The sequence below is a fragment of the Gardnerella sp. c10Ua_31 genome, assembly GCF_055700915.1.
Genome location: NZ_JANUYG010000004.1, coordinates 57,672 through 114,692 on the forward strand (window position 1 = coordinate 57,672; position 57,021 = coordinate 114,692).

The 57,021-nt window shown below is 45.0% G+C and carries 39 protein-coding genes and 1 other RNA gene (1 of these 40 cut by a window edge); 33 read left to right on the forward strand and 7 right to left on the reverse strand.

The annotated features are described in order from the left end of the window. The 6 genes from NYP55_RS06455 to NYP55_RS06480 form a co-directional block, all read left to right on the forward strand. A protein-coding gene (locus tag NYP55_RS06455; RefSeq protein WP_472781751.1) for a peptidase crosses the window boundary here: on the forward strand, positions 1 to 589 show its 3' end. 6,638 nt of this gene lie to the left of the window's left edge; only the last 589 of its 7,227 coding nucleotides appear in the window; its start codon lies off the left edge, out of view; it ends in the stop codon at positions 587 to 589. A 1,270-nt stretch (positions 590 to 1,859) separates the two neighbouring features. Then, the gene (gene dnaK, locus NYP55_RS06460; protein WP_415680570.1) at positions 1,860 to 3,758 is read left to right on the forward strand and encodes a molecular chaperone DnaK; all 1,899 of its coding nucleotides are present in this window, start codon (positions 1,860 to 1,862) and stop codon (positions 3,756 to 3,758) included. Then, on the forward strand, positions 3,758 to 4,597 hold the full coding sequence (gene grpE, locus NYP55_RS06465) for a nucleotide exchange factor GrpE (protein ID WP_472781752.1): 840 nt from the start codon (positions 3,758 to 3,760) through the stop codon (positions 4,595 to 4,597). Before dnaK ends, grpE begins: the two co-directional genes overlap by 1 nt. A gap of 221 nt (positions 4,598 to 4,818) precedes the next feature. After that, complete coding sequence (locus tag NYP55_RS06470; RefSeq protein ID WP_101889822.1) at positions 4,819 to 5,856, forward strand: DnaJ C-terminal domain-containing protein; 1,038 nt, start codon at positions 4,819 to 4,821, stop codon at positions 5,854 to 5,856. Positions 5,857 to 5,946: 90 nt separating this feature from the next. Next, the gene (locus NYP55_RS06475) at positions 5,947 to 6,555 is read left to right on the forward strand and encodes a heat shock protein transcriptional repressor HspR (RefSeq protein ID WP_101889821.1); all 609 of its coding nucleotides are present in this window, start codon (positions 5,947 to 5,949) and stop codon (positions 6,553 to 6,555) included. 125 nt (positions 6,556 to 6,680) lie between these two features. Then, positions 6,681 to 7,394 (forward strand): HAD family hydrolase, encoded by a 714-nt coding sequence (locus tag NYP55_RS06480; RefSeq protein WP_415697345.1) that lies wholly within the window; start codon positions 6,681 to 6,683, stop codon positions 7,392 to 7,394. Positions 7,395 to 7,517: 123 nt separating this feature from the next. On the opposite strand, the gene NYP55_RS06485 is transcribed toward NYP55_RS06480, so the two are convergent. Next, the gene (locus NYP55_RS06485) at positions 7,518 to 9,911 is read right to left on the reverse strand and encodes a transglycosylase domain-containing protein (protein WP_472781753.1); all 2,394 of its coding nucleotides are present in this window, start codon (positions 9,909 to 9,911) and stop codon (positions 7,518 to 7,520) included. A gap of 189 nt (positions 9,912 to 10,100) precedes the next feature. On the opposite strand from NYP55_RS06485, the gene NYP55_RS06490 reads away from it, so the two are divergent. Both NYP55_RS06490 and ffs read left to right on the forward strand, forming a co-directional pair. Further along, the gene (locus NYP55_RS06490) at positions 10,101 to 11,243 is read left to right on the forward strand and encodes an inositol-3-phosphate synthase (protein WP_115757697.1); all 1,143 of its coding nucleotides are present in this window, start codon (positions 10,101 to 10,103) and stop codon (positions 11,241 to 11,243) included. Between the two features lie 190 nt (positions 11,244 to 11,433). Beyond that, positions 11,434 to 11,530, forward strand: an RNA gene (gene ffs, locus NYP55_RS06495) — signal recognition particle sRNA small type. 326 nt (positions 11,531 to 11,856) lie between these two features. Here ffs and NYP55_RS06500 read toward each other — a convergent pair. Next, positions 11,857 to 12,903 carry an ORF6N domain-containing protein gene (locus NYP55_RS06500; protein ID WP_472781754.1) on the reverse strand — a complete coding sequence of 349 codons (1,047 nt, stop codon included), beginning with the start codon at positions 12,901 to 12,903 and terminating at the stop codon, positions 11,857 to 11,859. An 810-nt stretch (positions 12,904 to 13,713) separates the two neighbouring features. On the opposite strand from NYP55_RS06500, the gene NYP55_RS06505 reads away from it, so the two are divergent. The 10 genes from NYP55_RS06505 to NYP55_RS06550 all read left to right on the forward strand — a co-directional run bounded on the left by NYP55_RS06505 (position 13,714) and on the right by NYP55_RS06550 (position 29,924). After that, on the forward strand, positions 13,714 to 14,886 hold the full coding sequence (locus tag NYP55_RS06505) for a hypothetical protein (RefSeq protein WP_253254069.1): 1,173 nt from the start codon (positions 13,714 to 13,716) through the stop codon (positions 14,884 to 14,886). A 459-nt stretch (positions 14,887 to 15,345) separates the two neighbouring features. Beyond that, entirely contained in the window at positions 15,346 to 16,788 is a 1,443-nt protein-coding gene (locus NYP55_RS06510) for a CAP domain-containing protein (RefSeq protein ID WP_472781755.1), read from the forward strand. 340 nt (positions 16,789 to 17,128) lie between these two features. Beyond that, positions 17,129 to 18,985 (forward strand): cellulosome anchor protein, encoded by a 1,857-nt coding sequence (locus NYP55_RS06515; protein ID WP_346284479.1) that lies wholly within the window; start codon positions 17,129 to 17,131, stop codon positions 18,983 to 18,985. A 211-nt stretch (positions 18,986 to 19,196) separates the two neighbouring features. After that, entirely contained in the window at positions 19,197 to 20,306 is a 1,110-nt protein-coding gene (locus tag NYP55_RS06520; RefSeq protein WP_115757722.1) for a phosphatase PAP2 family protein, read from the forward strand. A 213-nt stretch (positions 20,307 to 20,519) separates the two neighbouring features. Then, positions 20,520 to 23,399, forward strand: a complete 2,880-nt coding sequence (gene topA, locus NYP55_RS06525) for a type I DNA topoisomerase (protein WP_472781756.1) — start codon at positions 20,520 to 20,522, stop codon at positions 23,397 to 23,399. A gap of 21 nt (positions 23,400 to 23,420) precedes the next feature. After that, positions 23,421 to 24,137: a dTMP kinase gene (gene tmk / locus NYP55_RS06530; RefSeq protein ID WP_472781757.1), complete on the forward strand. Its 717-nt coding sequence runs from the start codon at positions 23,421 to 23,423 to the stop codon at positions 24,135 to 24,137. Positions 24,138 to 24,155: 18 nt separating this feature from the next. Then, positions 24,156 to 25,343 (forward strand): DNA polymerase III subunit delta', encoded by a 1,188-nt coding sequence (locus NYP55_RS06535; RefSeq protein WP_472781758.1) that lies wholly within the window; start codon positions 24,156 to 24,158, stop codon positions 25,341 to 25,343. Between the two features lie 514 nt (positions 25,344 to 25,857). Beyond that, positions 25,858 to 26,409 (forward strand): YbhB/YbcL family Raf kinase inhibitor-like protein, encoded by a 552-nt coding sequence (locus NYP55_RS06540; protein ID WP_415697354.1) that lies wholly within the window; start codon positions 25,858 to 25,860, stop codon positions 26,407 to 26,409. A gap of 202 nt (positions 26,410 to 26,611) precedes the next feature. Then, positions 26,612 to 28,219 carry a C69 family dipeptidase gene (locus NYP55_RS06545; RefSeq protein WP_115757705.1) on the forward strand — a complete coding sequence of 536 codons (1,608 nt, stop codon included), beginning with the start codon at positions 26,612 to 26,614 and terminating at the stop codon, positions 28,217 to 28,219. A gap of 187 nt (positions 28,220 to 28,406) precedes the next feature. After that, positions 28,407 to 29,924: a formate--tetrahydrofolate ligase gene (locus NYP55_RS06550; RefSeq protein WP_472781759.1), complete on the forward strand. Its 1,518-nt coding sequence runs from the start codon at positions 28,407 to 28,409 to the stop codon at positions 29,922 to 29,924. 173 nt (positions 29,925 to 30,097) lie between these two features. Here NYP55_RS06550 and NYP55_RS06555 read toward each other — a convergent pair whose 3' ends face one another. Continuing rightward, the gene (locus tag NYP55_RS06555; RefSeq protein ID WP_472781760.1) at positions 30,098 to 30,940 is read right to left on the reverse strand and encodes an alpha/beta hydrolase; all 843 of its coding nucleotides are present in this window, start codon (positions 30,938 to 30,940) and stop codon (positions 30,098 to 30,100) included. A gap of 185 nt (positions 30,941 to 31,125) precedes the next feature. Here NYP55_RS06555 and rsmI point away from each other — a divergent pair, with 185 nt between their 5' ends. After that, positions 31,126 to 32,031, forward strand: coding sequence for a 16S rRNA (cytidine(1402)-2'-O)-methyltransferase (gene rsmI, locus NYP55_RS06560; RefSeq protein WP_472781761.1), 906 nt, complete (start codon positions 31,126 to 31,128; stop codon positions 32,029 to 32,031). 87 nt (positions 32,032 to 32,118) lie between these two features. Here the strand turns inward: rsmI and NYP55_RS06565 are convergent, their stop codons facing one another. Together NYP55_RS06565 and NYP55_RS06570 are read right to left on the reverse strand one after the other, a co-directional pair. Continuing rightward, the gene (locus NYP55_RS06565) at positions 32,119 to 32,397 is read right to left on the reverse strand and encodes a variant leucine-rich repeat-containing protein (protein ID WP_020757442.1); all 279 of its coding nucleotides are present in this window, start codon (positions 32,395 to 32,397) and stop codon (positions 32,119 to 32,121) included. Next, on the reverse strand, positions 32,387 to 33,139 hold the full coding sequence (locus tag NYP55_RS06570; protein WP_472781762.1) for a hypothetical protein: 753 nt from the start codon (positions 33,137 to 33,139) through the stop codon (positions 32,387 to 32,389). The genes NYP55_RS06565 and NYP55_RS06570 overlap by 11 nt, the downstream gene beginning before the upstream one ends. A 388-nt stretch (positions 33,140 to 33,527) precedes the next feature. Here NYP55_RS06570 and metG point away from each other — a divergent pair, with 388 nt between their 5' ends. Together metG and NYP55_RS06580 are read left to right on the forward strand one after the other, a co-directional pair. After that, positions 33,528 to 35,393: a methionine--tRNA ligase gene (gene metG / locus NYP55_RS06575; RefSeq protein ID WP_472781763.1), complete on the forward strand. Its 1,866-nt coding sequence runs from the start codon at positions 33,528 to 33,530 to the stop codon at positions 35,391 to 35,393. Positions 35,394 to 36,188: 795 nt separating this feature from the next. Beyond that, positions 36,189 to 36,377 (forward strand): hypothetical protein, encoded by a 189-nt coding sequence (locus tag NYP55_RS06580; RefSeq protein ID WP_248901521.1) that lies wholly within the window; start codon positions 36,189 to 36,191, stop codon positions 36,375 to 36,377. A 7-nt stretch (positions 36,378 to 36,384) separates the two neighbouring features. On the opposite strand, the gene NYP55_RS06585 is transcribed toward NYP55_RS06580, so the two are convergent. Beyond that, positions 36,385 to 37,827: a C1 family peptidase gene (locus tag NYP55_RS06585; protein ID WP_020759234.1), complete on the reverse strand. Its 1,443-nt coding sequence runs from the start codon at positions 37,825 to 37,827 to the stop codon at positions 36,385 to 36,387. Positions 37,828 to 38,298: 471 nt separating this feature from the next. Here NYP55_RS06585 and NYP55_RS06590 point away from each other — a divergent pair, with 471 nt between their 5' ends. The 9 genes from NYP55_RS06590 (at position 38,299) to NYP55_RS06630 (ending at position 52,852) form a co-directional block, all read left to right on the forward strand. Continuing rightward, positions 38,299 to 39,282 carry an ABC transporter permease gene (locus NYP55_RS06590; RefSeq protein WP_032815600.1) on the forward strand — a complete coding sequence of 328 codons (984 nt, stop codon included), beginning with the start codon at positions 38,299 to 38,301 and terminating at the stop codon, positions 39,280 to 39,282. 26 nt (positions 39,283 to 39,308) lie between these two features. Further along, positions 39,309 to 40,256 carry an ABC transporter permease gene (locus tag NYP55_RS06595; protein ID WP_004132192.1) on the forward strand — a complete coding sequence of 316 codons (948 nt, stop codon included), beginning with the start codon at positions 39,309 to 39,311 and terminating at the stop codon, positions 40,254 to 40,256. Positions 40,257 to 40,276: 20 nt separating this feature from the next. Further along, entirely contained in the window at positions 40,277 to 42,172 is a 1,896-nt protein-coding gene (locus NYP55_RS06600) for an ABC transporter ATP-binding protein (protein WP_016795340.1), read from the forward strand. 324 nt (positions 42,173 to 42,496) lie between these two features. After that, positions 42,497 to 44,245, forward strand: a complete 1,749-nt coding sequence (locus NYP55_RS06605) for an ABC transporter family substrate-binding protein (RefSeq protein ID WP_248901522.1) — start codon at positions 42,497 to 42,499, stop codon at positions 44,243 to 44,245. 255 nt (positions 44,246 to 44,500) lie between these two features. After that, positions 44,501 to 46,327 (forward strand): ABC transporter ATP-binding protein, encoded by a 1,827-nt coding sequence (locus NYP55_RS06610; RefSeq protein ID WP_101889801.1) that lies wholly within the window; start codon positions 44,501 to 44,503, stop codon positions 46,325 to 46,327. A 1-nt stretch (position 46,328) separates the two neighbouring features. Beyond that, positions 46,329 to 48,125, forward strand: coding sequence for an ABC transporter ATP-binding protein (locus tag NYP55_RS06615; RefSeq protein ID WP_472781764.1), 1,797 nt, complete (start codon positions 46,329 to 46,331; stop codon positions 48,123 to 48,125). 53 nt (positions 48,126 to 48,178) lie between these two features. Beyond that, a complete protein-coding gene (locus NYP55_RS06620) occupies positions 48,179 to 49,159 on the forward strand; it encodes a TatD family hydrolase (protein ID WP_464411329.1) in 981 nt (326 codons plus the stop codon). A gap of 197 nt (positions 49,160 to 49,356) precedes the next feature. After that, a complete protein-coding gene (locus NYP55_RS06625; RefSeq protein ID WP_472781765.1) occupies positions 49,357 to 51,870 on the forward strand; it encodes a KUP/HAK/KT family potassium transporter in 2,514 nt (837 codons plus the stop codon). 139 nt (positions 51,871 to 52,009) lie between these two features. Continuing rightward, positions 52,010 to 52,852, forward strand: coding sequence for an HD domain-containing protein (locus NYP55_RS06630; RefSeq protein WP_004132205.1), 843 nt, complete (start codon positions 52,010 to 52,012; stop codon positions 52,850 to 52,852). 43 nt (positions 52,853 to 52,895) lie between these two features. Here NYP55_RS06630 and NYP55_RS06635 read toward each other — a convergent pair whose 3' ends face one another. Next, the gene (locus NYP55_RS06635) at positions 52,896 to 53,636 is read right to left on the reverse strand and encodes a FadR/GntR family transcriptional regulator (protein ID WP_004132206.1); all 741 of its coding nucleotides are present in this window, start codon (positions 53,634 to 53,636) and stop codon (positions 52,896 to 52,898) included. A 161-nt stretch (positions 53,637 to 53,797) separates the two neighbouring features. On the opposite strand from NYP55_RS06635, the gene NYP55_RS06640 reads away from it, so the two are divergent. The 3 genes from NYP55_RS06640 to gnd all read left to right on the forward strand — a co-directional run bounded on the left by NYP55_RS06640 (position 53,798) and on the right by gnd (position 56,820). Then, on the forward strand, positions 53,798 to 54,325 hold the full coding sequence (locus NYP55_RS06640; RefSeq protein ID WP_004132207.1) for a gluconokinase: 528 nt from the start codon (positions 53,798 to 53,800) through the stop codon (positions 54,323 to 54,325). A 181-nt stretch (positions 54,326 to 54,506) separates the two neighbouring features. Next, positions 54,507 to 55,847: a GntP family permease gene (locus tag NYP55_RS06645; protein WP_004132249.1), complete on the forward strand. Its 1,341-nt coding sequence runs from the start codon at positions 54,507 to 54,509 to the stop codon at positions 55,845 to 55,847. Positions 55,848 to 55,944: 97 nt separating this feature from the next. Then, the gene (gene gnd, locus NYP55_RS06650; protein ID WP_004132247.1) at positions 55,945 to 56,820 is read left to right on the forward strand and encodes a phosphogluconate dehydrogenase (NAD(+)-dependent, decarboxylating); all 876 of its coding nucleotides are present in this window, start codon (positions 55,945 to 55,947) and stop codon (positions 56,818 to 56,820) included. The last annotated feature ends 201 nt before the right edge of the window (positions 56,821 to 57,021 follow it).

The following is a 57,021-nucleotide window of genomic DNA, read 5'->3' on the forward strand; positions in this document are numbered from 1 at the left end:
CAACAAGGCGCTGAACGATGCGAATGCTGTGCTTAATAATCCAAACGCTACGCAGGCCCAGGTTGACGAAGCGCTTAGAAAGTTACAACGCATAAAGCAGAAGATGATCGACTTATACAACTCGCTTGGTTCGGGTAGTGATGACGATTCCGACGGCGGCAGCACAGGCGCAAACAACGCGAATGCGAATGCGGTTGATAAGTCTATGTTGCATGCCGAAGTGAATGGCGCGCTTGCGGACGTTGCCAATGGAGCGGGCGCTGCTGGCGCGGCGAATGGCGCTAAGGGTTCTAAGGGCGCACTTGTAGACGCAAGCGTGATTAAGGAGTTTAATGATGCTCTAGAAAACGCTCGCCGCGTGCTCGCTGACCCGAATGCTACACAGGAGCAGGTTGAAGCTGCGACTATGCGACTTCGTGCGGCTCGTGCTGCGCTTAATGCAGCAAAGGCAAACAAGGGCAGCAACTTGCGCGGAAACATGGGAGTGCAAACTGGCGTTGATTCCGCAACGTTAAGCGCGTTCGCTGCTGTGTTTGTTGGGCTGGCAGGACTTGGAGTGTCTGCTAAGCGCCGTAAGCACGCTAGGTAGTTGGCTGTGATGCGCGCTTGCGCTGATGTCTGTTAGTAGCTAATAACCGATATAGCACAAAATGGCTTGCGCTCCGACCTGCCTTTTCGCTTAAAGCGTAGCGCGAAAAGGCAATTCGGAGCGCTGAGCTTGCTCAAGGTTGAAAGCACTGTGTGCTTTCAACGCAAGCGAAGACGTGAGCGCGCTGTAACGCGCGAGAGACAGGACCTGCCTTTTCGCTTAGACCGCGCTCGCGTCTTTACTTGGTATTGCGCGAGGTTTGAGTATTTCTCTCCTCGCAGGCGCGCCAACCTGCCTGAGCGCTAAAGAGCGTAGCGCGCGAAGGCAATTTGGCGCGCTGAGCCGCTTAGCGTAGAAGCACAGTGTGCTTCTACGGCGGCGAAGACGTGAGCGCGGCTAATCCGCGCGAGCGAAACACCTTTACGGATAGCTTATGAACGTTAATATTCTAAGGCTTCAGGTTGGCGCTATTTATTGCTCGTAGAGAAATACATCAAACCTTCTGAATGCCTAGAACTTTTGCGTATCTTTCATCACCGAGATTCTCGATTTTTCTTGCTCTCTCGGCGAGTCACCATCTAGCGACGCTGAGGCTCGCCTCGCTAGCGGCGAAAAATCTCGAATCTCTACCCAATTTGGCCTAATCCATGCAACCTATGTAGTGCGATTGTACCTGATTTACGGCGTGTCGTCATACAAACGCACTACATAAACACGCAAAACTGTAGTGTGATTGTACTGAATTTTGGTGTTTTTTGATACAAACGCACTACAAGAAAAATCGAGAATCTCAGGCGATTAGACTATACGCAATTGTTCAGACTCGTAAGAGGGCTGGGTGATTCTTGGTCGAACAGTATAAGAGCGGCAGCCGATACCAAATAATCCAATTACTCACGCCTATAAACAAACTTCAACCAAAAACAAAAAATCAAAGCCAAATCGGAACAACCGCAACAACAAACAACACGTAAGAGGCGGAGCGTTGTGAGACAAGAATTAGCCAGCCCTCCTACACACCCAATAGGTATCGCGCAATACCAAGCAAGGAATCGCGCAAATCTAAATATGAAGGCGCGCTTGAAGCACAAACTTGAGCGAGGGAGTGTTAAGTTTTTGCGAAACGCGCACAAAAATGCTTGACTTTAATAACTTGAGTGTGTTAGACTCAAGTTTTGTAAAAAGAAAAAGCGGCTAGTCGCAAGGCTGGCTGCCAAGAATTTGAGTACATAGATTAAAAGGTACATAGATAAGATAGCTAGGAGATATTATGGGACGCGCAGTAGGTATTGATTTAGGAACAACGAACTCCTGCATTGCAACGCTTGAAGGCGGCAGCCCAACAGTTATTGTTAACGCAGAAGGTGCGCGTACAACACCGTCCGTGGTGGCTTTCAGCAAGTCGGGAGAAATCTTGGTTGGCGAAGTCGCTAAGCGTCAGGCTGTAACAAACGTTGACCGCACGATTAGCTCCGTAAAGCGCCACATGGGCACGGATTGGTCCGTTGAGATTGATGGCAAGAAGTGGACTCCGCAAGAGATTTCTGCTCAGGTTTTGATGAAGTTGAAGCGCGATGCAGAAGCTTACCTTGGCGAGCCTGTAACCGATGCCGTTATTACATGCCCAGCATACTTCAACGATGCTCAGCGTCAGGCAACTAAGGATGCAGGTAAGATTGCAGGCTTGAACGTGCTGCGTATTATTAACGAACCAACTGCTGCTGCATTGGCTTATGGCCTCGAAAAAGGCAAGGAAGACGAGCGCATTTTGGTGTTCGACTTGGGTGGCGGTACTTTCGATGTGTCGCTTCTTGAGATTGGTAAGGATGACGACGGCTTCTCCACAATCCAGGTACAGGCCACTAATGGAGATAACCACTTGGGTGGCGATGACTGGGATCAGAAGATTATTGACTGGCTTGTTGGCGAAGTTAAGAACAAGTACGGCGTTGATTTGAGCAAGGATAAGATTGCTTTGCAGCGCTTGAAGGAAGCTGCTGAGCAGGCAAAGAAGGAGCTTAGCTCTTCTACTTCCACATCAATTTCTATGCAGTACTTGGCAATGACTCCAGACGGCACTCCAGTGCATTTGGATGAGACTTTGACTCGCGCTCACTTTGAGGAGATGACTTCCGACTTGCTCGGTCGCTGCCGTACGCCATTTAACAACGTGCTTTCCGACGCTGGCATCTCCGTAAGCCAGATTGATCACGTGGTGCTTGTTGGTGGTTCTACTCGTATGCCAGCCGTCAAGGAACTTGTAAAGGAGCTTACGGGTGGTAAGGAAGCGAACCAGTCCGTGAATCCAGATGAGGTTGTGGCTGTTGGTGCAGCTGTGCAGTCGGGCGTTATTAAGGGAGACCGTAAAGACGTTCTGCTTATTGATGTAACTCCACTTTCTTTGGGCATTGAAACCAAGGGCGGAATTATGACAAAGCTTATTGAGCGTAACACCGCAATCCCAACTAAGCGATCCGAAGTGTTCTCTACTGCAGAAGACAATCAGCCATCCGTTTTGATTCAGGTTTATCAGGGCGAACGTGAGTTTGCGCGCGATAACAAGCCTCTTGGCACTTTTGAGTTGACGGGTATTGCTCCAGCTCCTCGTGGCGTTCCACAAATCGAAGTGACTTTCGACATTGATGCTAACGGCATTGTGCACGTTTCTGCTAAAGATAAGGGCACAGGCAAGGAACAGTCCATGACGATTACGGGCGGTTCTGGTTTGCCAAAGGACGAGATTGACCGCATGGTTAAGGAAGCGGAAGCTCACGAAGCAGAAGATAAGAAGCGCAAGGAAGAAGCGGATACTCGCAACCAGGCAGAATCCTTTGCTTACCAGACTGAAAAGCTTGTGAACGACAATAAGGATAAGCTCTCCGACGAAATCTCTAAGGAAGTTACCGACAAGGTGAATGCTTTGAAGGAAGCTTTGAAGGGTGATGACCTTGAGAAGATTAAGAGCGCGCAAAGCGAGCTTATGACGTCTGCGCAAAAGATTGGTCAGCAGCTTTACGCTCAGCAGGGTGCGGCTGGCGCTGCAGGTGCTGCGGGAGCTCAGGCTGGTGCTGGTGCTGCATCTGATGCAAATGCAGGTGCCTCTAAGGATGACGACGTGGTTGACGCCGAAGTGGTGGACGACGACAAGGACGATAAGGATAATAAGTAATGTCCGAGTTTAACGCCAACGACTACTTGAGTGGTTTGGAAGACGTGCCTTCGGATTCTGGCGATTCGCGTGCGGCGTCTGCTAGCGCGGCCGATAATGCGGCCTATAGCGCTGCAGATGGCGCTGCGGCGCAGGGTGCAGTGCATGAGGAAGCTCATGAGGCAAAGCACGAAGCGAAGCACGCTGCAGCTGCTAACGATGCGTCGGTGAATGACGCGGCGAGTGATGCGGCGAGTGATACGGCGGCGGATTGTGCTGCGGATTGTGCAACGCAAGACGCGGCCGCTAGCGCAGACGCCGCAACGGAAAAGTCGCAAGCAACCGCAGATGAATCTAACGCGCGTAAATCTAAAGAAAATAACAATTCTGCAGATACTCAAAGCAGCGAAGAAGATTCCTTAACGCCTCTTGGCAAAGCCAAAAAAGAGGCGGCGGAGTATTTGGAAGCGTTGCAACGCGAGCGAGCAGAGTTCATTAACTTCCGCAATCGCGCAGCCAAGGAGCAAGATCGGTTCAGGCAGCATGGAATAACAGACGTGCTTACGGCTTTATTGCCAGCTTTAGACGACATTGATAGGATTCGCGAACACGGCGCAATGGACGATTCGTTCAAAGCCGTGGCCGCAAAATTAGACAAGGCGTTTGAAAAGTTTGGCGTAGAAAAGTTTGGCGAAAAGGGCGAAGACTTTGACCCAACAAAGCACGATGCGATTCTACACAAGCCAGATGCAAATGCTACGAAGGAAACGGTTGACGTTGTTGTGGAGTCGGGCTACAGGATTGGCGATCGCGTTATACGCGCGGCGAGAGTCGTAGTGGCGTCTCCAAGCAATGCATAGCAGTGTGCGCAGAATGAAACATCGTGAAACAATGCGTGAAACATCGCTAATGTCAGCGCTTGTTTGGATTGTTTAGCTCACTCGCTGCAATCAAACGTCTACTTGCAAATCCCATGCCTACTCGTGTTGTCGGTTTAGATTCTAAACAGTCAGCGCGAGTAGGTTATTTAGATATAAGTTGTTTAGATAAATGCCAGTGGCTCAAAGAAAAAGGAGCTTAAATGGCTGAGAATGAATGGCTAGCCAAAGATTTTTACAAGATTCTCGGAGTCTCCAAAGACGCCGACGAAGACGCAATCACAAAAGCGTACAGAAAACTCGCTAGAAAATATCACCCAGACTTAAACAAAACTAAAGAAGCAGAAGAAAAATTCAAAGACGTATCCGAAGCGTACGACGTTTTGAAAGATAAGCAGATGCGCGCTCGCTACGATGCGATTCGCCAATTCGGCGCAGGCGGAGCAAGATTCGCTGGCGGCGCGGGCGCAGGTGGATTCGACGCAAGCGGATTCAGCGACATTTTCTCATCTATGTTTGGCGGATCGCCAATGGGCGGCGGCTCACGAGTGCGATTCTCCACAAGCGGCGCGGGTCCAGATATGGGAAACATATTCTCCATGTTTACAGGCGGCGCTGGCGCGCAATCATCGCAAGCAGGATTTGGCGGAGCGGATTACGAGCAGTACGCTCAATCTGCTCAATCTGCTACGCAAAACGCGCCTGAACGTGGTGAAGACATTACAACGTCTATAAAACTAACGTTTAAGCAGGCGTTTAAAGGCGCTACAGTTTCGCTTCGATCGGGCGGAGAATCGTTCAAAACTCACATTCCTGCAGGCGTAAAAGACGGGCAAAAAATCCGCCTAAAGTCAAAAGGCAAGCCAGGAAAGTTTGGCGGCGCTTCTGGAGACATGTATTTGCAAGTGCAAGTGGAAAAGTCGGAGCAATTCTCGATTGAAGGATGCGATTTAGTGGCCACTTTGCCGCTCACTTTAAGCGAAGCTGTGCACGGAGCAAAAGTCACGCTTAAAAACGTAGACGGCGAGCCGATTGTGTTTAAGGTGCCATCTGGAACTTCGAGCGGCAGCAGAATACGCGTAGAAGGCGCAGGCGTGCCAGGCAAAAATGGCGCGTTTGTTGGAATTGCGCAAATACACGTTCCAAAAAAGTCAACAATGGCAGTAAAACATGCTGCAAAAGAGTTTGAAAAGGCGTGTGGCGAAGATTACGAGCAAGAAGTGAAGGATTTGCGCGCATAGCAACAAATTGCTTAGCGTTTGCGTTTTGTGTTTGCTCGTAGTCGTAGCAATTGCTCGTGGGAATAGCGTTTGCGTGTAGAAAGGAAAGTAATGGCTAGGTTGGATCGCCAAATTAGGGCGCTGTATGAGATGTGTGCAGTGGCGCTAGTGCGCGGAAATGCAACGCTTGACGGCGCGGACGAAGTGGGCTTTAAAATCGACATGCCGATTTTTACCGTGAGTCACGTAGCCAACCTAACCGACACGCATCCGCAAACGCTTAGGCAGTACGATAGATTGCGCTTGATTATGCCGCAGCGCACAGAAGGCGGAGCCAGAAGATACTCGCTTAGAGACATAGATAGGCTTGTGCAAACGCAAAAGCTGAGCCAAGAAAACGGCGTGAATCTTGCTGGGATTATGCGGATTTTGGAGCTTCAAGAAGAAAATCGCCAGCTTAAAAGGCAAGTGAGGCGATTGGTGGATGAGGCGGCGAGTGCGGAGCGAAACATTTTTGCAGCGAGTGCAGACGGGAATATTGTGGAAGTTCAGCGCTCGCAGCGCGCAAAGGATTGGCGTCGAGATATTCGTGTGCCTCAGCGCGAGTTGCCGTCTTCTTATGCAAGAGGCGCGAATGGCTATTCGCAATACAATGATTATGCAAGCAATGATTTAGAAGACGATAAGTCGATTGTTTTGTGGCGCGCGTTTGGTCTATAGCGACTACGCTAACAAGTGCCTATATAAACATTAGTTTAGATTTTTCTAAATACTAGTCAAATGCTTAAATATAAAATATAAATATTGCATATGTAAAGCTAAAAGCTACAAAATAAAGGGTATTAATGGCATTAAACACAACAGCAGCGCAAAACGCCACAAATCGCAAGTTGGCAGCAGTTTTTTGGGATATGGACGGCACGCTAATCGACTCCGAGCCGTATTGGCACGAGTCCGAAATACAAATCGCAAAGAAACACGGCGGCGAGTGGAGCGAAGAGCTTGCATGGCAATACTCGGGCGGTTCTCTAAAAGACGTTGCCGAAGCTATGATTGCGCGCGGAACAAAGATGGGCGTTGAAGAGATTGGCAACGCAATGGTGGACTATGTTGCAGAGCGCGAAAGCGTGGAAGTTCCATGGGTGCCAGACGTTCTAGATCTTTTGCAAAAGCTTGCCGATGTAAAAATCCCTTCGATTTTAGTGAGCAATTCACCAAGGCGACTTGTTGAAAATATTGTGAACCATGCGCCTAAAGGTGCGTTTGCTGGTTTTGTTTGCGGAGACGATGGGTATGCTACAAAGCCAAGCCCCGAGCCGTATTTGGCTGCAGGTAGGCTGCTTGGCATTAGCGCGCAAAACATGAAGTATTGCATTGCGATTGAGGATTCGTTTGCAGGGCTAAAGTCGGCAGCGGCTTCGGGGGCGACCACTCTTGCGCAAAGAGCGTATTCTAACTTAGACGTTAGCGGCGGTTCGCAGTTTGCAGACTTAGACGGCTATAAAGACCTTACGCCGCAAGCGCTTGAGCGCTACATTATTGATCGCATTGCTCAGTAACTAATACGGATTTTCCCGATTTTGTACCATATTTGGCCTAAATCACGTACAAAAAGCGGAACATAACTCCGCACTTTGTACCAAATTTGACCCAATTTACGTATATTCTCGGGAAAATACAGCTTAATCGCCGCCACTTTGCGTTTGGTTAGCTCCGCCGCTTCCAGAAGATGATGCCGCGCCAGACCCATCGCCTGCGCTTCCGCCACTAGTAGTGCCGCCGCCAGCCGAGCCGTTCCCGTTATTCGGCCCATTCTCGCCAGACCCATTCGACCCATTTGCGCCATTCGCACGATCTTCACTACTAGAACTATCTTCCTTATTAGCGCCACTTGCGCCACTTGCACTATCTGCCTTATCTTTATCTTTATCTTTGCTATCTTCTTTATTTTCGCCGCTATCGTCGTCCGCAAATTCGTGCTTGCTTCCGCCAAGCCCCCAAGTTCCGTCAACGCCGCCAATTTTGCCGTTATCTTTAGCTTCTGGGAACTTTTCCGCAGCCGTGCCAGCCAGAGCCGCGCGCATGTATCGCGTAAACAAATGCGCCGAATACCCAATTCCTCCAGGGTATCCGCGGAAAGTTGGCACAGGCAAAGGATTTCCTTGCGCATCTGGATTCCAAATAGCAAACACGGTCAAAACGCTTGGCGTAAATCCAACAAAACTACACGCCGAAGCATCGTTAGCGGTTCCCGACTTTCCAGCAATCGGCTTTCCAACGCCTCTAACCTCTGGCGAAGTACCATATTGAACAACGCCTTGCATGGCCTTAATAGCAAGCGCCATGTCTGCCGCCGCAAACACCTGCTTTCCAACGGTCGGCGCCCTATAAAACTCTTTGCCGTCTGGGTTCTTAACGCTAGAAACAATGTGCAAATCTGGCCTGCGCCCCTGGTTTGCAATCGTGGAATACGCGCGCGCAATCTCGCTAATATGCACAGGGTCGTTTCCAAGAACAGTAAACGGATTCTTGCCGTTAACGCGCTGCGCATTTAGTCCAGCCAGAACAGCCGTATTTGCCACGCCTTTTTGCCCAAGCTTTTCTTGCAAAGCCATAAATGGCGTGTTCACAGAGTTTGCTGTTGCTTTATAAAGGTTGATTATTCCCCAATTTGTGTTTGCAAAGTTGTTTACTGGCTTGTCGATTCCCTTAAACTTTAGCCCCGTATTTCCATTAAACAGCGTGTTTAGGTTTGTTCCAGCCTGAATCGCGCCAATCAGCGCAAACGGCTTCATTGTACTTCCAGGCTCGTAAAGCGCTTGAGTGGCGTTATTTAGCGGCTTAGAAAGGTAGTCGTCGCCTGCATACACAGATATAATCGACCCATCTTTAGGATTTACGCTCATTGCGCCCGTTTGCACTCCTTGCGGCGTAATTCCGCGCGCGCCAGCAGTCGGGCTTGCAACGTTAAACATTAAATCCTGCTTAGCTTTGTCGATTGTTGTAATAATGCGGTATCCGCCTGTGTCTAGGTCTTCTTTTGTAAACGCGCCGCCGCTTGTAAGCTCGCTGCGAACCATTTGCAAAAGGTATCCTTGCGGCCCTGCGTACATGTTTTGCTTGGTTTGATTAATGGTTTGCGGCATTTTTGCGTTTTTGTATTCTTCGCTTGTAATGTACTTGTCTTTAAGCATGATTCTTAGCACGCGCTTGAATCGCATATTCGCCTCTTTAGGCATGATTGCAGGATCCCAGCTGCTTGGCGCAGGGATTATTCCAGCCAGCATTGCCGCTTGAGATAGCGTAAGATCCTTCGCTTCCACGCCAAAGTACGCTTTTGCTGCCGCCTGGATTCCGTACGCTCCGCGGCCCAGATAAATCGTGTTCATGTAATTGCACAGCACGGTGCTTTTGTCTTGTGTTTGCGCGATTTTTAGCGCAAGAATGGCCTCGTGCAGCTTGCCTAAATACGTTTTTGTTTCGCCAAGATAGTAGCGTTCCGCGTATTGTTGCGTAATCGTAGAGCCGCCCCATCTGCCTTTAGACGTTACGTTGTGGATTATTGCGCGCCCAATTCCCTTAAGATCAATTCCGCCGTCTTTGTAGAATGACCTGTTTTCGCTTGCGATTATTGCGTTTCCAACATATGGTTTTAGAACGGAGCAATTTATGATTTCGCGATTTTGCTCTGCAAAGCTGCCGATTTCCGTTTTTCCATCCGCGTAGTAAACCTTTGTTTTATCCGCCATTGCGATTTTGTCTGGCTGCGGAATGTCTGTTGTTACGTACATCCACGCAACCGTTAAAATTCCAAGGATTATTGGCGTAAAAACTACGATTAGTGCCCAAAATAGAATCGGGTGTTTTGTTCTAAAGTTTTTTTGGATTCTTCTGTGGCTTCTGCGATTGTATGGTCGATTGTATGGTCGCCTTGCGCTTCCGCCGTTTCTTCCGCCGTTTCTTCCGCCTGCCCTGTTTCCTGCCCCATTGCCAGCAGCATCGCCAGCGCCCGCGCTTCTTACGGTGCGCCTTGTGCTAGAAGAGTGCGAATTTCGTCTATAACTATTTGCAACCATATAATCCAAGTTAGCGCTTGGCGAGGAACTTTAATCATACTTAACGAGGAACTTTAATCATATTTTAATCATACATAACGCGGAATTTTAATCATACTTAATATCGTATGTAATATTTGTAAAAGCTAGTATTATAAAAGTGTATTAGTGCGGCGTTTTTGTGCCGATGATTTTTGTTAAGGAGTTTATATGAGTATCCGCGTTGCCATTGCCGGTGTTGGCAATTGTGCTTCGTCGTTAGTTCAGGGCGTTGAATACTACAAGAATGCCAATGATGGCGATAAAATTCCAGGATTAATGCATGCTGTTTTTGGGCAATATCGCGTGCGAGACATTGAGTTTGTAGCCGCTTTCGATGTTGACTCGTTAAAAGTTGGTCATGACTTAAGCGAGGCGATTTATGCTTCGCAAAACAACACGATTCGCTTTGCAGACGTGCCTAATCTTGGTGTTACAGTGCAGCGCGGCCCTACTTACGATGGCTTGGGCGACTACTACAAGCAAATGATTGAGGAGTCTAATGAAGAGCCTGTAAATGTTGCAGCGGTTTTGCGCGATTTGCACGTAGACGTGCTTGTTTCTTACTTGCCAGTTGGCTCCGAGCAGGCAGATAAGGCGTATGCTACGGCGGCTATGGAAGCTGGATGCGCGTTTGTAAATTGCCTTCCTGTTTTTATTGCTTCCGACCCAGTTTGGGCGCAAAAATTCCGCGATGCAGGCGTTCCGATTATTGGCGACGATATTAAAAGCCAGGTTGGAGCTACGATTACGCACCGAGTTATGGCGCGACTTTTTGAAGATAGAGGAGTGCGTTTGGACCGCACTTACCAGCTTAATGTTGGCGGAAACATGGATTTTATGAACATGTTGCAGCGCTCTAGGCTTGAGTCGAAGAAGATTTCTAAGACGCGCGCGGTTACTTCGATTGTTCCGCACGATATGGATGACCACAACGTGCACATTGGCCCTTCGGATTATGTTGCTTGGCTTGACGACCGCAAGTTTGCGTTTGTGCGCTTGGAGGGCACCACTTTTGGCGATGTTCCGCTTAGCTTGGAGTACAAGCTTGAGGTGTGGGATTCGCCTAATTCTGCAGGCATTGTTATAGACGCTGTGCGCGCGGCGAAGATTGCGCTGGATCGCAAGCTTTCGGGCCCTATTTTGGCTCCTAGCTCTTACTTTATGAAGTCGCCAGCTGTTCAGCACGAAGATAGTGAGGCGCGCGAGCTTGTTGAGCGCTATATTAATGGAGATGTTGAGGCAGACGAATCGCAGCTTAATGCAGATGTTGAGGATGCAAAGAAGAGCGGTAAAAGCGTGTGGCGCGCTTAGCGGCGTGTCTAACGGCGCGGAAGCTTGCGACTTGTGATTGTGTCTAGTTATGCGTCTTGTTGCGCGCTCCATCTTCGGAAGCTTCCGACTTGTGATTGACTTGCGTTAGGCATTCGCTTGGCTTTTCGTTGGTTGCTTGCGACTTGCGCTCGACTTGCATTCGACTTTTATCCAAAATCGTGTAATATAGGTAGAGCCTCCGCGTGGCACTACGTCACCCAATCCCCCCAGGGCAGGAATGCAGCAAGGGTAAGTGGCCTCTGGTGGGTGCGCGGGGGTTTTCTGTATTCTGCGCGACGACTTGCCTTAGCGCTACGCTTTAAGCGCTCAAGCAGCTTCCCACTTTTTGTTGCTTATGTTGACTTTTGTTCAATGTTTTGTTCATTTTTTGTAGTGCGTTTGTACCGAATTTCGGCGTTTTTTGATACAAAAGCACTACATAAACACGCAAAACCGTAGTGTGTTTGTACTTAAAATATGGCGTGTCTATATTGACTCTTGAAAAATTCCATGGGAAAATCGTATTAACAGAACCTCTCCACGCTTAATGTATTTTACATGCGGACCACGGAGAGGGCTTTTTTGTATTGCGCCATGCGCCTTGCCCGCGCGCTTAGAACTCCAACTCGGGATTCTTTAACAACTCATCAAACATCGCATGATACAAGCACAAATTAAAAGATTCTATTTGCATAATAGTCGAGATTTTGCCGCCAGCATCTTTCGACGAAGCGCCACAAAGGTAGACAGTCTCATCATCCGTACCATAATCTATAACAACATACCTATCGTGATACTTCCTACCAGCAGTCTTAAACTTCAAATCAACACTAGGATAATCGCTTACAAAATCGCTCAACATACTTTCCGTAAGCATATTCTTATTCCTAGCATTATCACTAAAAACTACAATTTCAACACCTTCACCAGCAAAGCGTAATAATTCCAACGTTTTAAGACCAATATAATTATCTACAACATAAATGCTTCTCTTAGCTGACTTATATATTTTGCAATACGCAAGATCCGCTTCTATTTTGTTACCGTCCATAAGAAGAAAATGTTTATACGAATCTGGATTAATAAAATTATCCATTACCTTATTAAAATCTTCCTTCGTTGCCATTTGAGATTTTATTTCCGCTATATCTTTAGTATTCCGGCTTGTTTGAATCGCCAGCTGCGCTAACTCGTTCGCGCCAATAAAATCCTTATTTTCAACAATATAATCCTTCATTTGCTTAAAGGTTCTAATAAGAGCTTTCGACTGCATTGTGGCAAGTTCGCCTCTTAGCACTGTCATAAGCATATAAATACCTTGCTCCGTAAAAGCATAAGGCAACTTTCTGCGACCGCCCCAACTTGATGTAGAATTTTTCGACATCAAGTTTTTGAACTCATCAGCAGTTAGCTGAAACATAAAGTCGTTATCAAATTTTTCTATGTTATTTTTTACCTGCTCGTTGAATCTTGCTGTAGTATACCCATAGATTTCAGCAAGCTCAAAATCAAGCATGACTTTTTGATTGCGAATGTTGTAGATTCTCTCTTTTATCGCTTTAGCATCTATTATCGCTTTAGCAGACTCAATTGTTTTAATCGTTTTAACAGACGCGTTTTTAGAGTCAGCGATAATTAAATTTTTATTCTGCTCTACCATAAGACACCTCCTAAAAATGTACGTAAAACCTAGCGCCATGCAACAAAAACTACATTTCTAAAACAAAACCCATGAATCGCAAGCAATCAGGGTTATTCCCCAAAATCAATCACAAGCCATAAAACATCTAACAACTAGCAAAACTAGCATGCATCAGCGCATAAACGTCATTTTATAAGATTTTATAGATAAGAAGAAACAAAAATTGGTTTTTGATTCCAAAGCGTGCTCGACGACTTGCATGAGCGCTTAGGCTGCGCTCACGATGTGACGCTTTTTGTACCAAATTTGGTCAAATTTGGTACAAAAAGCGGAAAAGGCAGGTCGTCGCGCAGTCAAAGCGAGCGATATTCTCGTGTTATTTCCCGACTTTGTACGTGTTTTAGGTCAAATGTGGTACAAAAAGCGGAAGTTTTTTCCGGTGTTTGTACGTGTTTTGGGTCAAATTTGGTACAAAGTCCGGAAGATTGTTTGTTGCGCGACACGCGCGGAAAGTCTTTCCTTAAAAAAAGCTGGGAAAATTCTTCAAAAACCTTGAAATGCGTATTTTTACGGTTTAAGTGTTGTTTATCCACAAATTTTACGGCAATGTGGCCTTTATTGTGGATTAGTTTGTGTATAACATCATTTTTTTCGGTTTAGCACGTGTGGCTGGGGCTTGACTTTTTCAAACGGGGGGGGGGTATGTTAATAGCAACATCACACGGTGGATAACCGTTGGTGGAATGCGTAAACGCGCGTTTTATATTTTCCTCGCCGCATTGCGACTTGTTCGCTTTGCGAGTGGGGGAGAAGAAGAAAGGAAATAAAATGATGAATAAGAAGGCTATCGCCGCTTTCGCTGCTGGCGCAACTTTGCTTGCTGGCTTCGCAATGGCAACCCCAGTGTTCGCTGCTGATGCTCAGGCTCCTAAGAAGGAAGCTGAAAAGGAACTTACTGGTCTTGAGAAGGCTCAGGCTGATGTTAAGACCGCTGAAGCTGGTCTTGAGAAGGCTAATACTGCTAAGGCTGAGGCTGATAAGAAGGCTGCGGATGCTTCCAATGATTGGACTGCAGCTAAGACTGCTGGTGCTCCAAAGGGCGCTAAGGAAGATCAAACAACCCATGTATATGCTAAGGATGATTCTGTTGCTTTGACAACAGAAGAGGGAAACACTCTTCAGAAGTTCTTGGATAAGCAGACTGCCGTTACGACTACAGCCGCTGATGCTGCTAATGCTCAGAAGGCTGTAGATACCGCTGAGGCTGCCTTGGCTACTGCTCAGGCTGCTCTTCGCGACTACAAGCCAGAAGCACCAAAAGCTGAAGTAGCTGAGTCCACTCTTAAGGCTGCTTTGGTAAAGACCAGCGCTGATTTCGACGAAGCTAATGGCAAGCTCGAGAAGGCTTACGCCAAGTACGATGCTGCGTACGCTGAAGCCAAGGCTGCTCAGGCAAAGCTTGATGGCGCAAATGCTGCTCTTGCAAGTTTCAAGACTGCTCATGACGAGCTTACCAAGGCTGATAAGGTTGAGCTTGCTCAGCTTGAGAAGGCTGTTAAGGACGCTAAGGAAGATTTGGCCGACGCTGTTAAGGCTTTCAACGATGCTAAGACCGAGTTTACTAAGGCCTTTACTGGTGCTAAGAAGGCTTGGGCTGCTTACAAGGGTGCATTCAAGGCTGCTAAGGCTAAGGACGCCGGATTGGTTGCTGGCTACGCTTTGCCAGATGACTTAGAGCCAGTTGCAGCTAACTACGTACCAGGTGTTTCTCACGTTACCCCAGGTTCTGTAAAGCCAGGCTATGCTGGCAAGCCAGGTGCTGCTAAGCCAGGCCAGGCTGGTGCTAATGGTGCTGCTGCTGGTGCTAAGACCACTGTGGTTGAGAAGAAGAAGGATGGCGGTAAGAAGTTGCCTGGTACTGGTGTTGGCGTAACTTTGACCGCTTTGGCTGCCACCATGCTCGCTGGCATGGGTGCTGCTGTTCGCAAGGCTCGTCACTAAGCTAAAAGCGTAAAAACTAAATTTGTCTAGCTGCGTAGTTTAAGCATTGCGATTGATGCGCATAATTTCTTAAATCGCTTTATCGCATTATTAATCGCGTTGCTAATTGCGCAGCTAGATAAATACCCTCGGCTCGAAATTTAAGAGCGTTTATACTTGCGCTCAACGGTTGGTAAGGGGTTTTGTAGGGAAGCGCCTTGCTGATATGCCAATTGCGTGCTTACTAATTGCTTAAACTCTGATTTGCTATTAATTTTCTTTCTTCTTGGAGTTTTAACGTTAGATAGTGTGTTTTAGGTGTTGAGCGTGTTGCTTTCGGTTTTGTTTGCTACTAGGGGCATTCAAAGCCGAAAGCTTTTTTGTTATTTGTCTCTGTAGCAAAGGCTTATAGTAAAAGCCTATAGCGGAGGTCTTATAGCAAAGGCCTATAGTAAACCCCTATAGTAAAAGAGAGAATCCATGAAAAAGCAAACTCCAAAATCTGCCGAAAAAATGGCTTTCAATTCATTTTCTAACAACTCTTTCAGTTCATTTTCTAAAAAATTCACCGCTGCAACCGTAGCCGCAATTCTGGCTGGTTCAGCGGTTTCTATGTTTGGAGCTACTGCAAACACCGCTTTTGCTAGCGATGTAACAGTATCTAACTACGCGCACCCAGCAACCAGTTACGATAGCACCAGCGCAAAAAGCACTGCTAGCGGGCTTTTTGCAAGCGTAATGGATAATGAATCCTTTACGCGTGCTCAGCGCGATGATGCAGCTAAAGCTTTTGACATATTGCATGGTTTTACAGAAAAGCCAGACTGGTACGATTCAAAAGTAAAGCTTAATAGCGGCGAAGAATCCCCTGATTACATTACGCGCTTGAATAATTCAATATCGTATATGCGCGCGATTAACGAGTATCGCAAGAGTCGTGGGCTTAATCCTCTTGGCGTAAGTCTTTATACGACGGCAGTAGCAATAAATGACGCGTTCTATTCTGCCAATATTTTTGACCACGCAAGACACTATAAGACTTTTGAGAATTTGGCTTGGGGTTCATATGGTGATGGAACCTACGACGGCGGAACCACCACGGATACCATGACTGGTGCAATGCAAATGTGGGTTACTAACGAAAAAGCCAAGTATGATGACTTTATAGCTAAGGGCGTGTCTGATAAAGAAATAAGATCGAAGCATTATCTTGAGGTTGGCCACTACCTAAACTTTATACATCCAGCGCTTACGGCAATGGGTCTTACTAGCGGAAATATTAGTGACGAGTACGGTACCGTTATATCTTGGGAAGCTGTTCCAGCTAGCTACTTGGAAGGCAATAAGGCGCCATTTACGCTGGACGAGTACCAAAAGCTTATTAATGAATACATTAATGGGCAGCCTTATGATGTGACTCCAAGTGTGGAGACGCCTTCGGACGTAACGCCAAGTGATGTTACGCCTGCGCCTGCGCCTGTTCCTTCGGAGGAGACGCCTTCGGATGTGACTCCTGACGTGACTCCTGACGTGACACCTGATGTGACGCCTTCTGACTTCGACTTCACTCCAAGTTTTGACGTGACTCCGTCTGAGGATACTTATACTCCTTCGGACTTCGATTTCACTCCAAGTTTTGATGTGACGCCTTCTGAGGATGTGACGCCAGATTTTGACTTCTCGCCAAGCTTTGATGTGACGCCAAGTGAGGATACTTATACTCCTTCTGATTTTGATTTCACGCCAAGCTTTGATGTGACTCCTTCGGAGGATACTGAGACTTCGTCTGATTTCGATTTCTCGCCAAGTTTTGATGAAGCGCCAGCTAGTGATTCTGATTCAAACGCTGATTCAAATGTAACGCCAAGTGACTTTACGTTTGATTACAACTTCGACGCTGTAGACGCTCGGCGCTTTGACTGAGCTTGAAATTGCATAACGCATTTCAAGCTCCTTCAAAGCGCTGAGCCGCTTAAGCGTAAAGTCCAGTGGACTTTACGCGCGGCGAAGACGTGAGCGCGGCTAATCCGCGCGGGCAACATGACCTGCCTGTGCGCTTAGAGCGTAGCGCGAATCGACGATTTCGAGCTGCATAATGCGCGAGAAATCACCTCGATTCGCTGAGCCGCTCAAACGTAAAGTCCAGTGGACTTTACGTGCGGCGAAGACGTTAGCGCGCTTAGACCGCGCTAACGACTTTCCAATTCGGAGCGCAAAAGCGTTATCGTATCAAAAATCGTAAGTAAGAAAAAGGAAGAATATTATGAAAAATAAAACTTTAGTCGCAAAAAAGATTGCGTTAGTGGTAGCAGGTCTTTCGATGGCGGCTCCTTGCTTTATTGCGGGCGCGCCTGCGTTTGCTGACTCGTACGCAAGCGTTCAAAGAAGCACGAATGTTAACCTTGCAAAGCTTTATGGCACAACGGATGGCGTTGGTCTTATCTATAGTCATTATGACTTGGGCAAAAATCCAACTGGAGAAGGCAAATTCGCATTTCAGCTGTATTACGACATGTTAATGGCGTCTAACAATACGCGAATGGCAAGTAAAACTGGCAAGCTTGATGCTGCTAGCGAAAAGCTTCTTAATTCAATAAAAGAGGAAATTAGAAGATACGAATATCATTTTCATTCTTTTACTAAGGAAGATGGCGAAGATTCGTATTTGCTTGAAAAACACTGGAAGCGTATTGATGCAGCTAAAAGCCAAGAAGAGTTGAAGAAAGCATACAAAGATCTTGCAGAGGCTATGCGCTTTTCTATTAGGAATTACAGTGCTCATTATGGTTTAAATAATGTTACGAATGGCATGCAAAATCCAAAGTCAAATAGTTTTGTAGACCCAACTCCTACAAAATCTAAGTTTGGCAATTATGATCTTTCGTACTTAGATAACTTTTCGCCAGTAGTCTCTAGAGACGATTCCTATCCGCATGCTCCAGCACCTGCGTCGTTGAGTGACGTTGATCCAAACTTAAAAGGCAACTTAGTCTTAGATAAAAGCATTGGTGCAGAAGCTGGAATGCCTAGCTATGTTAGGATTAAAACAAGAAAAATATATCCTAACGCAGATATGAACAAGATTATAAGTGATCCTCTTTTGGTTCTATCTCGCGCATACCTCTATAAGGGCAGTGTAGACGATTTTGGGGATGCGTACGGCGAGAAACCAGTGCTGCTGACTTCGTCAAGTTATAAAGATGACGATATCCTTATTGCTAAGGACTATTCAGGCGATACTAATAATGACGATCTGGCCTTTGATGTTTCAATTCCAGAAGGCTGCCACGGCTTATATACGCTTTTGCTTGTAGGCGAGGACGGAAGGCAGCTTGGATGGACCACAATAAATGTTGATAAAGAGGGCGAGAGCGTTGGTGATATTTCGCGTGGCGCTGCGATTGCTGCGCCTGACGCTTCGGACGTGACGCCTTCGGAGGAGCCAGGTGTTGAGCATGACGTTACTCCTTCATTCGACGTTACGCCAAGTTTTGATGTGACGCCTTCTGAGGATACTTATACTCCTTCTGATTTTGACTTTACGCCAAGTTTTGATGTGACGCCTTCTGAGGATACTTATACTCCGTCTGACTTTGACTTCTCTCCAAGCTTTGATGTGACACCTTCGGATGAGACTCCGTCTGATTTCGACTTCACTCCTTCGTTTGATGTGACTCCGTCTGAGGATACTTATACTCCTTCTGATTTTGACTTCACTCCAAGCTTTGATGTGACACCTTCGGATGAGACTGGTACTTCGTCTGACTTTGATTTCTCGCCAAGTTTTGATGTGACGCCAAGTGAGGATACTTATACTCCTTCTGATTTTGACTTCACTCCTTCGTTTGATGTAACGCCAAGTGAGGATACTTATACTCCTTCTGATTTCGACTTCTCTCCTTCGTTTGATGTAACGCCAAGTGAGGATACTCCTTCGGACTTCGATTTCACGCCAAGCTTTGATGTGACTCCTTCGGAGGATACTGAGACTTCGTCTGATTTCGATTTCTCGCCAAGTTTTGATGAAGCTCCAGCTAATGATTCTGATTCAAACGCAACGCCAAGTGACTTTACATTTGATTACAACTTCGACGCTGTAGACGCTCGGCGCTTTGACTGAGCTTGAAATTGCATAACGCATTTCAAGCTCCTTCAAAGCGCTGAGCCGCTTAAGCGTAAAGTCCAGTGGACTTTACGCGCGGCGAAGACGTGAGCGCGGCTAATCCGCGCGAGCGACATGACCTGTCTGTGCGCTTAGAGCGTGCTATTCCTCACGGCTTAATAGTCGTGAGGAATAGCGCTATGGAGCGCATGGAGTGTTGTTTGATAAAATGCTTGGTATGAGTCTATTAGAAGGCAGCCAGATTAGCGATATTAGCGAAAATATCCAAAATAGCCAAAACTCTCAAAGCAGCGCAGCTAACCAAGATATTTCTAAGCTCGATCCATTGATGAATCGCCCTAGAATATCAACAATCGTGTTATGCGCTATATTCGCATTGATTTTTGCTGCATCTGCTGCTCTTGTGTGGCTTCTAGCTGTTAGAACACCAATCGGCCAATCGTACGAAGAAATGGTAATCAGCACTTTTGGATATAGTGCCATTCCGCCAACATTCGCCGCAATTTTAGCGCCGCTTAGAAGTTCCATAATCGTTATAGTTTTATCTGCACTAATTTGCGTTGCGGCATTAATAATATCAATCATAAGAAAACGATGGTTGCTGCTTGCGCAATGCTGCGCAATATTCGCGCTATCGCTTGCTGCGGAGCCGTTAAAACGCGTTCTTCCTAGGCAAATGCTTGTAAACATTGCTACTCTTGCAAAAAATTCCGCACCTTCTGGCCACACTCTTTTAATGGCGGCTGCTTGCGCAATACTTGTTTGCGCGGCGTCTCGCGCGTTTAGAGCATGGGCTGCAGCTGGAGCAGCGTTAATAACGTTTTTGCTGGCTGTGGCACTTATGGGAGGCCGCTGGCATAGGCCTGCAGACGTTGTAATGTCGGTACTAATAGTGGGCGCAATCTCTTGTGCTGTAATGGCTTTTACGCGCGGTTCTGCAATGGATTTGCCTGGTCGCAGAAAGTCGTCTATAAGCGTGCAAATTGTTGGAACTGCAATGATCACAATGGGCGTTATTTGCATAGCGTATTTTGCATACATGTTTTATCAAATCATGCCAGGCATTGAGCTGGGCGCAAAATGGGCGATTGGCGTTTCGCACGTTTTAACATATTGGGCTGTTGCAGGTGCGTGTAGCCTAACCTTCGGCGTTTTAATGGTTATTAAGCAATGCGCGGCTGCTCCTTTAAGTAGACTCGGATTAGTCGGCGCGCCTCCTATGCCTCCTACATCTTCAGCGCCTGCATCTTCAGCAAAAAGCGATGAGCAAAGTCAGCCTGATGAAAGCGATTTGTTGAAGATTCTATCGTCTAATTAAATAAAAACTATCGTCTAATTGAATAAAAAAATAATTAAAATTGAATAAAAAATAAGTAAAGTGGTATATATAGGAGTATATGCTGATATTTCGCAAAGTTTGATTTTGTTGATTTTGCAGAATTTGCAGCGCATATTGCGTTAGAGTTGGCGTGGATTTAGTAATAAAAGCGCGGAATTGCATATAGAATGCATATGAATGAAAGGAGAGAGTATGACAGAGCAGAATAAGCTTGTCATTGTGGAGTCTCCCACTAAAGCGCGTAAAATAGGCGGATATCTTGGAAGCGGATACACGGTTATGGCGTCTGTAGGCCATATTCGCGATTTAGCACAGCCAAGTCAGGTGCCAGCCGCTAAAAAGGCGGAATTTGGCAAGTTTGGCGTAGATGTAAACAATGGTTTTGAGCCATACTACGTTGTTGGTGCAGATAAAAAGAAAACAGTTTCGGACTTAAAGGCTGCGCTCGCAAAGTCGGGCGAATTGTTCCTTGCGACTGATGAGGATCGCGAAGGAGAGGCGATTGCTTGGCATCTTGTGCAAGCGCTTAAGCCAAAAGTGCCAGTAAAGCGCATGGTGTTTCACGAGATTACAAAGCCCGCGATTCAAGCTTCGCTTGCTAACACGCGAGACGTTGACAATCATATGGTTGACGCGCAAGAAACGCGCCGCGTGTTGGATAGATTGTATGGCTACGAGCTTTCGCCAGTTTTGTGGCGTAAAGTTGGGCCAGGTCTTTCGGCTGGTCGAGTGCAATCTGTTGCAACGCGTTTGATTGTTGAGCGCGAGCGCGAGCGAATGGCGTTTAGAAAAGCAAGCTACTGGGATGTTTGCGCGGATTTGAGCGCAAACGGCGTTGATTTCCAAGCGCGAATGACTGCTCTAAACGGAGCGCGTTTGGCTGGATCTAAAGACTTTAACTCGCTTGGTGAGCTTCAAAAAGCTAAGGGTGAATTTGCTTTAGCGCACTATTTGAACGAGGCGGATGCTTGCGCAATTGCACAAAGCCTTGGCGCGGCCGATTTTGTTGTAAACTCAATGGACACTAAGCCGTATCGCCGCCGCCCATTGCCTCCGTTTACAACGTCTACTCTTCAGCAAACTGCTGGAAACCGCTTGTCTATGAGCTCTCGCCAAACTATGCGCGCGGCTCAATCTTTGTACGAAAACGGTTACATAACCTACATGCGTACGGATTCTGTAACGCTTTCTAAAGAGGCGATTTTTGCGGCTCGAGATTGCGTTAAGTCTAGTTTTGGCAGCGAGTATTTAGCGGATTCTCCAAAGCAGTATGCTACGACTTCTGCAGGCGCTCAAGAAGCGCACGAGTGTATTCGTCCTGCTGGATCTACTTTTAGGAATCCTGCGGATTTGGCTGGTGTGCTGCCTGCCGATCAGCTTAAGCTTTACACGCTTATTTGGCAGCGCGCGCTTGCGTCTCAAATGGCGGACGCTACTGGTTTTACAGCTACAGTTAAGCTAGACGCTTTAGCTGGCAGTTTTGGAACGGCTAATTTCCAGGCTTCTGGAACCGTTATCGAGTTTGCTGGATTTATGAAGGTGTTTGGCGGATTTAGCGAAGACGAGCAGTCTAAGGCTTTGCCGCCTATGGCTAATGGCGATGTTCTTAAAGCTTTGCAAGTTAGTGCGGATGGTCATGAAACTCAGCCGCCAGCTCGCTATACGGAAGCGTCTTTAGTTAAAACGCTTGAAGCTAAAGAGATTGGTAGGCCGTCTACTTACGCTAGCATTATTTCTACGATTATTGACCGCGGATACGTGTATGAGCGTGGACGCGCGTTGATTCCAAGCTGGCTTGCTTTTGCTGTTATTAAGCTTTTGGAATCTAATTTCCCAACTTACGTTGACTACGCGTTTACAGCAGACATGGAAAATGGCTTGGATCGCATTGCGCATGGCGAGGAAGCTGGTAAAGATTGGCTTTACAAGTTTTACTTTGGAGATGACGAGGCGGCGGTTGCTGGCGACTTTGCAATGCATGAAGGTTTGCAAAAACAAGTTGATCAGCTTGGCGAGATTGACGCTCGAGAAATCAACACGATTGATATTGGCGGCGGATTGCACGTGCGCGTAGGCAGATACGGCCCGTATTTGGAAGATACTAAGAATCTAGACGAAGAGGGCAATGCGCGCAGAGCTTCGATTCCAGGTACTTTGGCTCCAGACGAGTTGACTGAGCAAGTTGCACGAGATTTGATTGAGAACAACTCCGAAGGTCCGCGCGTTTTGGGTACAGATCCGCAAACTGGAGGCAGTGTAGAAGTTAGGAACGGGCGTTTTGGAGCGTACGTTGCGCTTGTTGAGGCTGCGGATGAGGCCTCGGGCGAGGATAAGTCGCAAGCAACCGACGATTCCGCTAAAACTGGCGCAAAGTCTTCTGCAAAGTCTTCTGCAAAATCCAAGAAGACTGCTAAAGCTAAGCCAAAAATGGCGTCTTTGTTCAAAACAATGGATCCTGCAACAATAACTTTGCAAGACGCTTTGAAACTTTTGAATTTGCCGCGATTAGTTGGCGTTGTAGAAGAAGTTGACGAGCAGGGCGAGGTTAAGCGCGCAAGGATTGAGGCGAATAATGGGCGATACGGCCCGTATTTGACTAAGACTTACGAGCGAACGGATTCTGGCGATTCGGCTGCGGATTCTAAGCCAGATAACCGCTCACTTGCAAGCGAAGACGCGATTTTTAGCGTGACTTTAGACGAAGCTAAGGAGCTGTTTGCGCAACCAAAGTACGGCAAGCGCACGCGTGGAGCTGCAAAACCGCCACTTAGGGAGCTTGGAGAAGACCCAGAAAGCGGCAAGCCAGTTGTAATTAAAGACGGCTTCTACGGAGCTTATATTACGGATGGCGTTACGAATCGCACGCTTCCAAAGCAATACACGCCTGAGTCGATTGAGCCGCAAGTTGCGTTTGAGCTTTTGGCGCAAAAGCGAGCGGCAGGGCCTGTAAAGCGCAAGCGAGCGGCCGCTAAGAAGACTGCTGCTAAAAAGACTACGACTAAAAAAACAGCAGCTAAAAAAACGGCAGCTAAAAAGTCTACTGTAAAAAAGTCTACGACTAAATCCGAGTAAACCCGTAAGAGGTATGCGAAAATGGCTATATGTCTTAAAAAAAGCGGGATTAGCGGCTTAAACAAAGGTCTTAAGGGGCTTTTTATATCTTTTGAAGGTATAGACGGCGTTGGAAAAACCACGCAAGTCGAAGCTTTGCGCGATTTTTTGCAAGCGCGCGGACTCGAGGTTGTTGTTACTAGAGAGCCTGGCGGCACGCAATTGGGAAAACAGTTGCGAGATATTCTTTTGCACGGAGATTCGATTTGTGCGCGCGCCGAAGCTCTGCTTTTTGCGGCGGATCGCGCTCAACACGCTGCGCAAATCATTATTCCAGCATTGCAGCGCGGTGCGGTGGTTATAACGGATCGCTACATTGATTCTTCGCTAGCATACCAATCGGGTGGGCGCGAGCTCACTATGCAAGATGTGCGCGATTTAAGCGAGTGGGCGTCTAATTGCCTTTGGCCAAATCGCACGTATTTGTTAGATATGAGCGAGAAAGATGCTGCTGTGCGATTGCATGGGCAGGCGGATCGCATGGAAAGTGCAGGGCTTGATTTTGCACGCCGAACGCGTGAAGCGTTTTTGGATCTTGCTAAACAAAACGCGCAAAGATTTTGCGTTTTAGACGCCACTTTGCCAGCTTGCGACTTATCGAAGTTGATTACTAAAGACGTGTGCGAGCTGATGGATAATGCTGGCGTGCGTTACTGTTGCGAAAAATCGCCAGAAACCGCAGAAAATCAAGGACTTTAGGACTCTAGGATTTTAGCAATGGACGTTTGGGAATCGGTAGTTGGTCAATCGCAAGTTGTTGAGCGTCTTAAAAAAGTAGCGCAAGGCGATTCAAGCAAAATCGCGCAATCGTGGCTTATTTGCGGTGCCGCTGGATTTGGGTGCGCAAAAGTAGCAAGAGCGTTTGCAGCAGCATTGCAATCGCGCGGAAAAGTCGGAAGCTTCCGCGCCGCTGAAGACTCCGCAACTCAAATAAATACTCAAATAAATCCAGATAAAATCGCAAGTGAAGTATTGGCTGGAACAAGCCCAGACGTAAACATTTTAAGCACAGACAAAGTTACAGTAAGCATTGACGAAGTGCGCGAAATAGTGTCCATGTCGGAGCAAATGCCAAGCGTTGCGCCGTGGAGAATCATAATAATCGAAGATGTTGGGCGCATGCTTGAGCGAACAACAAACGTTTTGCTAAAAGAAATCGAAGAGCCAGCACCTCGCACAATCTGGATTCTTTGCGCAGCAAGCGCAGCGGATGTTTTGCCAACAATTAGGTCTAGGTCTCAAATAGTGAATTTGGCGCAACCAAGCGACCAAGATGTTCAAGAATACGTGCAAAAACGCTCGAATGTGGATGCAAAAACAGCGGAAAATGTGGCTCGCATAGCTCAAGGAAACGTTGATTTAGCAATGCTTTATGCTACAAGCGAGCGTGCTAGAAGCAGGCGAGAAGAGCTTGTGGCTAGCGTTTTGCGACTTGGACGCGCAATAGATGCGATTATGCTTGCGCAAACGCTAATCGAAGACGCTAAAAGCCAGGCAGAAGATGAAGTGCAAAAATCTGTTGAAGTCGAGCAAAGCGAGTTTTTGCGCATAAATGGCATTAAGCCAACAGATAAAATTCCGCCTAAAATTCGTAGCGCATACAATGCGATTGGCAAAAAAGACGACGTTAAGCGCAAAGTGACTCGCGTAAGCAGAGATGTTCTAAACCGCGCAATAGATGCGATTTGCAGCGTGTACAGAGATGTGCTTGTTGTGCTAAATAATGCGCAATTACAAACACCACTTGTGAATCAAGAATTTAAAGCAGAGATTATGCAGCTTTCTAAAAAAATTACAGCAGAGCGCGCGCTTAAATGTCTTGATGCGCTTGCTGTGGCTAAAAAGCGGATTGCTGGGAATGGCAACGCAACGCTTGTTTTTGAAGCGCTTTTATGCTCGCTTTAACGCGCGCGAGCGATTTTCTCTATTTGCTGTTGCGCGAGGTTTGAGTATTTCTCTCCTCGCAAGTGACGCGCACTTTTGCGTATAGTTTATGAACGTTAATATTCTAAGGTTTTAGGTTTTAGTACGGCGCTATTTATTGCTCGTAGAGAAATACATCAAACCTTCTGGATATCTAGGACTTTTGCGTAGCTTTTATCGCCGAGATTCTCGATTTTTCTTGCTACTTCAGCGAATCACCACCTTCGGCGCTGAGGTTCGCTTCATCCGCTGCAAAAAATCTCGAATCTCTACCTAGCTTGGCGTAACCGCGCTCGAACGATTTTCCGGGTTTTGTACCAAATTTGTGTGGATTTTGGTACAAAGTGCGGAAAATAATTCCGGGTTTTGTACCATTTTTAGGTCAAATTTGGTACAAAGTGCGGAAGTTTTTTCTACGCGCTTTTTAGTGCATAGACCGCGCGAGCGACATGATCTGCTTTTTCGTATAGTCACAGCGGTAGTAGATACTTAAATTATGAATATTTCTACAGATTTCACCACTATTCCAGACAACTTTGCAAAAGCTGCGCCGGAAGAAAACAAGATTAACGGCGTTCCAGTCGTATCTTTTCCATTTTATGTAGACAAGTTGCCTGATTTTGTGCACTACTTGCATTGGCGATTTGTAGACGACGACGCTATACCAGTGTGCGGATTCCAGTGGATTCATTGGGTTGTAGCAAATGTTCCAGTGGAAGCGCTTATGTTTGACTTTAACGACTCGCGCGCTTTGCAAATTCCGCAAGACTTTTCTCGCACAATGCCAACCATGATTCCAGAAGTTGTACAAGGGCGAAACTCGCAAGCTAGCCGATTTGTGGGATGCACGGACCCTTCTATTACTATGCGTTACAACGGTCCGCAGCCGCCAGACAAGGATCACGACTACATGCTAGAAGTGTTCGGTACGCAAAAACCTCTTCCAAATCTTAAAGAGGGCTTCTATCTTAACGAGATGATGAATGAAATCAGGCATTATGATTCGTATGTAGACGTTAACGGATTATATTTGCGAGGAAAAGCTTAGAGTTTAAGGTTTAGAGCTTAAGGTTTAGAGTATAGGGTTTAGGCTTTATATGACTTCGCGCTGGCAAATCGCAAGCAGCTTACGACTAGATGCGCGTGTGTAAAATAGTCAAAAATAAGCAAAACTAATCTAAACAAACAAAATTATCTAAAATAATCAAATAGCCAAAATAATCAAAAATTAGAAAATAGGGGATGCAAATATGGCATGCACAACAATTTTAGTAGGACGCAAAGCGAGCTACGACGGCTCCACGCTTATTGCGCGTAACGAAGACTCCGCAAATGGAGAGTTTAACCCAAAGCGCTTAGTGGTAGTAAAGCCACAAGACCAGCCTCGCGTTTATAAGTCCGTGCTTAGCCACGTAACAGTAGAGCTTCCAGATAATCCAATGCAATACACAAGCGTTCCAAACGCAGACTTGCGCGAAGGAATTTGGGGAGAAGCTGGCGTTAACGAAGCAAACGTGGCAATGAGCGCTACCGAAACGCTTACATCCAACGAGCGCGTGCTGGGCGCAGACCCAATGGTGGAGCTTCAAAAAGCGCAAGGCAAAGAAGGTGACGCTGATTATAAGCCAGAAGTGTCTGGCGGAATTGGCGAAGAAGACTTCTTAACGCTTGTTTTGCCTTATATTCGTAGCGCTCGCGAAGGCGTTGAACGTTTGGGCGCGTTGCTAGAAAAGTACGGCACTTACGAGATGAACGGCGTTGCGTTCTCGGATGTAAACGAGATTTGGTGGATGGAAACTGTTGGCGGACACCACTGGATTGCTAAGCGCGTTCCAGACGAGGCGTATGTTGTTATGCCAAACCAGCTTGGAATTGACGAGTTCGATTTGGAAGATGCTTTGGGAGACCAAGAAGAGCACATGTGCTCGGCTGATTTGCTTGAGTTTATTGAAGAAAACCACTTAGATTTGTCTGTGGAAAACGCTTCGCCGTTTAATCCTCGAGATGCTTTCGGCTCTCATTCGGACGCCGATCATGTGTACAACACGCCGCGCGCGTGGTTTATGGAGCGTTTCTTGAATCCTTATGACGAAGTGTGGGATGGTAAAGATGCGGATCACAAGCCAGATAGCAACGATATTCCGTGGGCGCGTCAGCCTGAGCGCAAAGTGACTGTTGAAGATATTAAGTACGTTTTAAGCTCGCACTATCAGGGAACTGAGTACGATCCTTACGGCAAGCTTGGCGATGAGCATACGCGTCATCTTTTCCGACCAATCGGCATCAATCGCCAAAGCCAGCTTGCTGTTATGCAAATCCGCCCTTACATGCCAGAGCCAATGCGCGCAATTCAGTGGATGGCGTATGGCTCTAACCCGTTTAATGCGCTTGTGCCGTTCTATCCAAATGTAAACGAAACTCCAAAGTATTTGGAAGATACAACTACTCGCGTAACAAGCGAAAACTTCTATTGGGAAAATCGCATTATTGCAGCTCTTGCGGATGCCGCATTTAACGATACTGCAAACGCGATTGAGCGCTACCAAGAAGTTGTTGGTTCGCTTGGTCACGCAATGGTTAAGGCTACGGATGCTGCTGTAGCAGAGCTTCTTGGCGTTGATTTGGCTGATTACGAGCCAGAGCGCGAAGGTTGTGAAGGCAAAGATTGCGATGATTTAGTTCGCGATCCTGAAGCTATTATTGCAGAGCTTAGAAACGAAGACGTGCGCGCGGCTTTGGCTAAAGCAAATGAAGATATGTCTGCAAAGTTGAAGAAAGAAACCGATTCTTTGCTCGATACAGTTCTGTACATAACTAGCATGCGTATGAAGAATGGTTTTAATCGATCCGATCACTAATCGCAAACTGTTATAGACGTTACTAATAACGCGCATAGTTTTAATGTAATATTGCTATACCACGCCTATGCAATCGTATAGTATAAAAATTGTTCATTTACATTAGCTATGCGCGTTTTATTATTGAACGTCTGTTATTGAACACTATCAGCATCAACTAGGCTTTTCGCTTATGAAAGTGGGGAATATGAGCATTCTTGATTCGTTTACTGCACAATTTGGATTGGTTAAAAAAATCGACGCTTTTGGATTTATGGATTATCTAAAGAAGAATCCAAGCGAGCAAAAAAAGCACGGTAAAGTGCTACTTGTTACAGCTGATACTCCTCTTAAGGCTTCTAGAGGAGAGGGCAAAACAACCACCACTATTGCGCTTGTAGACGCGTTGCGCGAACGTGGAGTAGATGCTGCGGCTGTTTTGAGGCAGCCAAGCATGGGAATTACTGCAGCTGGTTCAAAAGGCGGCGCTAGCGGCGGCGGAAAGTCCTCGCTTTCGCACCCAGAGTTGATTGACTGGGGATTGTGCGGAGAAATGGCGGCTATTGAATGCGCGCAAAATTTGCTTGTTTCTTTTGCAGAAAAGGCGATTGACGAGGGTATTTTAGACACGATTTTAGTGCCGCGTGTAAGCGAAGTGCCTTCGCGATCTTTACGTAGCATTGCTGTTGATTTTGGCAAGGGCACGGTTGCGGAGCGCGTTGTGTTAACGCCAACTTGTGAGCTTATGCAAATCGTAGTTCTTTCGCGAAGCATGGAAGAAATAGCAAATCGCGTATCTTCTATGATTGCTGGCACAAAAGACGGGAATCCTGTTAAATTTGGCGATTTTGTTGACTTGTGGCGAATCACAAATATTCTTGCTGATGCTGTAAAGCCTGCAAAAACTGAGACGATTAATGGTTCTCCGATTTACGTTCATTGCGGGCCATTTGCCAACGTTTCGCTTGGTATTCCAAGCCTTGTGAGCGTTGAGATGGCTTGCGCGTTGCACGATGTTGTTGTTGTGGAAGCAGGGTATGGCACGGATGCTGGCGCGCAAAAGTGGCTAGATATTGCTGCTCGCGAGTTTGGGGCAAAGTGGCCTGCTGCTGCGGTTGTTGTTACTCGAGCCACTACTTGGCAAGATGACGAAACTCTTGCATGGCGTTACCCGTTCCACGTTTCGCGCCTTGAGTCGCTTGATATTCCTACTTTCCCTCTTGTTAATTTGTGGGAAGGCGAAGATGAGCAGGTTCCAGATTTGCTTGAGCAAGCTAAGGCTTTGGGATTCCGTAAGCCGATTGTTGGCAATCTTTTCCGAGATGGCGGAGATGGGTTGGCAGATCAGCTAGACGATTTTGTGTCTGTGATTACCGATGATGCTGAAACGAAAGTTCCAGAAAGCCGCCGTGGAAAGTCTCTTCGCGAGCGTATTAATCTGCTTTGCTCCGAGGCGTATGGTGTGCCTGTTGAGCGCGTAATCGATAAAGCAGGTTTTGCTGATTCGTTGAAGGAAGCGCAGGATTTGTGCAATAAGGCTGATGTTGATTTTGATAGTTTGGCTCTTGTTGCTGTAAAGTCGCCAGCAACCATGACGGATGACGACCACGCGCCTGCTGATTCTCGCACTGTAACGCTTAAAAAGGTGGAAGTTCATTCTGGCGCAGGCGTTGTTCAAGTCAACCTTACAGCTTCGCTCACAACGCCAATGCCAAAGATTGTGTGATTTTCCGCTGTGAAATCTTCCGCATTTTGTACGTGATTTAGGTCAAATGTGGTACAAAGTGCGGAAGGTTTTTCCTGATTTTGTACGTGATTTAGGTCAAATGTGGTACAAAGTGCGGAAAAAGTAAACAAACTCGGGCGCATTCTGGCGCATCCTGGAGCATCGAAGTTAAATTATGCAAAAGTGCGGCGCAGCCAATCGCAAGCAAGATCAATCCATTGCTGAACTTCTGGCTGAACAAACTCAGGCAGCACTGCGCCATTTTCATCGCGCTTAGCTGTCTCTTTAACCGCCAAAGCCAAGCCGTGCGGGCCCTTAGGGAACAAATGTGCTTCCACGCTTACGCCAGCTTTAACACAAGCATTAATAAACATAATCGAGTTTTGAACTGGAACCGTTTGGTCCGTAATAGTTTGCCAAACGAACACAGGTGGAGTCTTAGAATCAACGTGATTTTCAAGCGAAAGCTGCTTCACGAGTTGCTCGCGAGTACTAGAATCTACGTCTCCAAAAAGACGGTCGAAAGTTGGCTTATGCGCGTAATCGCCAGCAGAAATCACAGGGTAAGCAAGCATAAGAGCGTTTGGGCGCACGCTATTTGCGTTATATCCATTTGCTTCTTCAACATCGTCGCTAACGCTAGTCGCAAGATTTGCGGCAACATGGCCGCCTGCAGAGAATCCAATAATCGCCACTTTTTGCGCATCTACATGCCATTCTGCTGCATTATTGCGAATCAATTGCATAGCCTGCGCGGCTTCCAAAAGCTGAGTAGGGTGTGCGCTAGGCACAAGCGAGTATCGCAAAACAAAAGCGTGGAATCCAGCGGCAGCAAACTTCATAGCAATAGGCTCTGCTTCTCGATTAGAAACGCGCAAGAATCCGCCGCCTGGCAAAATCAGCACTGCTGGTCGCGTTTGATCCCCTTCGCTATCTAAATTATCGTCTAAAATATATGCAGTTAGAAGCGCGTTACTGCCATCAATGCCTTTAATTTGGCGTTCTATAATCTTCATGGTATCTCTTTTCGTTTTGCGCGATTGCAATTTATGTTAAGCATAATTACTAAGCATAAACTTAAGCATTACTAAGCATAAACTTAAGCATAATTCTAATCAAATATCTTATTTTTAGTGTGCATTATGTGCGTTATTTTATAAATTCGTGTAGAGTCTTAAGAGGTTTTATAAGGAGATTTAAGATGAGCAGTGAAGAAGATAATTTAGGAAAAGTTGTTCTTGCGGCCACTCCGATTGGGAATATGGGAGATGCCTCTGCGCGCTTGATTAATCTTCTAGAAACTGCGGATATTGTTGCAGCAGAAGATACGCGTAGGCTTTACGACCTTGCAAATCGCCTTGGCGTGCATGTTTCTGGGCAAGTTGTTGCGTATCACGATCACAATGAGCGCAATAAGGCAGATGGTTTACTAGACAAGGTTGAGCAAGGCAGCACTGTTCTTGTTGTTTCCGACGCTGGCATGCCTACAATTAACGACCCAGGGCTTGCGATTGTTCGCCGCGCAATAGAGCGCGATTTGCCTGTTACTTGCGCGCCTGGCCCGAGTGCCGTATTGGATGCTTTGGCGCTTTCGGGTTTGCCAACAGATCGTTTTTGCTACGAAGGTTTTTTGCCGCGCAAGTCAGGGGAGCGCATGCAGCATTTGCGCTCGCTTCTTTTAGAGAGGCGAACAATCGTGTTTTACGAGGCGCCGCACAGGATTGCGGAGTCAATGGCAGCTCTTCTTGCAGTTTTTGGAGCAGATCGAAAAATGGCGTTGTGCCGCGAGCTTACTAAGGATTTTGAAGAAGTACGTCGTGGAACTATTGAGCAGATTGCAAAAAGCGTAGAAAATGATCCTCCTCGTGGCGAGATTGTGCTTGTACTTTCGGGCGCTAGCGAAAGTGATGTTGCGCAACAAAACGTTGATTTAAGCGTGGATCAGCTTGCTAAAATGGCTTGCGATCTTTCGCAAAACGAGGGCTTGCGAATCAAAGATGCTATAACTCGAGTTGTTTCACAAAATCCTCTTTCAGACGGCTCTTTTGCTAATCGTAAAGAAGTTTATGCAGCTTGCTTAAAAATCAAGGAAAATGTGGACAACTAAGTAGGAAATTAAGCCAAAAATGTGCAAATGTGGAAAAGTTGCATCAATAAAAGCGAAAAATGTGCAAATGTGGAAATTAAGCAGCAATTAATCCCCATTTTTTGCATATTCGTATGCTTCTAAAAGCACATCTAGACTTTGTTTAACGCCTGGCCCTCCTTGCTGAGATATGTATTCGAGCATTTTTGCGTCCGCGACTGGGTTTGCAACAACCCATTTTCTTAATTCAGGCACGTTCTTAGCAATATGCCATAGCACGTCTTTGCTTGTGTTTTCGCAGCACGCGACTTGCGCAGTGAGCACAATTGGCGGTTTTGGCGGCATTGCGCTCGCTTTATAATTCTTAATATTTTCTCTAATAGTCATAAAGAATATTGTCCTTGTCTATTATGTATTTAATCCACTCTTTTGCCTTCGCAGCTCCTGGAAAATAAGGATTGCTGTCTATGATTTTTTCGCAATCTTTAAAACTGGTGTTGTATTTTTGCGCCAATTCGCACACAGTATCTACTCTTCTTATTTCTTCGTAAATGTTTTTTGATGGCGTTAGTGCAATGTCGCAAATAGTTCGCGCTGGAGAAGTTACGTGCAAGTCTTTAATCACCCTTTGTTCTTTTTTCATTAGTTTTCTTCTAAACACTTGTAGTCGGTGATCGTACGGCTTTATTCGATAATGACTTTTGGATATTATCTCTAGTATGTTTGGGATTTTTCCGCCAAGCCAAATCCAAGATGCTGTAAATGCGCATGCAACTGTTCCGTTTGGAAGCAGATTTTTTAGCACGTTGCATCGTCCTTCTGGGGTTTTTGCGGTAGATTGTGTAAATCCAGTGCGTATTGAAACGTTGTTGAATGCTCCAAAATTGCATAGTTTCTTCATGCTTAGTGGCCCTGGTAGGTGTTTTGTGTCTATAAGAATAGGCAGCTCCTCGTTTTGTTTTTCCGAAAATAAAATCATCTCTTCGTTTTTGTAGTCTTTGTAGTTTTCGTATTCTTCGTATTCTTCGCGAGTTTTGTATTCTTTGCGTCTTTTGTAGTCTTTTATTGCTTTTTTATTTTTTTCGTCATTGTGTATTGTGCGTTTTTTGTTCAACGTTGAAGTGCTCATGTTTCTCCTTTCTGCGTAATGTGCTTAATACGCCAACTTTTTAGTGCTGTAATGTTTTAGTGCCGTAATTCTGTAATGTTCTGCTGTTCTAGGTTTTAATCTTCTAAGTTTTATACACAATATCGTGTTTTACTTTTTTGTCTACGCGATTTTTCGTAATTGTGGAAAAGTGGATTTTTAGTTTTTTACATCAAAAAATGTGACTATATGTGACTAAATCATATGTGACTAAATGTGGTTGTGTACGATTGCGCTTGATTACACGCGATTATGCTTGATTTATCTACTTTGCTATGTGATTTTTATAGCGATTTTTATAGCTATTTTTTAGTGTGATTTTTCGGCGTGTTATTTAATGTGTCCTCGCTGAACAAGATAATATTTGGCTATGAGTCATATTTTGGTGAATGTTGCATGGCCTTACGCAAATGGCCCTCGTCATATTGGTCACGTTGCAGGATTTGGTGTACCTTCCGACGTGTACGCGCGTTACGAGCGCATGAAGGGAAACAGCGTGCTTATGGTTTCTGGAACAGACGAACACGGCACGCCGATTTTAGTTGAGGCAGATAAAGAAGGCGTGAGCGCGCAAGAGCTTGCAAACCGCTATAATAGCGTGATTACTAAAGATTTGTGCGATTTGGGTTTAAGCTACGATTTGTTTACGCGCACAACAACAGCAAATCATGAGCATGTTGTTCAAGAGATGTTCCGCCAGTGCCTTAAGAATGGTTATATTTACAAGGGAACTCAAAAGGTTGCGATTTCGCCTTCTACAGGCCGCACTCTTCCAGACCGCTACATTGAGGGCACATGCCCGATTTGCGGCGCGGACGGCGCCAGGGGCGACCAGTGCGATGCTTGTGGAAACGAGCTGGACCCAGACGAGCTTATTAATCCTGTTTCTAAGATTAACGGCGAAACTCCGCGATTTGAAGAAACAGAGCATTACTTCCTTGATTTGCCTGCTTTAGCAAACGCAAACTTGGAGTGGCTTAATTCCAGGGATGGTTGGCGTACAAATGTTATTAACTTCTCAATTGGTCTGTTTAAGGAAGTTAAGCCTCGAGCAATTACGCGAGACATTGATTGGGGCATTCCAGTTCCTGTAGAAGGCTGGATTGATAACCCAAATAAGCGCTTGTACGTGTGGTTTGACGCCGTTATTGGCTACTTGTCTGCATCCATTGAGTGGGCGCGTAGGCAGGGCAAGCCAGACGCTTGGCGCGATTGGTGGTGTGACCCTAAGTCTCCTGGCTACTACTTTATGGGCAAAGATAACATTACTTTCCATTCTCAAATTTGGCCTTCAGAGATGCTTGCGTATAACGGCGCTGGCTCTAAAGGTGGCGAGTCTGGCGTTTATGGCCCACTTAACATGCCAGAGCAGGTTGTTGCTTCCGAGTTTATGACCATGGAAGGCAAGAAGTTCAGCTCTTCGCGCGGAATTGTGATTTACGTTAAAGACATTTTGGCGCGCTACCCAGTGGATGCTGTGCGCTACTACATTTCCGTTGCGGGTCCAGAAAATTCCGATGCCGACTTTACTTGGGCAGAGTTCGTTCGTCACAATAACGAGGAGCTTGCAGCAAGTTGGGGCAATCTTGTTAATCGTGTTGCAAATTTGATCAATAAGAATTTTGGAGAGATTCCGCCGTTGGATGAAAATTCAATGACAGATATGGACCGTGCGCTTTTGGATCAAACTTCTAACGCTTTTGAGATTGTTGGTGGTTTGATTGAGCGTCATCATCAAAAGAATGCTCTTAATGAGGCTATGCGCGTTGTGTCGGATATCAACAAGTATATTTCTGCCACGGAGCCTTGGAAGATTAAGGATGACGAGTCTCGTCTTGGAACTGTTTTGCATGTTGCTGCACAAGCTGTTTCGGACGCTAATCATTTGCTTGCTCCATTCTTGCCTCATTCTGCGCAAAAAGTTTGGGAAGCTCTTGGTGGAACGGGAGTGTTCTCGCCGCTTCCAAGAATCGAAGAGGTGAGCGACTTAGATAATCCAGATTTTAAGTACCCGATTATTACTGGCGACTATGAGCTTGGAAAGACTGTTCATCCATGGGAAAGTGAGCCGTTGGTTACTGGTACTCCTGTTGCTAAGCCAACCCCGATTTTTGCCAAGATTCCTAAAGAGGCGATTGATGAGGAGCTTGAGCGTTTTGAGTCTGCTCTTGCTGCTCGTCGTAAAGCTGACGAAGAAAGATTGGCTGCAGCTAAAAAATCGTTGGAATCTGAGTGATTTTAGCGGAAAATTTTAAGGCATAGTGACGTATATAACAAAAAATTGGCATACTGCCAGGAATATGAAAAAATTTTCAGGAAATTTTTAGTTTATATGCGTGTTTTGCGAGAAAAATGTGGTTATAATGAATATTGCTGATGGTTCTTCCATCAGTGAGGTTCGTTCGCGAACCCCATAACTGAAACCTTCTTCTCTCTTTCTCTCTGCCCCGGTGGGTTTTCTCTTTCCCACCGGGCTTCTTTTTATCTTTTTCAAGCTCTTGCTGCTTACTCACACTTCCCGAAAATGTTGCTCAAAACTCTGTGAATCAGCTACAAACGCACTACATGATTACGCAAAGCTAGGTGGAGATTCGAGATTTTTCGCACTGAATGAGATGAACCTCAGCATCTTTGATGGTGATTCATCGAATGAAGAAGAAAAATCGAGAATCTCGGTGATAAAAACCACGCAAAAGTTCTAGACATTCAGAAGGTTTGATGTATTTCTCTACGAGCAATAAAAGAGGAGCGTAGCGACGGGATTTGCGAGGAGAGAAATACTCAAACCTCGCGCAATACCAGGTAAGGAATTGTATTCAGGCAGGCAATCGTTCGCGCGGTCTAAGCGCGCGAACGTCTTCGCCGCGCAGAAGCAGTGCTTCTGCCTTGAGCGGCTCAGCGAATCGAAGTGCATTCGCGCGCTACGCTATTCCTCACGGCTATTAGTAGCCGTTCGGCTGATTTGGCATGTAAAGTCCAGTGGACTTTACATTTGAGCCAAATCACGCTTTGAAGGAGCTTGAAATGCGTTATGCAATTTCAAGCTCAGTCAAAGCGCCCATGCAAGTCGATTCGCAGCCCTCCTACACACCAAATAGGGAAGCGCACAACCCCAAATATGGAAGCGAATAAAACAAAAAACGCAGATTGCATTTGTAATTTGCGAATGCAATCTGCGTTTGTAAATCAGCTCGCGCTAAATCAAGCTAAATCAAGCTAAATCAAGTTTAGCGGCAGCGCTTTGTAAGTGGCGTCCATGGGTCAAGCATTACAGGCTCTTGATCCAGTATGGCTCGCGTTGCTTCATCAAGATACTTCTTGTTAATAATGATTTCGGTAACGTAGCGGTCAAACCACTGCGCGGATCCAACGTAGTATCCATCTTCGCCGTTATCTTTGCCCCAGCTGTTTTCAATCTTCCAGCGGTCTGGCTCGCCATCTTTATTAAGATTTACGCCAGTAAAGGTCATTGCGTGGTTGCCTGGGCAATCCATATACTCCAAACCTTTAGCTTTGTCGAATGTAAACTCTACATCGAATAGCTCGTCTACGCGCACAACTGCTGGGTCAAAGAAGCCCTCTTGCCTTAGCGAGAATTGCGTGCAATCGCAAGCGAACCAAATTGGGTGTCCGTCTTTTAGCTGATCCACAGCGGCTTTGCGGAACACTTCTAGCGCAACGTTTGCAAACTCCATTTCCTTAGTCTCCGCAACGTTTGTTGTGTACTTGAGTTGGTAGAGCTTGTTGAACGGAGTGCGTTCCATTGGGGAGTTGCACAAGCTTACAAAGTCGTTTACGTCTACCGGCACGTACTTCTTTGCAAACTCGAGTGGTGTAATGCCGTATTCGCAAATCATTGGGCGATCGTCTTTGCCGCTCTTTGGCTTATCGTCCTTCTTTTCGCCGCCCTTAGATTCACTATTTTCGCCGCTCTTTTTATCGTCCTTCTTGTCGTCGTCATCTTTAGTGCGCGCAAAGAAGTCAAAACGCTCTGGTGGCTCGCCTAGTGCGATTGCAGTCATGCGGTATACGGTTTCCAAGTCGCGAATCTTCATTTTTCGCAACTCTTCCATAGAAGTGCCATTCTTGTGTGCCTCGCGCAATTCGCATGCAAACTCGCGAAGCTTGCTATTAATGTATTGCACGAATGCTTCGGAATCGGTAGCGTTTTGCGAATCTGGGTATGCGCTCTTTGGCATAAGTCCGTACTTGTTTACCAAGTTAACGAACATTTGCCACCATCCGCCGTCGTCAATCGGACCGTAGTTAATGCTCTCAAAAATTCGGCTATCTAATGTCTCATCTAAAGTCGCCAAAACGTTTTCCAAGTATGCGTTTGCTTTTTCAATCTTGTCCCAGAAGAACAAGTAGCTTTCGGAAAACTCAAAGTCTTCTAGATTCCACTTATGCATAAGCTCGTAGCGCAAAGTGTTAAGCGATGCAAACATCCAGCAACGTCCAGAATGCTGCTGATTTGTTATTGTTCCTTGCTTTAGTTCTATAGAAAATTCGCGTGGAAGTGCGCGCTGACCCTGGTAGCTTGTTGCTGCTTTAAGAACGCCGCTCGATACCGAAGCGTTTGCTGCTACTCGATTTGCTCGCTGTTCGTTAAAATGCTTAGAATATTCGCGCACGTCGTTTAGCGTAACGGCTTTTACGTTTTCAGACATATATCTCCTTTATCTTGTTAAAAACAGTGAATAAGCGTTATTGTAGCTTGCTCAATGCACGAGTCGCGTTTTGCGCGGCTTTAAGTAGTTCGTTAGTGTTTTAGTTTGTGAGTGTTTGTGTTTCGTTTATGTAAAATATGCATTTTTATGTGTTTATGGCGATTTGCGCAACTAATTTTCGTAAATTTTAAGTAACTTCGTTAAATATTTTGATATTTTGCCAATTTTATGTATTAATTTTGGTTAAGATTACTATTTATTACGTGTTATTACATGTTTATTTTAAGCAATGTACATAGGTTAGCTAAAAATATACTAATTACACGTCCAAATTATTAGGGCTTACTTAAGTGTGCCTTAAACGCTTATGATTTGCCTTTTTAATTAGTGATTAAATGATGGCAGTGTGCAAGCGTAAGTTTGCAGTTACCAGATGGAGGTAACAATGTTTAGACGTAGAAAAGAGTCACAATGATACGATACATCGTTAAACGATGCCTGAATTATGTTGTGATGCTGTTTGTGTCCGTATCCATGACGTATTTCTTGGCAAGTGCATTTATGGATCCGAGATCGAACTATATGTCTAGGCATCCGCATCCGCCAATTCCTTCGATTAACCGTTCTTTGGATTTAGCAAATATTAACGACCAAACTCCAGTTATTACAAGGTATTTGCGTTGGATTACTGGTGTTCTTACTCGTTGGGATTGGGGATTAAGCCCAGAGCAAGCGCCTGTTGGTCCTGCGATTGCTGCGCGAATCGGTGCATCGGTGCAGCTGGTTACATGCGCAACTGTTCTTGGTATTGTTTTAGGCGTTAGCGTTGGTGTTTATACTGCTATTCGCCAATATAAGTGGCAAGACAGGGTTCTTAACTCTATTGCTACGTTCTTGCTTGTTGTTCCAGCCGCCGTGTTTGGATTACTTATTGTTTTAGCTGCAATCAGCATTAATAACGCTGCTGGTTCTCGTTTGTTCTTTGTTACTGGATTACATTCCTACCAGGGTTCTAATCCTATTGCTTTTATTCTTGACTTCTTGCAGCATTTGATTTTGCCAACAATTGTTATGACCGTTCCTGGCATGGTTGGCTACCATCTTACGCAGCGCACCTATTTGCTCGATACTATGAATGCTGATTACGTTCGTACTGCTCGCGCTAAGGGTTTGCCTCTAAATGTGGCTATTCGTCGTCACGCTTTGCGTACTTCTTTGATTCCTACTGCCGTAGACGTTGCCTTCTCTATTGCAGGCGTGTTTACGGGCGCTGTGATTACTGAAACCGTGTTTGCAATTAACGGTTTGGGTAGCTACTTCGTACAAACTATTTCTAATAACGACATTAATGGTTCTGTTGCTATTGCTGCGTTCGGAGCCGTGTGTACTTTGGCCGGAGCCTTGTTGGCAGATATCTTCTCCGCTTGGCTTGATCCTCGTATTCGTTTGAGCTAATTGCGCAATAGTGTAGGTGTATTGATATGAGTAAAAAAGATGTATCTTCAAAGGCTCAAGAGTCTGCTGCCGATAAAAAGGCAACTGCTAATTCTTGGGGTAATTTTAAGCGCACAGGCAAAATAACGCTTTATACGCGCCGCTTCTTTAGGCGTCCATCCGCTGTTGTTGGCTTAGTTTTACTTGTTCTCTTGATTCTTCTTGCTTTGTTTGGCTCTAAGATTAGCAAGTGGGGCTACGACGAGCCTGATTTTACGGCTCTTGCAACTCCTCCTAGCGCCGAGCATTGGCTTGGAACTACGCCTGGCGGATCAGACATGTATGCAATGGTTGTTCGCGGACTTGGTCGCTCGCTTTCTATTGGTATTGTAAGCTCCATTTCGATTACGATTATTGCTGCTTTGGTTGGTACTGCTATCTCTTACTTTGAAGGTTGGTTTGAGCAGGTTGGCATGTGGCTTCTAGACATGCTTTTGATTGTTCCATCCTTCTTGCTTATTGCTTTGATTGTTAGCTCTGCTACTGGCGGCAACGACTGGTTGTGGCTTGCGTTTGGCATGACTTCCTTTGGTTGGATTGGTTACGCTCGTACGCTTAGAACTTTGACTTTGAGCTTGCGCGAACGCGAATATGTGCGTGCTGCTAAGTTTGAAGGCGTTTCTTCGTTCCGCATTATTGTTCGCCACCTTGTTCCAAATCTTGGTTCCGTTTTGATTATTAACACGGTTCTTGGTGTTATCGGCGCAATCAATGGCGAAACAGCATTGAGCTTCTTGGGTCTTGGTATTAAGGCTCCAGATACTTCTTTGGGTACTCTTCTTAACGTTGGTCAAAGTAGCGTTATGACGTCTCCTTGGGTTCTTTTGGTTCCTTCTGCGGTTTTGGTTGTTTTGACTTTCTCCGTTCAGCTTATTGGAGATGGCTTGCGCGATGCGATTGATCCATATTCTAGGTCTGTTGGTAAGGCCGAGTAAGGCTTGTTGGAGGTTTAAACATGACTGATATGGGTAATAACGCAAATAAGGAAGACTTTGCAATGGAAAATCAGAACAACGAACCACTTCTTTCTGTACGCAACTTGCAAATTAGCTTTGCTTCGGAAGCTGGTACAGTCCACGCTGTTCGCAATATGAACTTTGATTTGTATCGCGGCAAAACAATTGGTATTGTTGGCGAATCTGGATCTGGTAAGTCTGTTACTTCTTTGGCTGTTATGGGCTTGCTAGATAAGAATGCTTCTGTTAAGGGTTCTGTTGTTTATAAGGGCGAAGAGCTTTTAACAAAGTCTGATGCAGAGATGAGTAAGATTCGCGGTAAGAACATTGCAATGGTGTTCCAGGATCCTCTTTCTGCTTTAACTCCAGTGTTCTCTATTGGAGATCAGCTTAAGGAAGCTTTGGTTATTCATAATCCAAATATGACCGAAGATCAGATTCGCGATCGCTCTATTGAGCTTCTTAACTTGGTTGGTATTACTAAGCCAGCTGAGCGCTTAAAGGCTTTCCCTCATGAGTTTTCTGGCGGCATGCGTCAGCGCGTTATGATTGCAATGGCAATTGCTAACAACCCAGATATTATTATTGCTGATGAGCCTACTACCGCTTTGGATGTTACGATTCAGGCTCAGGTTTTGGATGTTTTGAAGAAGGCTCAGAAAGAAACTGGCGCCGCAATGATCTTCATTACTCACGATTTGGGCGTTATTGCTGGCGTTGCAGACGAAGTTATTGTTATGTATGCGGGTCATTTGGTTGAGCATAATAGCGTTGAGGAGATTTTTGCTCACCCAACTCAGCCATACACAATCGGTTTGCTTGGCGCTGTTCCGCGCGTTGATCAAAAGCGTACTCGCCGCTTAACTCCAATCTCTAAGCCAACAATGGATATGTTGATTGCAGAAGAAAAGAGTGGCGATACCAGCGATATGATGGGCCTTGAGGCAGAAAGCGAAACTGTTCGCGCGATGCTTCACGCAGAAACCGAAAAAACGATTAAGCCAATGTTTGAAGGCATTCCTCGCGAGGATCGCAAGGTTGTTTTGGATGTTAAGGGCTTAGTTAAAACATTCCCAATTACAGGTGGCGGTTTCTTGCGACGTAAGGTTGGCGAAGTTCGCGCTGTTGATGGCATTGACCTTGAGATTCGCGAAGGCGAAACTGTGGCTCTTGTTGGAGAATCTGGTTCTGGTAAGTCAACTACTTTGATGGAAATCATGAGCTTAAAGAAGCCAGAAGCTGGCTCTATTACAGTTTTTGGCACCGAGCTTAACGATAAGTTGACTAAAGAGCAGCGTCGCGAGCTTCGTTCTAAGATTCAATATGTGTTCCAGGATCCTATGAGCTCTCTTGATCCTCGTATGCTTGTTTATGATATTTTGGCAGAGCCTCTTCATGTTCAAAAGAAGTCGAAGGAAGAGATTCGTCAGCGTATTGCGGAGCTTATGCAGCTTGTTGAGCTAAATCCAGATCAGGTTGATCGCTTCCCAACGCAGTTCTCTGGTGGTCAGCGTCAGCGTATTGCTATTGCTCGCGCTTTGGCTGTAAACCCTAAGCTGCTTCTTCTTGATGAGCCTGTTTCGGCTTTGGATGTTTCTATTCAAGCTGGAATTATTAACTTGCTTGAAGATTTGCAAGACAAGTTGGGTGTTGCTTACTTGTTTGTGGCTCACAACATGGCGGTTGTTCGTCATATTTCTAGCCGAATTGCTGTTATGTACCACGGACGCATTGTTGAATCTGGCGAAACGGATGAGGTATTCGATAATCCTAAGCACCCGTACACTAAGGCTTTGATTAGCGCTGTGCCAATTCCAGACCCTGTTATTGAGAAGAATCGTAAGCGTATTATTCTCAACGAAGAAGATTCGTTTGATGACGTTGCAAGCGTCTGATTCTAATCTTTTGTGAATACGCCTAAACTTTTGTTTAGGGCAAGTTTGATCGCGTGTGTTATGCAAGACACACGCGATTTTTGTTACAGGCGCATAAATTCTAAAAAAAGTAATATATTTTGTTTTTTAATCAAAATAAACTAAAAAATTTTCTGTTTTGCTGTTTTCTGCATTTAATTTTCTTTTTTCTGGATTAAATCTTAAGTAACAAAAGCTTAAATTCAGCATTTGTTAAAAAAGTCGTAACACAAAATGTCAAAAGATTAGATATACTCTACACACATACCAGAAAGTGGACATCATTTCTGGGGAATGAGAGGAATCATGAAAAAAACTAATGCAGGTAAATTAACTGTATTCGCCGCAGCTGCACTTTCTGTTGCAATGCTGCTCGGCGCTTGTGGTGGTACAACCGCCACTACGGCAGATAAAGCTAAGGGCGGAATGACCGAAGAGCCAGCCGCAGGTGTGGATACTTCCTACACTGGCGCTCTTCCAATGCCTAAGGTTGACAAGCGTTACGACAATCCACAGCCTCGTGACAATGTTAAGGATGGCGGTACTTACACGTTCTCGCTTTCCGACATGGGTCCAAACTGGAACTACGCTTCTAACGACGGTAACACCGCTTATATGGCCACTTTGTGGGGCTTCTACCAGCCATCGCTTCCTTATTACGATACCGTTAAGGGCGAGAAGGTTAAGTACAACCCTGATTACATTACTTCTGTTAAGAAGGTTAGCGACAAGCCACTCGTAGTTCAGTACGATTTGAATCCAAAGGCTAAGTGGAACGACGGCACAGACATTGATTACACTGCTTTTAAGGCCACTTGGGAAGTTATGAATGGCAAGAACGAAGCCTACTCCGTTCCATCTCACGAGGGCTACGACTGCATTGAGTCCGTTGAGCAGGGCGCAAATCCTAAGCAAGTAATCGTTAAGTACAATAAGCCATGCGCAACTTGGGAATTGCTTTTCGCTCCATTGGTTCATCCAAAGGCAACCGATCCAACCGTGTTCAACCAGGGTTGGGTAGGTAATCCTCACAACGAGTGGGGCGCAGGTCCATTCGAGATTCAGTCCGCAACCGAAGATAAGGTTGTTTTCGTGCGCAATCCAAAGTGGTGGGGCAAGAAGGCAAAGCTTGACAAGGTTGTTGTAAAGCGTATGGAAGATACCGCTGCAATGAACGCCTTCCAGAACGGCGAAATCGATTCCGTGGATTCCATCTCCACCAAGGATAAGGTTAAGGCTGCTCGTAGCGTTAAGGGCGCTCAGCTCCGTTACGGCTACAGCACCAAGATTCGTGTTATTAACTTAAACGCAAAGGCTGGCGCATTCAAAGACAAGGCCGTGCGTAAGGCCGTTGTCCAGGCATTCGACGTTGCCACCTACAACAAGATTCAGTTCCAGGGTATGAACTGGAAGAGCGAGCAGCCAGGTTCGGAGCTTCTCTCCATGTTCCAGGCTGGCTACAAGAACAACCTCCCAGCTGATGGTAAGTTCAACGTAGAAAACGCTAAGAAGACTCTTGAGGCCGCTGGCTACAAGATGGGCAAAGACGGCTACTATGCTAAGAATGGCAAGACCGTTCAGTTCACATTTACCTTCTTCGGCGATGACTCCACTCAGGCAGCTCTTGCTAACGCATTCCAGGCCATGATGAAGAAGGCTGGAATGAAGTGCAAGACTGTAAACAAGCCTGCTTCTAAGTTCTCTAAGACTGTAAGCTCCTTCGACTTCCAGGTGCTTCCAATGGCTTGGGTTTCCCAATCCCCATTGAGCTTCTTGGCATCCGCTTCCCAGGTCTACGGTTCTAAGAGCGATTCCAACTTTACTGGTACTGGCAGCAAGAAGATTGATGCCCTGCTCGCCAAGGTTGGCAAGACCTACGATTACAAGGAACAGACTGCATTGAGCAACAAGGCTGAGTCCATGGCTCTTGCTGAGTATGGCACGCTCCCAGTTTCTGCTCCTCCAACCTACCAGGCATACAAGAAGGGCTTTGCTAACGGCGGTCCTGCTGGATATGCTAACGTTTTTGTTGAAAACATCGGTTGGCAGAAGTGAGTAAATTTGTAGCGATGATTCGCGCAAGTTTACTAAGCTGATTGCTTAACTTATAGCATGTGGCGTGTGGTCTTTGGCTGCACGCCACATGCTTTTGCTGTAATCGCGTGCGTGTGCTTGCGCAGAAAATAGTCGCGTAAAAAATAGTCGCGTAAAAAATAGTCGCGCAAAAATAAACTCAGAAAAATAGTATAAACTTAATAAAACTTAATAAAAAATAAATCGCGAAGTCAAAAATAAGGGAGAATCTAGCGCATGTATGTAAATCCAAATAAACGCAAAGACGCAAGCAATGTGCGCTGGGTTTTGCAATATTGTAAGCCAGATATGTGGAGAGTAGGCGTATCGCTAGTTCTTTTTACTATAAACGACACAATGGCAATGACAATGCCTCTGCTTTCGGGCTTTATTGTAGACAAAGTCATTATTGGAAAACAGCATGATTTGCTTGCTTTTGTATGCGTGCTAATGGTTGCAATGATGATTGTTCGCGTTGGATCAAGGTATATCTACCAGCTTCAAATGGAAAGATTCGGCCAAAACGCCGTGTATCGCCTTGTAAGCGACGAGTACGAGAAGCTGCATTCACTTGACTTTACGTACTTTAATCACACGCGCACAGGCGACATTATGAGCCGCATGACTTCGGATACGGACGCGATTCGCCACATTTTAAGCTGGGTGTCTTATATGGCGCTGGATTGCTTAGTAATGTTTGTGTTTGCGCTAATTATAATGTTTTCAATCCAATGGCAGCTAGCTCTAGCACTTATGGCAATTACACCATTTTTATTCTGGCTTGCAAAGCTTATGGGCAAGAATGCTAGGCCGAAGTTCCTTGCGATTCGCGAATCGTTTGCACGCATGAATTCAATGGTGGAAGAAAACATTGAAGGTAATCGCGTTGTAAAAGCTTTTGTTCGCGAGCCTTTTGAAACAAAGAAATTCGACGATTGCAACGAAGACTACTTTAATCGCAATATTACGCTTGCAAAAAACACGCAAAAATACATGCCATGGCTGGACGGTATGGGCTTTGCGCTGGAGCTTGTAACAGTAGGATTTGGCGGATGGCTTGTGCTTAATGGAAGCATGACTTTAGGCGCGTTTGTAACGTTTAACAGCTTCCTTTGGATGCTCCACATGCCAGTAAGAATGGTTGGGTGGCTTATTAATGATTGGCAGCGATTCAACGCAGGATGCGTAAATATTCGTAAGCTTCTTACGCAAGAATCGCATATTGATTTGCCATCTACATCTGCGGAAAATCTTAAAGTTAAGGGGCGCGTAACTTTTGAACACGTTGATTTTGCGTTCCCAGATGATCTTGATTCACCAATTTTAAGCGATATTGATTTAGATGTTCCAGCAGGCACAAAGCTTGGAATCTTAGGAGAAACGGGGTCTGGAAAGTCAACGCTTGTAAGTCTTATAGCGCGTTTTTATGACACTACGAGCGGTCGCGTTTTGATTGATGGAAAAGACGTGCGCGAATGGCCTCTAGAAACTGTTAGAAATCAAGTTAGCATAGTCGCGCAAGAAACATTCCTGTTTTCCGATACGATTGCAGGAAATATTAGCTTTGGATTGCCTCAAAACGAGGAAAATTGCAAAGAGTTAGATAACACTATTAGGCGCATGGCAAGAATCGCAGATGCAGACGATTTTATTATGAGTATGCCAGAAGGCTACGAAACTGTTGTAGGAGAACGAGGAGTTGGCCTTTCGGGCGGTCAAAAGCAGCGCTTAAGTCTTGCTCGCGCGCTAGCTAATAATCCCGCAGTCTTAATTATGGACGATACAACTTCTGCAGTAGACATGGAAACTGAGGAGCATATTCAAAAAGAGCTAAAAAAGTTAGACTGCTTGCGAACAGTAATCACAATTGCTCACAGAATCTCATCTGTTAAAGACGCAGACATGATTGTTGTGCTAGATCACGGCAAAATCGTAGAGCGCGGAACACATGAGCAGCTTGTTGCGTCGCATGGAAGATATTGGGAAATCTATAAAAAGCAGCTTGGTATGCAAACAGGCAAAGCTTTGGGATTTGAAGATTCACACGAGGCTAAGGGGGAGTAGAATGGCGCAGCGCAACACTTATAGAGAAGACGAAGGCCAAGAAGAGCACGTAAATTTGCACGAGTTGATGCGCGTTCGCAAATATATAAAGCCGTACGTATGGCAGCTAGTCAAAATAGTTTTAGTTGTTATTAGCGGAAGTTGCATTATGACAGTAACTCCAATGATTACAAAAACACTTATAGACGTAGTTTTGCCTAATAAAAACGTTTCTTATTTGTACGCGCTTATTGCATTGTTTGGCGTGCTTATTGTGCTGTATGAGCTTGGGTTAGCCTACAGAACGCTTGCAATTACGCGACTCGGTCAAATGATAATTAAAGATATGCGGCGAGATATTTTTACGCACGTGCAATCGTTATCGTTTGATTACTTCGATTCGCGCCCACACGGCAAGATTTTGATTCGCATAGTAAACTACATAAACACGCTTTCCGACACGCTTTCTTCTGGTTTAATCAACGTGTTTTCCGATGTTTTTGTGCTAATCATTACACTAATCGCAATGTTTGCTCTGGATTGGCGAATGGCATTGTGGAGTCTTGTATTATTCCCAGTTTTTATAATCTGGACTCGCACTTTGCAAATTTTGCAACGAAAAGCGTCTAAAAAACTATCAAATAAGCAAAGCAATCTTAACGCATATTTGCACGAATCAATCGCAGGCGTAAAAACCACTCAGACTTTTGCGCGCGAATCGGAGCAATACGCTACATTCCAAGATCAGCAGTCGGGAGTTAGAAAAGCGTGGATGCAAAATGTTAGAGTGCAAATGCTGCTTTGGCCTGGAGCTTCGATTATTGAAAGCGCAGCAATTTCGCTGCTCTACTATGTTGGCATAACAAACGCGAGCAGTATGAACATAAGCACGGGTACGCTTATAGCATTTGTGTGGTATTCGAGCACTTTCTGGGAGCCAGTTGTAAACATTGGTAACTTCTACACGCAACTTGTAACATGCTCAGTGTATTTGGAGCGCATTTTTGAGACTTTAAGTATTAAGCCAAATATTGTAGATAAGCCAGATGCAAAAGAATTGCCGAAAATTAAAGGCAAGGTTGACGTAAACGATGTTGTTTTTCGCTACGAAGAGGGCGGAAAGCCGATTTTGAATTTAGTTGACTTGCACGTTGAGCCTGGAACTACGGTTGCTCTTGTTGGCCCTACTGGGGCGGGCAAAACAACGCTTGTAAGTCTTCTTTCTAGATTCTACGACGTTTCCGAAGGCTCAATCACCATTGACGGATACGATGTGCGTTCAATAACGTTAGCATCTTTGCGCAAACAAATGGGCGTTATGCTTCAAGACAGCTTTATATTTAGCGGAACTGTTAAAGAAAACATTCGATACGGCAAGCTTGACGCAACGGACGAAGAGATTGAGGCTGCGGCTCGAGTTGTTCACGCTCACGAGTTTATTGAAGAATTGCCTAATGGCTACGATACTAAGATTGAAGAGCGAGGAGCTACTCTTTCTGCAGGCCAAAGGCAGCTTATATCGTTTGCGCGCGTGCTTTTAGCAGACCCGCGAATTTTGATCCTAGACGAAGCAACAAGCAATATAGATACGCGTACAGAAGAAGCTTTGCAAGCAGGATTAGCTCAATTGCTTAAAAATCGCACTTCTTTTGTGATTGCACACAGGCTTTCTACAATCGAGAATGCGGATTTGATTTGCGTGATTGACCATGGGCAAATCGTAGAGCGCGGAAGTCATGAGCAACTTATGGCGCAAAAAGGTGCGTATTACAGACTTGTGGAATCGCAGTATGCTGCGATTAGTGCTGCGATTCAATAAGCGCAAAAGTTGCGTTGTAAGTCGCGTTAAATATGCGACTACACTTGTAAATCATGAGTAAGCATCATCGCGAACATAATTGGGCGCCTTCTTTAACAGAGCAGTCTGAAATATGGCAGAATCTAATTAAAGAAGGCATAACAATCGCAGACGACCACACGCATATGCTAAGCGTAGTGGATTTTGCAAAAAATCTTAATCAAGAATTAGAGCAAAAAGGGCGAGATTTAATAGCTGAGCCTAGCGCAAACGACTTAGTAAATAGTGCAAAAGCATCAGGCGTTTCTAAAATGATTGAAGTTGGATGCGAATACCCAGATTGGCAACCAACAATAGATTTTGCGGCAGATTACGCGGATTGCGTACGCGCTGCAATAGCGATTCACCCAAACGAAGCGCCTTTACACGGCCATAGGGGAGCAGAAGGGCCAGACGGCTTGCCAGTAGTTTATAAGCCGTATCACGATATTCCATTTGACGAAGCGATGCAACACTTGCGCTCGCTAGTAATAGAGCATCCAAAAGAAGTAGTTGCGATTGGCGAGACGGGATTAGACTATTTCCGCACAGGTGAACGCGCAAGAATTTACCAACGCGACTCGTTCCGCGCGCATATAGCGCTTGCAAAAGAGCTTAATTTGCCGCTTCAAATTCACGATAGAGATGCGCATAGCGATGTTGTAGAAATTTTGCTAAAAGACGGAGCGCCAGAGCGCACAGTGTTTCACAGCTATTCTGGCGGAAAAGACTTAGCTCAAGTGCTAAAAGAAAACGGATGGTACGCAAGTTTTTCTGGAACGATTAGTTATAAGGGCAACGAGGATTTGCAAGAGTCTGCGCGAATCATTGGCAAAGACCACATAACTGTTGAAACGGATGCGCCGTACCTTACGCCGATGCCTTACCGCGGGCGGCCTAACGCGCCGTATATGGTGCCTTACACTCTTGAATCGTTAGCAACCGCGCTTGATTGTTCTTTGATGGAGGTAGCAAAGTCAACCTTAAAAACAACGCATGAAGTTTATGGTTTTTAAAATTTAGGCGTTAATCACGCTTAAATTAGCCCTTATTTTTCAAGGATTCTGCGGCAATTTTGCGCTATATATCTGTTGTTGTATACAATATTTAGGTACAAATAAATAAAACTGTAAGTGGTAAGACCGTATGCGACTTCTTATTATGGCAGATTATTGCCAAGAAGAGGTTTTACTTTTTGGAGGAAAAATCAAGCATGACTAAGTCACGCGTTTCAGCGTTATCTGGTGATAACGCTAAAGATCTTCGTAACGTGGCGAAGGAGTCTGAGAAGGCCGCTAATAAGGGCGTAACAAACCCTAAAGAGGCGATTCTAAAGGCCGCTTCTTTTACAAAAGCGCCAAAGGTTTCTCAGAAAACCACCACTCGCGAAGAGCGAGAGGCGTTGGCGTATCAGCAAGCAAAAGAGGTTAAAGAGGCCGAAAAGCTTGCGGATAGTGCTGTTAGAGGCCCGCTTGGAAGATTGTGGGCAAAGATACAAACCAGCTCCGATAAATTCACTTTGGGCATGTCAATTGTGGCATTGGGCGTTGTTTATGGAGATATTGGAACGTCTCCTTTGTACACTGCTCAAACATTCTTGGCAGGTCAAGGCGGATTGCAAAACATTAGTCGCGAAGCGGTTTATGGCATGCTTTCCCTTGTGTTTTGGTCGATTACGCTAATCACAACAGTAAAATACGTGTTTGTTGCAATGCGAACAGACAACAAGGGCGAAGGCGGAATTTTTGCACTCTACTCGCTTATTAGGCGAAAAGGCGCATGGCTTGCGATTCCAGCAATGATTGGTGGTGCGGCGTTCCTTGCGGATTCTGTTCTAACTCCAGCAGTTTCAATATCTTCTGCAGTAGAAGGCTTGCGCACAATATCTGCGTTTAGGCCTATCTTCTTAGAAAACGACAATCTTTCTTTAATGATCACGGTAATTATTATTGTGATTCTGTTTTCTGTTCAACAGCGCGGAACTGAAAGAATTGGAAAAGTTTTCGGCATAGTCGTTATGATTTGGTTCGGATTCCTAGCGCTTGTTGGAATCATGAATATTGGCGAAAATCTGGCGATTTTTGAGGCTTTGAACCCGATTTACGGCCTAAAGTTCTTGTTTAGTTCGCACAATATGCAAGGAATGGCCTTAATGGGCATTATCTTCCTTTCTACAACTGGTGCAGAAGCGCTGTATTCCGATATGGGTCACGTTGGTCGTGGAAACGTTTATGTTACGTGGCCGTTTATTAAAGTGGCGCTTATTCTAAACTACTTCGGTCAAGGCAGCTGGATGCTTCAGCATCAAAACAATAAAGCATTGTGGTCTATAGAAGGCTTAAACCCGTTCTTCCAGATGCTAAGCCCGAATTTACGTTACGTTGCCGTTGTGCTTTCTGTAACAGCTGGCATTATTGCATCCCAGGCTTTGATTACTGGTGCTTATACTATGGTTTCGGAAGCTACCAGCCTTAACTGGATGCCTCATCTTCAAGTGCGATACCCTGCGCGAACTCGAGGTCAGCTTTATATTCCTGTTGTTAATTTTGTGCTCTGTCTTGCAACTCTTACAGTTTTAGCTGTGTTTAAGGATTCTGAGCATATATCTGGAGCGTACGGTCTTGCGCTTACGCTTACCATGATTGCAACAACAATACTTCTTACGGTTCACATGTGGTATCAAAAGAAGAAGGTTGGCGCTCTGGTATTTGCCACAGTATTCCTGATTATTGAGATTTTGTTCTTTATAGCTTCTATGGCAAAGTTTATGCACGGCGGCTGGTTTACCATGCTTCTTGGTGCATCGATTTTGATTATTATGCTCACCTGGAAAGATGGCACTAAGATTGAGCGCTCGCAGCGATTGCACATGAAGCCTAAGGACTTTTTGCCTGTTCTAGATAAGTTGCACAGTGATTTTAGAATCCCTTATTTTGCAGACAATATTGTGTATTTGACTTCCGATAAGGAGATGAAGCGTCTAGATACTGGTATTTTCTTCTCGATTTTTGCGGATCATCCTAAGCGCGCTCGTGCGTGGTGGGCTGTTTCTGTAGAAACTGATGACGCTCCGTTTACTCGCGAATATTGCGTGGAGAATTTTGGCACGGATTATTTGTTCCGCGTTAAAATCAAGCTTGGATTTAAGGTTTCTCCTTCGATTCCTGCATATTTGCATCAAATTATGCACGATTTATCGCATACGGGCGAGCTGCCACAACAGCAGTCTGTGTACCCTAAGGTAGATGCGGATCCAGATATTGGCCCAATTCGTTACGTGCTTTTGCACAAGGCATTAATGCCTGAATCGAATATTTCTTTGCGTGGCGCATTGTCTCTAAAAATGAAGTATGCGATTCGTCATATTGCGGGAACGCCAGTTAAGTGGTTTGGCTTAGCTCCGTATAATCCTGTTGTAGAAGTTCAGCCGTTGTTTGTTTCTACTCGTAGACCTCCTCGATTAAAGCGAGAAGAGGTTGCTTCATCTAGAGCTGTTCAGTCTTTGCAAGGCAATGATGTTGCAGCGCAAGCTTCGGTTGATGCCGAGCAAACTGCGATTATGAACGCTAGAGATATTGCTGCAGCGAATGTTTCTGGAGAAGTCAAGTCTGAAAATAAGTCTGTAAGCAAGTCTGAAAATAAGTCTGAAAATAAGGAGACTAAAATATCTAACACTGGCAAAATCGCTAGAATAGATACTGGTCAGATTAAAGCAGTTAAAAAATAACTAAAATACGTATTATTGCTTTATTGCTTTACTGCTAATCGGCCGTTTGCGTTGGCTTGCGCATGTGCTTATGTTTACTTGTGCGCTTGCTTTCAATAACGGCCGTTTTGTGATTTAGGGTTTAAGGAGCGCGATTATTATGCTTGCAGATTTGCCTGATTTTAATAGGATTGAAAAGTTACATCGCACTACTGCGCCAAGTGAAGCTGCGTACAATTTGATTCATTGTCATTGTGTTGTTATTGCTACGATTTCTTGGATGCTTGCTAGACACCAAAATCAGCTGTTGGCTTTTAAGCAGCTTAATTTGAATAATGATTTTGCGGATTTTGCGGATAAGTCGCAAGCAGATGTTGAGCAAATTATGCTTCGTCAAATGTCTAAAATCAATGAAGATCTAAAAAACAGGTGTGATTTAGCAAAGTCGTGTCTTAAAAAGTTAATTGACACAAATCCACTTGATCTTCCTAAAGTTAGTGGCGGAATCGCGCCGAAAGATTATGTAGACGAATATGCGGCGTTTGCTGGCGGATTGTTGCACGATATTGGAACGTATTTTGTTTTAGCTAAAGACGGTTCAAAAGCTGCGGATGGCAAGTTGGAGTTTGACGGACCGAATTATATTTTGCACGGCTTGCGCGGCTACAACTATTTGATTGATAATGGTTTTAGTGAAGATATTGCGCAATTTGCGCGTAACCATACGGGCGTTGGGCTAACTCGCGAGCAAGTTGTTGCGCAAAATTTGCCGCTTCCATCTGGCGATTATGTTCCGCGTACGGTTGAGCAAGAAATTGTGATGGTTGCAGATAAATACAACAGTAAGTCGATTCCGCCGCGATTTTTAACTGTAGATACGTATAGGCGTAAGGCTGCGCGCTTTGGCGAAGAGAACGCAAAGCGATGGATGTGCTTGGTTAATAAGTATGGCAGAGTGAGCGTTTGCAAGCTTGCAGATTTCTTTGGTCTTAAGGTTGATTAGGCAAAGTTGATTAGGTAAGATTGATTAAGCTTTGCTTTTATGGCTATAAAGCCGCTAATCCAAGTGCAGTGTTTACTTCGGCTACAATATCGTGCATAGCAGCGCTTGCTGCAGCTGCGTCACCTTCCATAATTGCCTGTGTTACCTTTTTATGGTTTAATATCGCTTCTTTGTTTGGTTTTTGTGGATAAAGATTAAGTTCAACTCTGCCTCGTAATACGCTTTCGACTATTGAACTAAGTTTTGCAAAAATCGGGTTACCGCTATTTGCAAGCAAAAGAGTATGGAACTGGATATCTAATTCATGAAAATCTGCCAGTCTATTTTCTTCTACCGCTTTTACCATATCGTGACCAATTACGCCCAATTTATAGCGTATTTCTACATCTCCGCGTAATGCACATCCAGCTGCTGCGGCAGGTTCTACAACAAGACGAAGTTCTGTTAATGCTCGTAGTTCATTTTCTCTGTATGGTGAATGTAGTTTCCATGTGATTACTCGTGTATTTAAATCGTCCCAATTTTCTGGATTGCAAGCTATTACGCCTGTTCCGCGTTGAAATTGTACGCAACCCAAAGATGCTAATAGTCTTGTTGCTTCTCGAGCTACTGTTCTAGATATTCCATATTGTTTTTGAATATCTTCTAGTTTTCGATTAGTTTTTGGCTCCCATTTGTTATTTACTATTTCATCTGCGAGAGAATCTGATATAGATAGATGTAAAGGAGCGTTTTCGGTCACTAAGTCACTAGAAATTTGACTTTGTGTGGTATTAGACACCATATTTGCCTCGCAGTTTTATGTATATTTATGGTTTCATCCTAGCAAATAGAAAATGAAAATATAGTTATGCTCAAAAAATAACACATTAAAGACTCTTAATTCTTTGACAAAGAGTCTTTGTGTGGTATTCTTATAGTGTTGTCAATAACAAAGGAGCTATTATGGCGATTCACATTGTAGTGATGGGCGTTGCTGGTTGCGGCAAGTCTACTGTTTCTGAGGCAATTCGTGATCAACTTGGTTACACTCTGGCAGAAGGTGATGATTTTCATCCAAAAGCTAATATAGATAAAATGTCCGCAGGAATTGCGCTAACAGATGAAGATCGTTGGCCTTGGTTGGATCTTATTAACAAATGGATGGTTGCGCGTGAAAGTCTTGGAGAAAACACAGTTGTTTCAAGCTCTGCATTAAAACGGTCATATCGCGAAGTTCTTTCTAAAAATCTAAACGTGTACTTCTTGCATTTAAACGGAAGCCATGAGTTAATAGCGCAGAGGCTAAAAGATCGTAAAGGACACTTTATGCCACCATCTTTATTGCCAAGTCAGTTCGCAATTTTGGAGCCTCTAGGTAAAGAAGAAAACGGAACCGTTATATCGATTGAAGGTTCTGTTGAAGATATGGTTCATAGAGCTATCAAAGCAGTGAAAACATATGAACAATCGCAGCTGCAAAAACAATTGTAAATGTAAAAATAGTCGCAATTGTAAAGCATAACAATTGTAAAGCAGCACAAAAATATACATTCAAAAATTACTAACGCAAATAACAAAGTTGTTAGCGCATTGATCGTAAACAAAAGATCACAAGGAATTATAAACAAAGCCTCACAATAATTAAAACAATTCACAAAATCATGGAGGATTTATGAGTGGGTTAATTCTTGCGGCAATATTAGGTATAGCGCTTATTGTCGTACTTATTGCAGTGGTAAAAGTACATCCTTTCCTATCGTTAATGATTGGTTCGATTGCAACTGCAATCATTGCAGGAGTTCCATATGATAAAAGTCTTACAAGCTTTACTAATGGAGTTGGTTCCACAGCATCAGGAGTTGGATTACTCATTGCTTTAGGCGGAATTATTGGAATTCTTCTTACACGTTCAGGTGGAGCAGACGTGATTTGTGACACCATACTGAAGAAAGCTCCAGAACATAAGCTTCCATGGGCCATGGCTCTGAGCGCATTTATTGTTGGAATTCCACTGTTCTTTGAAGTTGGTGTAGTGATACTTATACCAATTATTCTTCTTGTTGCGCGTCGTACAAAAATGCCAGTAATTGCTCTCGGCATACCAGCGCTCGCAGGCTTATCGGCTTTGCATGCTTTTGTACCGCCACATCCTGGACCACTTGTTGCTATTGATGCTTTGCATGCAAACATTGGATTGACTTTGGCTTTTGGTTTGATTATCGCCATACCAACTGTAGCAATCGCAGGACCTCTAATGGTTCATTGGATGGTAAAAATGGTTCCTATTCAAGCTAAGCAAGAAGAAGACAATAAGAAGGAAGATAAGCCACAAAATCGTCCTACATTCGCGGAAGCGTCTAGCGTAATTTTACTTCCAGTAATTCTTATGCTTGCAGCCAGTGTTGTTGATATTACGGGGCAATCAAAATCTACATTTGGTAGTGTAATCGCATGGATTGGAACACCACTTGAAGCTCTTACAATCACTACTATTTTTGCGATGATATTATTTGCTATTCGCGCAAAATGGAGTAGAGATACATTGAATTCTCTGGTAGGTCTTTCGTTCTCCTCAATTGCAAGTATCTTGTTGATAGTTGCTGCTGGGGGTGGATTCAAGCAAACCCTTGTAGATTCTGGAATTGGTAAAGTTATTGCTACTGGCATTGTTCAGGCAAATCTTAATCCTCTTCTGGCTGGATGGATTGTTGCTGTACTAATTAGATTAGCGACTGGATCTGCAACCGTTGCAACCGTAACAGCATCTGGAATTGTTGCACCTTTGGCTGCAAATCTAAATCAAGTACAATTAGCGTTACTCGTACTAGCTATTGGTGCTGGATCAATCTTCTTATCTCATGTAAATGATGCTGGATTCTGGTTGGTTAAAGAATATTTCGGTATGAGCGTAGGGCAAACGTTTAAAACATGGTCATTGATGGAAACAGTATTGTCTGTTGTTGGACTTGCAATTATTATGCTAGTTTCTGCTGTTGTTCCTGTGTTCATATGAAATTAAAAAGATTGTCTGAATAAGTTTTGTGACAGTTTTGCAAAAGTTATTAAAAGTTATTAAAAGTTATTAAAAAATTTGAAAGAAGGAATTTATTATGCAATTAGGTGTTATCGGTTTAGGGCGCATGGGCGGAAACATGGTTAAGCGCTTGCGCGAAGGAGGTCATGAAGTTGTTGGATACGACGTTAGTGCCGAATCAAATCGAGATGTTGACTCTTTAGAAAAATTGGTACAAAGACTTTCTAGTCCGCGTATTGTATGGGTTATGGTTCCAGCTGGTTCTCCTACAGACACAACTATCGAAAAATTAAGCAATCTTCTTGAAGATAATGACCTAGTAATTGATGGAGGCAATACTAGGTATGTTGATGATCAGCGTCATTCTTCTGAATTAAAAACAAAAGGAATCCATTTTATGGATGTTGGAGTTTCAGGCGGAGTTTGGGGATCTACTCGTGGTTACGCATTGATGGCTGGCGGCTCCGATGAAGATTATCAGAGAATGTTACCAATTTTCGAGACTTTGAAGCCTGAAGGTCCTGACGGACTAGTTCATGCTGGTGCTGTTGGTGGTGGTCATTTTGCCAAGATGGTTCACAATGGAATCGAATACGGCATGATGCAGGCTTTTGGTGAAGGCTTTGCAACAATGATGCGTTCAGAATTAATAGATGATCCAGCTAAGGTTATGTCTTCATGGCGTCAAGGTTCTGTTGTTCAGTCTTGGCTGCTTGACTTATTCGCACGCGCTGCAAAAGACGATCCTACATTAGAATCTATGCCTCCTGTTGCTAATGAGTCTGGTGAAGCAAAGTGGATGGTTGAAGCTGCACTTGAACTTGGTGTTCCAACCCCAGTTACCGCATGCTCATTGTGGGCTCGTCAAGTATCTCGCGGAGGTGGAGATGACACTTTGCGAGTAGTTTCATCGTTGCGTGCGCAGTTTGGTGGCCATGTGACTAAAAAATAGTCAAAGTAAGTAGAAAATATCTAAGGTAAAAATAGGTAAAATAGGTAAAAAATAGATAAAGATTGTATAGATGGGCAGTTATGTGTTAATTGCCCATCTATTTTTGTTTGCGACACTCCCGTGTTTTGGTTTTTGGGGGTGTTTTTCTTGTTTTTTTGGGTTGTTTTTGTTTTGTTTTTGTTGGTGTGTGGTTGCGTGGCG

Coding starts and splice junctions, on each gene's coding strand:
- dnaK (WP_415680570.1), top strand. CDS start 1,860: ATGGGACGCGCAGTAGGTATTGATTTAGGAACAACGAACTCCTGCATT.
- grpE (WP_472781752.1), top strand. CDS start 3,758: ATGTCCGAGTTTAACGCCAACGACTACTTGAGTGGTTTGGAAGACGTG.
- NYP55_RS06470 (WP_101889822.1), top strand. CDS start 4,819: ATGGCTGAGAATGAATGGCTAGCCAAAGATTTTTACAAGATTCTCGGA.
- NYP55_RS06475 (WP_101889821.1), top strand. CDS start 5,947: ATGGCTAGGTTGGATCGCCAAATTAGGGCGCTGTATGAGATGTGTGCA.
- NYP55_RS06480 (WP_415697345.1), top strand. CDS start 6,681: ATGGCATTAAACACAACAGCAGCGCAAAACGCCACAAATCGCAAGTTG.
- NYP55_RS06485 (WP_472781753.1), bottom strand. CDS start 9,911: ATGGTTGCAAATAGTTATAGACGAAATTCGCACTCTTCTAGCACAAGG.
- NYP55_RS06490 (WP_115757697.1), top strand. CDS start 10,101: ATGAGTATCCGCGTTGCCATTGCCGGTGTTGGCAATTGTGCTTCGTCG.
- NYP55_RS06500 (WP_472781754.1), bottom strand. CDS start 12,903: ATGGTAGAGCAGAATAAAAATTTAATTATCGCTGACTCTAAAAACGCG.
- NYP55_RS06505 (WP_253254069.1), top strand. CDS start 13,714: ATGATGAATAAGAAGGCTATCGCCGCTTTCGCTGCTGGCGCAACTTTG.
- NYP55_RS06510 (WP_472781755.1), top strand. CDS start 15,346: ATGAAAAAGCAAACTCCAAAATCTGCCGAAAAAATGGCTTTCAATTCA.
- NYP55_RS06515 (WP_346284479.1), top strand. CDS start 17,129: ATGAAAAATAAAACTTTAGTCGCAAAAAAGATTGCGTTAGTGGTAGCA.
- NYP55_RS06520 (WP_115757722.1), top strand. CDS start 19,197: ATGCTTGGTATGAGTCTATTAGAAGGCAGCCAGATTAGCGATATTAGC.
- topA (WP_472781756.1), top strand. CDS start 20,520: ATGACAGAGCAGAATAAGCTTGTCATTGTGGAGTCTCCCACTAAAGCG.
- tmk (WP_472781757.1), top strand. CDS start 23,421: ATGGCTATATGTCTTAAAAAAAGCGGGATTAGCGGCTTAAACAAAGGT.
- NYP55_RS06535 (WP_472781758.1), top strand. CDS start 24,156: ATGGACGTTTGGGAATCGGTAGTTGGTCAATCGCAAGTTGTTGAGCGT.
- NYP55_RS06540 (WP_415697354.1), top strand. CDS start 25,858: ATGAATATTTCTACAGATTTCACCACTATTCCAGACAACTTTGCAAAA.
- NYP55_RS06545 (WP_115757705.1), top strand. CDS start 26,612: ATGGCATGCACAACAATTTTAGTAGGACGCAAAGCGAGCTACGACGGC.
- NYP55_RS06550 (WP_472781759.1), top strand. CDS start 28,407: ATGAGCATTCTTGATTCGTTTACTGCACAATTTGGATTGGTTAAAAAA.
- NYP55_RS06555 (WP_472781760.1), bottom strand. CDS start 30,940: ATGAAGATTATAGAACGCCAAATTAAAGGCATTGATGGCAGTAACGCG.
- rsmI (WP_472781761.1), top strand. CDS start 31,126: ATGAGCAGTGAAGAAGATAATTTAGGAAAAGTTGTTCTTGCGGCCACT.
- NYP55_RS06565 (WP_020757442.1), bottom strand. CDS start 32,397: ATGACTATTAGAGAAAATATTAAGAATTATAAAGCGAGCGCAATGCCG.
- NYP55_RS06570 (WP_472781762.1), bottom strand. CDS start 33,139: ATGAGCACTTCAACGTTGAACAAAAAACGCACAATACACAATGACGAA.
- metG (WP_472781763.1), top strand. CDS start 33,528: ATGAGTCATATTTTGGTGAATGTTGCATGGCCTTACGCAAATGGCCCT.
- NYP55_RS06580 (WP_248901521.1), top strand. CDS start 36,189: ATGCAATTTCAAGCTCAGTCAAAGCGCCCATGCAAGTCGATTCGCAGC.
- NYP55_RS06585 (WP_020759234.1), bottom strand. CDS start 37,827: ATGTCTGAAAACGTAAAAGCCGTTACGCTAAACGACGTGCGCGAATAT.
- NYP55_RS06590 (WP_032815600.1), top strand. CDS start 38,299: ATGATACGATACATCGTTAAACGATGCCTGAATTATGTTGTGATGCTG.
- NYP55_RS06595 (WP_004132192.1), top strand. CDS start 39,309: ATGAGTAAAAAAGATGTATCTTCAAAGGCTCAAGAGTCTGCTGCCGAT.
- NYP55_RS06600 (WP_016795340.1), top strand. CDS start 40,277: ATGACTGATATGGGTAATAACGCAAATAAGGAAGACTTTGCAATGGAA.
- NYP55_RS06605 (WP_248901522.1), top strand. CDS start 42,497: ATGAAAAAAACTAATGCAGGTAAATTAACTGTATTCGCCGCAGCTGCA.
- NYP55_RS06610 (WP_101889801.1), top strand. CDS start 44,501: ATGTATGTAAATCCAAATAAACGCAAAGACGCAAGCAATGTGCGCTGG.
- NYP55_RS06615 (WP_472781764.1), top strand. CDS start 46,329: ATGGCGCAGCGCAACACTTATAGAGAAGACGAAGGCCAAGAAGAGCAC.
- NYP55_RS06620 (WP_464411329.1), top strand. CDS start 48,179: ATGAGTAAGCATCATCGCGAACATAATTGGGCGCCTTCTTTAACAGAG.
- NYP55_RS06625 (WP_472781765.1), top strand. CDS start 49,357: ATGACTAAGTCACGCGTTTCAGCGTTATCTGGTGATAACGCTAAAGAT.
- NYP55_RS06630 (WP_004132205.1), top strand. CDS start 52,010: ATGCTTGCAGATTTGCCTGATTTTAATAGGATTGAAAAGTTACATCGC.
- NYP55_RS06635 (WP_004132206.1), bottom strand. CDS start 53,636: ATGGTGTCTAATACCACACAAAGTCAAATTTCTAGTGACTTAGTGACC.
- NYP55_RS06640 (WP_004132207.1), top strand. CDS start 53,798: ATGGCGATTCACATTGTAGTGATGGGCGTTGCTGGTTGCGGCAAGTCT.
- NYP55_RS06645 (WP_004132249.1), top strand. CDS start 54,507: ATGAGTGGGTTAATTCTTGCGGCAATATTAGGTATAGCGCTTATTGTC.
- gnd (WP_004132247.1), top strand. CDS start 55,945: ATGCAATTAGGTGTTATCGGTTTAGGGCGCATGGGCGGAAACATGGTT.